Raw genomic sequence first — 45,428 nt, forward strand, 5'->3', positions numbered from 1 at the left:
ACGCGGGTGCGGCGGTTGGGGTCGTTGAGCGGGTCACCGGAGATGTCGCGGTAGTTGCGGTCGTGGTAGACCAGGATGTCGCTCTGGCCGTCCTCGGAGACGGTGAACGAGTTGTGGCCCGGGCCGTACTGCCCGGTGGCGCTGTTGGTGGCGAACACGGGGTTCGGGCTCTTGGTCCACGACGAGGCGCTGAGCAGGTTCGCCGTCGAGGACGCGGTCAGCATGCCGAGGCAGTAGTTGGCGTCGGTGGCGCTGGCCGAGTAGGTGAGGAACAGCCGCCCGTTGCGCTCGATCACGGCCGGTCCCTCGTTGACCTTGTAGCCGACCGTCTCCCAACCGAGGGTCGGCACGGAGATCCGCGCCACGGTGCCGGTGATCGTCCACGGGTCGGTGCCCATGCGGGCGATGTAGAGGTTGGAGTTGGTGGAGATGCCCGGTTCGGCCTGCGCCCAGGTCAGGTACCGCACCCCGTTGGCGACGAACGTCGAGGCGTCCAACGCGAACGTGTCCCACGGGGTGGTGATCTTGCCGCGCTCGGTCCAGGCGCCGGTCAACGGGTTGGCGCTGGAGCTCTCCAGCACGTACATCCGGATCTTCCAGATGTCGTCGGCGCGGCCGGCGGCGAAGTAGACGTACCACTTGCCGTTGATGAAGTGGATCTCCGGCGCCCAGATGTGCGCGCCCATCTCACCGGTGGTGTGCTTGCGCCAGATCACCGTTTCCGGCGCGCTGGCCAGGCCCTGGATCGTGGTGGCCCGGCGCAGGATGATCCGGTCGTACTCCGGCGCGGTCGCGGTGAAGTAGTAGAAGCCGTCGGTGTGCTTGAAGATGTGCGGATCGGCCCGCTGCTCGACCAACGGGTTGGTGTACTGCACCGCGGGCGACGCCTGCGCGGCGGGCGTGCTCACCACCAGACCCGCGAGAGCGGTCATGACCGCGACCGCGATCACGGCCAGTCTGCGAACGATCCACCGGGGAACGGCACTGTCCATCGGTTCCACTCCATCGTGGGTCAGGCCAAGGCATCGCGGATTTGACTGTTAACGCTAACAGCGCAGCTCAACGAACCTCAATACCTCGTTACGAGACAGTTGCGACTCGGAGACCTGCCGCCACAGCACCATCCCGCATCGACCCTTGTCGGTAGTCGAGCGCCGCTGTTAGCGTTAACAGGATCGGAAGGAGGGCAATGACGCCCACAGGTTCGCGACCCATGCTCCGACGAAGGTTCATGTCGGCCGCGCTCGCGGCGGTCACGACGCTCACCGTCGCCACCGTCCCCGCCGCGGCCCAGGCACAGGTCGCCCCGGCGGCGACGTACTCCGGTTACGTGATGGGCTACTTCACCGAGTCGCCCACGATGGCGGGTGCCGCCTACGGACTGCACCTGGCCGTCAGCTCCGACGGTCTCGACTGGACCCCGCTGAACCAGAACGCCCCCGTGGTGACCCCGACCCAGGGCACCACCGGCCTGCGCGACCCGTTCATCATGCGCAAGCAGGACGGCACGTTCGTCGTGCTCGCCACCGACCTCAAGGGCACCAACTGGGCCGAGCAGAACCAGTACCTGCACGTCTGGGACTCGGCCGACCTGCGCGGGTTCACCAACTACCGCCGGGTGAAGATGCACTCGCTGGCCACCCACAGCTGGGCGCCGGAAGCGTTCTGGGACCCCGCCCGCGGCCAGTACGGCATCATCTACTCCGCCGCCAGCGGCGGCCACGACGTCATCATGGTCAACTACACCAGCGACTTCACCACGGTCAGCGCGCCCCAGGTGTTCTTCGACCCCGGCTACAACACCATCGACGGCAACCTGGTCAGCGCCAACGGCGTCAACTACCTGTACTTCAAGAACAACAACAACAGCACCCTCCTCGGCGCGCGCTCCACGTCACTGGCGCCGGGCAGCTTCCAGATCTACACCGGCGCCATCTCGCCGGGCCGCGGCGTCGAGGCGCCGCAGATCGTCAAGTCCAACACCCAGAACGTCTGGTACATGTGGGGCGACACGTGGAGCCCCAACGGGCGGTTCTTCGCCTGGCAGACCACCGACCTGGCCTCCGGCACGTGGACCCAGCTCAACGACCGCGCCTACACGCAACCGTTGAACTCCAAGCACCTCGGCATCACCGCGATCACCGCCACCGAGATGTCCAACCTGATCGCCAAGTGGGGCTCGCCGCGCTGGAACCGGATCAAGTCCTACAACTTCCCCGACCGCTACGTCCGGCACGCCGACAACGCCGCCCGCATCGACACCTACCCGTTCGACCCGTACCAGGACCAGCAGTGGAAGATCGTGCCCGGCCTGGCGGACTCGGCCGCGGTGTCGTTCGAGTCGGTGAACTTCCCCGGCCGGTACCTGCGGCACGCGAACAACGTGATGGTGCTCGCCGCGAACGACAACACGGCGCTGTTCCGGGCGGACGCGACGTTCCGCCGGGTGGCGGGCTTCGCCGACCAGAACTGGTCGTCGTTCCAGTCGTACAACTTCCCCACCCGGTACATCCGGCACTACGGCTACGTGCTGCGGCTCGACCCGATCACGTCCTCTTCCCCGACCACGGACAAGCAGGACGCGACGTTCCGAGTGGGCTACTGATCCACTGACCCACTGATGTACTGATCTACTGGTTTTACTGACGCAACTCGCCGACGATCCGCCCGAGCTGAACGGCTCGGGCGGACGGCGTCTTCGCCTTCATGAGGCGGAGGAACAAGGCGTACTGCCGGGTCCGGTCCAGGAGCTCGAAGCGTTCCCGGGCGCGTTCGTCGTTCGCCAACGCCTCCGCCAGGTCGGGTGGGACGGTGGCGTCGCGCTGCGACTGGTACGCCGCGTCCCACCGGCCGTCGGCCTGGGCCGCCCGGACCGCGGCGAGGCCGGGCTCCCGCATCCGTCCTGCGGCGACGAGCGCCTCGACCTTCTCCACGTTGACCCGCGACCACGAACTGCCCGGTCGACGCGGCGAATACCGTTGCAGGTAGTGGTGGTCGTCGAAGCCCTTGCGCCGGCTGTCGATCCAGCCGTAGCAGAGGGCGACGTCGAGGGCTTCGGTGATCGTGACCGACGTCCGGCCCGAGCCCTTCTTGGCGATCTCCACCCAGACCCCGGCCGTCAGCTCGTGGTGCTCGGCCAGCCACGACTCCCACTCGGCGGCGTCGGCGAAGGCGATGACCTCCGCGCCATCCAGCGTTTCCATCTGCTCTCCCGGGTCCGGTGATGACCCATGGTGCCGGGTCAAAGTGCTCACCTAGTGAGCACTTTGCCTCAGCATGCCGGTCACTCGCCGGACTCGCGCCGTTCCACCATGGTGTCGGGCGCGGACTCGGGGATCTCGGTGCGCACGTCGGAGTCGCGCAACACCTCACGTGCCTGGGCCTCGGCGTCGGCGCTGCCGGTGTCCTGTTCCTCGGGGAGCAGGTTGGCCCTGGTCCGCGCCCGGCGGTCGACGTCGTTGCGCCGGTCGAACACCTCCGGCCGGTCGAGGTCGTGCTCACTCCTGATGCGTGCCTCCTCGGCCTCCGACAACTCGGTCGCGCCGAGGTCCAGCGGTTCCTGATGCGTCATAAGCCTTGCCATACCCCGTGGGCGGCGGGTTGACGCCTGCAGATCAGGGGTGGGCACGGACCCGGTCGTGCTCGTCCACGGTCAACCGCACCCGGCCGTGGTCCAGCAGGGAGTTGAGCGCGGCGTGGTCGGTCGGGTCCACGATCCCCGCGGCCACCGCGTCACGCGCCTCGCGCAGCGGCCACCGCGTCACGCGCCTCGCGCAGCGGCTGCCGGGGAACGGGTCGAGCGGAGTCCAGCTCCCGATCCGCCAGCCATGCCTCGGTCAGGTCGTCGTGGTCCAGCAGGTCGTAGGCGACACCGGCCGCCACCCAGCGCGTGTTCAGCAGGTCGATGCCCAGCTCACCCTCGACGCCTACCCGGCGTTCCAGCAGTACTTCCGGGACACGCAGGTGCCGCTGCTCGCGGTGTGGGGGCGTCACGACGAGATCTTCGGCCCGGACGGCGCGCGGGCGTACCGGCGCGACCTGCCGGACGCCGAGATCCACCTGCTCGACGCCGGCCACTTCGCCCTGGAGGACAACCTGGACACCATCACCGGCTAAATCCGAGGATTCCTCGGTCGCGTCCTGAACTAATGGCGCAACCGCCCGGTCACCGCGAACGGCGGTGGCCGGGCGGGAGTCGAATGGTCCGTCGAATAGGCCGTCGAATGCGCGACACGGCTTCGCGAAAGCCTCCGATCAGCGGTCTCCCGGCTGCCGAAGCGGGCATTGACGTTGGCGTAATGTGCTCGTAGCCTCCCGGAAAGCGCTTTCCCTCTGCACCGCGCGGCACGTCGTGAAGCGGTCGAGACCGGAGGATCCGAATGGGTGCACTGAAACGTTTCAAGGGTCTGGCGACGTCGGTGGTCGCACTGGTCGCCTTAACGTCGGCCGCTGCCTGCGGTAGTGGCGGCGGCGGTGACGAGACGCAGGCCGGTCCGGCCACCCTGCGCTTCTCGTGGTGGGGGAACGCCGAGCGCGCCGAGCTGATGCAGAAGGCGATCGACCTCTTCCAGAGCAAGAACCCGGAAATCAAGGTCACGCCGAGTTTCCAGGAGTTCGAGGCCTACTGGCAGAAGATGGCCACCGAGACGGCCGGTGGCAACGCACCCGACGTGATGCAAATGGATTTCGCCTACCTCCGGGAGTACTCCGACCGCAATGCCTTGTACGACCTGAAGAAGCAGGAAGGCAAGAACCTCGAACTGGGTGACCTGCTCGACGGGCTCAAGGGCGCGGGCGAGATCGACGGCGCGTTGTACGGGGTGCCGACCGGTGGCAACACGTGGGGCTACATGTACAACCCGGCGTTGTTCGCCCAGGCCGGTGTGGAGGAACCGAAACCGGGCTGGACCTGGGACGACTACGACAATGCCATGACCACGATCGCCGCGAAGACCGGTGTGCACGGCGGCGGCAACTACATCGGCAGCTACTACAACCTGGAACTCCAACTGCGCCAAGAGGGCGCCTTGCTCTACACGGAGGACGGCAAGCTCGGCTTCGACAAGGCCCGGCTGGCGGAGTTCTTCAAGCAGGGCGTGTCGTTGGCCGACGCCAAGGCCGTCCTGCCGATCGAGAAGGGCGTGCAGATCAAGCCCTCGCACCCGCTGGAACTGGACCTGGTGGCCGGTGACCTCGGCTGGGACAACTTCATGGCCCGCTACGACAAGGGTGCCAAGGCCGAGCTGAAGCTGGGGCCGGTGCCGACCGACCACCTCGGGACGTCCGGTCAGTACCTGAAGCCGTCCATGCTGCTGAGCGTGTCGCAGAAGAGCGAGAACCCGGCGGCGGCGGCCAAGCTGGTCTCGTTCATGGTCAACGACCCGGAGGTCGGCAAGATCTTCGGCGCGAACCGTGGCCTGCCGCCGACGAACGCCCAGCGTTCCGCCGCCCAGCTCGAAGGCCCACTCGCGGCCGTGGCGGCGTACGAGGAGGACTTGAAGGACAAGTTCGGCAAGACGCCACCCGCACCGCCGAAGGGCGCCGGCACGTTGGAGCAGGCGTTCATCCGGATCGCCGAGGAGCTGCAGTACAAGCGGATCTCGGCGGACGAGGCGGTCGACCAGTTCTTCACCGAGGCCGACGAAACCCTCGGGTCGTGAGCGGGGCGACGATCACGCCGGACCGGAGCGGCGAGGCCTCCCCGACGGGTTCGCGCGAGCGGGGCCGTCGGGCCAGTCGGGCCAGTCGCGCCCGCCAGGCCCGTCTGCCCGGCGACGGTCTGGCGGGCTACCTGTTCCTGTCGCCGTGGATCATCGGGATCGTCGTGCTGACCCTCGGCCCGATGCTGACCTCGCTGTACCTCTCGTTCACCGACTACGACCTGTTCAACAGCCCGCAGTGGGTCGGGCTGGAGAACTACCAGCGGATGTTCTCCGACGCGCGCTGGCTCAGGTCGGTGGAGGTCACCGCGCTGTACGTGGTGCTGGCCGTGCCGATCAAGCTGGCCGCAGCGCTCGGCGTCGCCTTGCTGCTCAACGGCAAGCGTCGCGGGCAGGGCTTCTACCGGGCGGCGTTCTACGGTCCGTCGCTCATCGGCGGCAGCGTCGCGGTGGCGATCGTGTGGAAGATGATGTTCAGCGACGACTCGGTGGTCGACCAGCTGCTGCTGACCGTCGGCATCGACACCGGCGGCTGGGCGGGCAACCCCGACTTCTCGCTGCTGATGCTGGTGCTGCTGGCCGCGTGGCAGCTCGGCGCGCCGATGGTGATCTTCCTGGCCGGGCTCAAGCAGGTGCCCCGGGAGCTCTACGAGGCGGCCGAGGTCGACGGCGCGGGCCGGTGGCGGCGGTTCCGGTCGATCACGTTGCCGATGATCTCGTCGGTGGTGTTCTTCAACCTGCTGCTGGAGACGATCAACGCCTTCCAGGTGTTCACGTCGGCGTACGTGATCGGCGGGCCGAACGGGCAGCCGGCCGGGAGCACGTTGTTCTACACGATCTACCTGTTCGATCGGGGCTTCGGCGACTACCGCATGGGTTACGCCTCGGCGATGGCGTGGATGCTGCTCCTCGGCGTCGGCCTGGTGACGGTGTTCCTGTTCCGGACCGCGCGCGGGTGGGTCTTCTACTCCGGTGACTCCGGAGACTCGGGGGACAAACGATGACACGACGGGCTTCCACACGGGCTTCCGCACCGGCTTCCACACCGGCTTCCGCCGTCGGCGGAGCCGGCAAGCTGACCCGAGTGGCCTGGCACGTCGGTGTCCTGGTGCTGCTCGCCATCGTGCTGTACCCGATCTTGTGGGTCGCGGCGGCGACGTTCAAGCCGTCGGGGGACATCATCGGCAGCCTGCAACTGTTGCCCAGCAAGGTGACCACGGCGAACTACGACCGCGTGTTCGAGGGCGTCGTCGGGATCAGCGTGTGGCAGTTCTTCCTGAACTCCGCCGTACTGGCCGCGCTGTCGGTGGTGGGTACCGTGGCGTCGTCGGCGCTGGCGGCGTACGCGTTCGCCCGGTTGCGGTTCCGGGGGCGGACGGCGATGTTCGTGATCATGATCAGCACGCTCCTGCTGCCGTTCCACGTGTTGATCATCCCGCAGTACATCGTGTTCCAGAAGCTAGACCTGATCGACACCTACGTGCCGCTGCTGGCAGGGAAGTTCCTCGCCTCGGAGGCGTTCTTCGTCTTCCTCATCGTGCAGTTCATCCGCAACCTGCCGCGCGAACTGGACGAGTCGGCCAAGATCGACGGGGCGAACCACTGGAGCGTGTTCTGGCACATCATCCTGCCGCTGTGCCGCCCGGCCCTCATCACGACCGCGATCTTCACGTTCATCTGGAGCTGGAACGACTTCTTCGGTCCGCTGATCTACCTCAGCACACCGGACAAGTACCCGCTGCCGTTGGCGTTGCAGCTGTTCATCGACGAGTCGACCGGCTCGGACTTCGGGGCGTTGATGGCGATGTCCATGCTGGCGCTGGTGCCGGTGATCCTGTTCTTCCTGTTCTTCCAACGCTTCTTGGTGGAAGGCGTGTCGACGTCGGGTCTGAAGGGGTGACGGGATGAGGCGGTTCGCATTGTTCGGCGAGTGCCTGACAGCCGGCCTGCTGGTCCTACTCGTAGCCCTGCCCGTGGTAACCCTGCTGCCGGCACTGGCTGCCGGGTGTGCGCACATCAAGGCACACGTCGACGGTGAGACCACCGCCGTCCGGGCGTTCTTCGAACGCGTGCGGGTCGCGCTGCCCGGCAGTTGGCCGGTGTCGATCGGGGTGATCGCCGCGTTCGCGGTGTTGGCCGTGGACGTGGTGCTCCTCCGATCACGCGTCGCCGGCGGCGGATTCGTGGCCGTGGTGTGCGGTGTCGCAGCGGTTGGCCTCGCCGTCGTGGTTCTTCGTGCTGCTGCGGCATGGTCGCCAGGAGTGCGATGGACGGCGTTGGCGCGCGAGGCCCCACGTCATGCCGTCGCAGATCTGCGCGGTTCGTGCCTCCTGGTCATGGCACTCGGCGTACTACTGATCGTGACGTGGCAACTGCCTCCCCTGCTGCTGCCAATGCTCGGTTGCGTCCTGATGGCAGCCGTAGCCGTCGACCGCCGCCCCGCCACAGCCACCAACCCGTCTTGACCACCGTCCCCACCTGCCCTCACCTCGCAGGATCACAGACCACCGGCAGCAACCCCGTTGGCCGGCAACGCGTAAATCTGAGACAATCTGCACCTGCCTGACCAGGCCTTTTACCCGACGAGGGGATACACGATCGAGTGATCATGACCCCCGAACCCACAAAAACAGCGTTATCCACCACCTGAAACGTCGGTTGAAACAACGAGGACCGCGACCAACCCCCTCGGCGTCAGCGCTCTCCCGATCATCACTCTCGCCGTCAAGCGCTCTCGGCAGTCAGCGCTCTCCCGATCATCACTCTCGCCGTCAAGCGCTCTCGGCAGTCAGCGCTCTCCCGATCATCACTCTCGCCGTCAAGCGCTCTCGGCAGTCAGCGCTCTCCCGGTCAGCGCTCTCGCCGTCAAGCGCCTTCGCGGTCACGGTCAAGCGCTCTCGCGGAGAACCAACGTGGAGGGGTGTCAAGCGCTCTCGCGGAGAACCAGCGTGGAGGGGTAGAACGTCAGCGAGCTGGAGCGGCGACGGTCCAAGACCGCTGTGGCTGCTCTGGCGGCGATGTCCTCGACCGGGTTGGTGGTCGTGGTCAGGCCGGGGCGGCTCAGGGCGGCGAACGCGATGTCGTCGAAGCCCGCGACCGCGACGTCGCCCGGCACATCCACGCCCGCGCTGCGGAGCGCGCCCAGTGCTCCCAGGGCGGACAGGTCGCCCAGGGCGAAGACCGCGTCGGTGTCCGGCCAGCGGGTCATGATCTCCGTCGCCGCCGCCTCGCCCCGTGCGGCGGTGAAGTCTCCCGGTACCAGGCGGGGTGGGGTGCCTGCCTGGTCCACCGCGCGGTGGTAGGCGGTGACGGCGCGGTGTGTGCACGGGAGCCAGGGTGGGCCGGTGATCATGGCGATCCGGCGTCGGCCGCCGGCCAGGAGGTGTTGGACTACACGTGTGGTGGCGGTGCCGTTGTCTACGTCGAAGGACGGGACGTCGCGTGAGCCGATGCCGATGGCGGCGATTCGGCCGCGTAGTGATTTCGGCACTGCGGCTAGCGCCGGTTTTGTCGGGTTGACCAGGATCACGCCGCCGATGCCTCGGTTCTCCGCCAGCCGCGCCAGTTCGTCGGGGGCGTGCAGTGGGAGCCAGTGCAGGGATACGCCTACTTCGCGGGCGGCGGCGGTTTTGGCGGTTGCGGCTAGTACTCGGCCGACGTAGGGGTCGTTCAGGGTGTGCGGGGTTTGGCCGCCGACGGCGACGGCGATGCGGGTGCCGCTGCGGGTGGCCAGGGCGCGTGCGGCGGCGTGTGGGACGTAGTGGAGTTCGGTGGCGGCTGCGGCGACTCGTTGGCGTGCGGCTTTCGACGCTGGGCCTCGGCCGCTCAGCACGCGGGACGCTGTCGCGGCGGACACGCCGGCTGCGCGTGCCACGTCGTCCAGAGTTGCGTCGCGTTGCTTTCCGGGCACTGGGTCAGTGTGCCGGCTCTGTGGCGCCGGGTCAGCGTGCTGGGCCTTGTGGTGGAAGCGCTTCCACGGGTGGGGTCGGTATATCCGAGGAGATGGAAGACCTGAGGAGGAGTTCGGATGTCCACGCCATTGGCTTCGGCGACGGGGGCTGGTCCGGCCGCCGTTCGGGTTACCACGATCGGTGTGGCGGTGACGTTCGGGCTCAACGGTGTGGCGGTGGCGTCGTGGTTCGCCCGTGTCCCTGCCGCTCGGGATGCGTTGGGGCTTGGGGCGGGCGGGCTTGGGTTGCTGTTGCTCGCCATGTCGGCTGGGGCGACGTTGGCGATGCTGACGGCGGGTGAGGTGGCGCATCGGCTCGGGGCGCGGCGGTCGGTGTGGGTCTCGACGGTGGGGGTTTCAGTTGGGTTGGTGGTCGCCGGGTTCGCGATTGGGGCTTGGCCTTCGGTGGTGGGGACGGCGGTGGGGTTGTTCGTGCTCGGCTACGGGTCGGGTGTGTGCAATGTGGCGATGAACGTTGAGGCGGCGGCGGTGGAGCGGGTCATCGGGCGGACGGTGATGCCGCGGTTCCACGCGGTCTGGAGTCTGGGCACGGTGGCCGCCGCTGGGTTGGCCGCGTTGGCGGCGTGGGCGGGTGTGCCGGTGACGGTGCATCTGGCGGGTGTCGCGGTGGTGGTGTTGGGCGGCACTGTGGTTGCGGCACGTACGTTCCGGTACGCCGGTGACGCGGTCGGTGCGAAGGGTGGGAGTGGTGTGCTGGCGGCTTGGCGTGAGCCGCGCACGTTGCTGATCGGGTTGTTGGTGTTGGTGTTGGCGTTCACCGAGGGGACCGCGAACGACTGGGTGGCAGTGGCGTTCGTGGACGGGTACTCGTTCGGGCCGGCGGCGGGCGCGGTGGTGTTCGGCGTGTTCGTGGCGACGATGACGTTCGGGCGGGTGGTCGGCACCGTCGCGCTCGACCGTTGGGGACGGGTGCCGGTGTTGGTCGGCACGATGCTGTTGGCCATCGGCGGGGTGGCGTTGGCGGTGCTGGGCGGGTCGCCGGTGGTGGCGGTGGCCGGGGTGGCGTTGTGGGGGTTGGGCACGTCGCTCGGGTTCCCGGTGGGGATGAGCGCGGCCGCCGACGAGAAGGTCCGTGCGGCCGCGCGGGTGAGCGTGGTCGCGGTGATCGGGTACACCGCGTTCCTGGCCGGGCCGCCGGTGGTCGGTCTGCTCGGTGACCAGGTGGGAATCCTGCGGGCACTGCTGATCGTGCCGCTGCTGTTGGTGCCCGCGCTCGCCCTGGTCCCCGTCCTCCGCCCGCCTGCACGCCTACCGGGAGGCACGGCTTCCCGGTAGGTCGACCGACTATTCGGTGCGCAGGCTATTCGGTGCGCAGGGCGGCGGCGGTGCGGATCTTGGCGGCCCAGGTCGCCGGCAGCAGGGCACCCAGGACGGCGATCAGCAGCCCGCCGACGCCCAGTAAGAGCAGTTCGGGCAGGTGGAGGACGGTGAAGGCGGAGGCGGGTAGGCCGATGCCGGCGTTTTCCTCCATCGCGGGCAGGACCGCTTCGTGCAGGGCGACGCCGGCCGGCACGCCGACGACACCGCCGATCACGCCGATGAGCACGACCGACGCGATGACCATGGCGATGGTCTGCCTCGGCGTCATGCCCAGTGCTTTGTGGACACCGAGGTCGCGGATGCGTTCGCGGGTGTCGAGCACGACGGTGTTGAGCACGCCCATGGCGGCGACGGCGACGAGCATCAGGGTGAGCATCGCGGTCAGACTGTTGATCAGGACGATCGTGTCGCTGGCTTGATTGGTCCGGCCGGGTTGAGCGGCGGCGCTGAAGGGCTTCAGGGCGGTGTTCAGGGTGTCGACGTACGCGGTGAGGTCGGTGCCCGGCTGCACCGTGATGAAGTGGCTCGCGCGCTGCGGCTCCGAATCGGAGATGGTGACCGTCCGGGCGTCGGTGAGGACGACCATGCCGTCGTTGCTCATCTCGAAGACCTCACCGACGATCCTGACGGTGACCGCCTTGTCACCGTCGTTCAGGGTGACGGTGTCCCCCACGCGCTTGCCGGTGGCGTTCAGGAACGGTCTCGGCGCGACGGCTTCACCCGGCTCGTCGAACCACGTCCCCGAGACCATCTGGTAGCCGTCCCAGGTGGCGTCACCGTCGAACGCGACCACCGTGGTGGTATCGGCCACCCCGGCGACGGTCATCCGCGTCCTGGCGGTGCTGTAGTACGCGCTTGTCCCGGGTTGGGCGTCGATCAAGGCGGAGACGGCGGCGGAGTCGACCGTCAGCGGAGGGCCCGGCCGACCGGGACCGGACATGCCCGGGCCCGCGGAGCCGACCGTCACGTCGGCCGAGTCGTGGTTCCGGGCGATCTGCACCTGGTTGAGCGACGACGCCAGACCCACGGCGAACGTGACCGCGGTGGCACCGAAGAGGACCGCCGCCGTCATCGCCACCGCACGGGCGGGACGCGCGAACGGACGGGCCAGACCTAGGCTGACCGGTCGCGGCAACGGGAGCCGCGCGGTCAGGCGGGCCGCCCACTGCCCGCGGCCGGGACGCGGCGTCCGCCCGACGGCGATCGCGTCCACCGTGCGCAACCGCCCGGCCCGCAACGCGGTCACCCACGCCGTCAACGCCACCATCCCCAGTGCACCGAGGATGACCACGACGTCGACCCACGGCGCCACGGTCAACGTCACCGCGCCGTACACCTCCTCGGTCTCCGCCAACACCGGGATGGCCAGCAGGTTGCCCGCGACGACACCGATCGCGATGCCGACCGTTGTCGGGATCAGCGCCTGCCCCATGTACGCCCACACGACCTGCGCGGGCGTGAACCCGAGAGCCTTGAGGATGCCGATCCGCCGCGTCCCCGCGCCGACCGCGCCCGCGACCACGTTGCCGACCACGAGCAGCGACATGAACAGGCCGAGCACACCGAACGCGATCAGGAACGGCACGAACACCGCGATGGCGCGATCGGCGGCTTTCTTGACCACGAGCCACGACTGCGACCCGCTCAACGCCCCCTCGGGAGCCGCCGCCGTCACCGCCGCACGGCCCGCGTCGACCTGTTCGGTGGTGTCCGCCGCCGCGAAGCGGTAGAGCACCTGGTACCCCTGGGGCGAGGTGATCCGGGACGGTGTCACCCAGCCGTCGGCGGTGCGGCTGACCGACCGGGCCAGGCCCACCACGGTCAACGTCGGGCCGCCCGGCAGGTCGGGGAACGACAACCGGCTGCCCAGCGCCGACCCGGTCGGGGTCTTCGCGAGCGGACCGTCGGCGGACAGCACGATCTCGGTCGGGCCGCTCGCCCACCTGCCCTCGGTCAACGTCACGGCGTCCACCGGACCACCCGGATCGGCCCGGCCCACGACTGTCATGGGCGGCGGGGTGCCGGGGCCGCCGTCCACGCGCGGTGTGATCGACACGGTCGGGAACGGCCCGGCCGCCGTGGTGACACCGGAAGCGGTCGTGGTCGCCGACAACTGGTCGGCCGTCGTCCTGCCCGCGTCGAACTGCGCGGACAGGTGCGCGCCGTTCTGCTCGGCGAACGCGTCGTCGAACGGCGCGGTGGACGCCACCAGCAGCGAACCGCCGAGCACGGACGCGGTCACCGCCATGGTGGTGGCGAGCCCGATCACCACCGTCTGCACCCGGCGACGTCCCACGCCCGAGCGCACCACCCGTCCCAGCGCGCTCATCGGCTCGGCTCCGCCACGACGTCACCCGCGATCCGGCCGTCGACCAGCTGGATCGTGCGTCTGGTGCAGGACTGGGCCAACGCGAGGTCGTGCGTGACCACGACGATGGTCTGGCCGTCGGCGTTCAGCTCGGTGAACAGCGCGCTGACCTCCTCACCGGAGGCGGTGTCCAGCGCGCCGGTCGGTTCGTCGGCCAGCAGCAGCGCGGGCCGGTTCATCAACGCCCTGGCCACCGCGACGCGCTGCCGCTCGCCGCCGGACAGCCGACCGGGGTAGGCGCGGGCGTGCCGGGCGACGCCGAGGGTGGAGAGCAGTTCCGCCGCACGTCTGCTCGCCTCGCCCCGCGCCATGCCCGCTAACTGGGCGGGCAGCACGACGTTGTCGGTCACGGTCAGGTCGTCCAGCAGGTTGAAGAACTGGAACACCATGCCGATCTTGGCCCGCCGGTAGCGCGCCGACGCGGCCTCGCCCAGCCCGTCCACGCGCACGCCGTCCACGGTGACGGTGCCCGTGTCCGGTCTGTCGAGGGCGGCGATCAGGTTGAGCATCGTGGACTTGCCGCTGCCTGACGGGCCGAGGATCGCGACGGCCTCCCCCGCCTCCACGGTCAGCGACACGTCGTTCAACGCCGGTGGCCCGTCGTCGTACCTGCGACTCACGTCGCGCAGTTCGATCACCGGCGTGGTCATGGTCGCTCCCTCGGTTCGGCACATCTGACGCCGTGAACGCTAGGAGCGCGGCCGATCCGGGCGCGTCGGTCGGGGGAGGCATTTCCGGTACCCCACTGGGATGAGGACGATCCGGGTCATCCTTGAGATGTAGGCGAGCGGTATACCCGGATGATCAGCCAGGTGGATGCCCCCTCGCGTGGCCGTCGGCGAGAATGGGCCGATGACGAACGCGGACCGACTGTGGGGCTGGGCCACCTTGGCGACGCTCCCGACCGGTCCGCTGCCCCGGCCCACGCGGCGCAACTACGTCTTCGACGCCGTGCTGGCGCTGGTCATCGGCATCGGCACGGTGGACTACGCGATCGAACGCGGGGGCGCCGTCCCGTACAAGGTGACCGTCTACGGGCTCCAAGCCATCGGCCCGGCCCCACAGGGTGGTGTGTTCGGCGCGGTCGTCGTGGCGGTCCTCGCCTCGGCGTCCTTGGTGCTGCGCCGCCGGTATCCGCTCGTCGTGCTGTGGGTCGTGCTGGACCTCAGTCTGGTGACGCCGCCCGAAACGCCGAGGCTCTCGTTCTACGCGTGCGTCATCGCCGCCTACTCCGCCGCCGCGTACAGCCCGTACCGGGCGCCGGCGTTGGCGACTCTGCTGCTGACGGTGCTGATGGTGGCGGTGTTCCGGGATTCGGAGCTGCCGGTCGTGCCGAACAAGTACGTCCCGTTCCTCGTCCTGGCCCCGCTCATCGTGGCGGCGAACGGTCTGCGCACGTGGAAGATCCGCACCGACGAAGGCCGGGCGCAGGTGTCCGCGTTGGAACAGGAGCAGGCCGAGGCGTTGCAGCGGGCGGTCGAACACGAACGCTCCAGGATCGCCCGGGAGCTGCACGACGTGGTGACGCACCACGTCAGCGTGATGACCATCCAGGCGGGCGCGGCCCGGAAGGTCATGGCGGTGGAGCCGGACCAGGCGCAGGAGGCGTTGCTCGCGGTCGAGGCGGGCGGACGGGCGGCGATGACCGAGTTGCGGCACGTCATGGGCCTGCTGACGATGGACGGCGCGGACCCGGCCGAGCTCGCCCCGCAGCCGGGCCTGGACGAGCTGGAGGCCCTGGTCGCACGGGTGCGGAACACCGGGGTGTCGGTCGGGTTGACCGTGACCGGGCGGCCGCGCCCGCTGCCGTCCGGGGTCGAACTGGCCGCCTACCGGGTGGCGCAGGAGGCGTTGACGAACACCGTCAAGCACGCGGCGGGCGCGTCCGCGACGGTGACCGTGGACTACGGCGCCGACCACCTCGGGGTGGAGGTGGTCGACACCGGCGGCACGGCCGGTCCGGGCGCGGCCACCGGCAACGGGCACGGGCTGATCGGCCTGCGTGAACGCCTCGCCGTCTACGGCGGCACGCTGAAAGCCCGGCCACGCCCCAGCGGCGGCTACCGCGTCACCGCGTCGATCCCCCTGGAAATTCCCCTGGAATCCCCCTGGAGGCACCGTGACCGGGTCGCTGCGCGTGGTGGTCGCCGACGACCAGGCGCTGGTCCGCACCGGCTTCCGGATGATCCTCACCGCCGACGGCATCGACGTGGTCGGCGAGGCGACCACCGGCGCGGAAGCCGTCGCCGCGGTCCGGCGCACCCGGCCCGACGTGGTGCTGATGGACATCCGGATGCCCGAGTTGGACGGCTTGGAGGCCACCCGGCGCATCCTGACCGGAGTGGACGGTGAGCCGCGCGTGATCATCCTGACCACGTTCGACCTCGACCACTACGTGTACGCGGCGCTGTCCGCCGGTGCCAGCGGTTTCCTCCTCAAGGACGTGACGCCGGAACACCTGGTGGCCTCCGTCCGCATGGTGCGCTCCGGTGACGCGTTGCTGGCGCCGACGATCACCCGTCGCCTGGTCGAACGATTCGCCAACCGCGGCGCGGACACCGCGACGCTGCACCGCGACCTGGCCGCGTTGACGCCGCGTGAGCTGGAAGTCCTGCGGCTGCTGGCCCAGGGGTTGAGCAACGCCGAACTCGCCCAACGGCTGCACCTGTCCGAGGCGACCGTCAAGACCCACGTGGCCCGCATCCTGGCCAAACTCCAGCTCCGCGACCGTGTCCAGGCCGTCGTCGTCGCCTACGAGACCGGTCTGGTCAGCCCCAGCGGACAGGAGTGACGGCCTGTGAAGCGCGACTCTGCCACCGACTCCGCGCCCGCCGACTCCGCGCCCACTGACTCCGCGCCCGCTGACGAGGATCGCCAGGGTGATCGTGGCGGTTCACGCGTCACCCGGCTTCACCGCGCACGCAGTGCAGGAACGGCCCGACGCGGCTCTCAACGGTGCCGACGAGAGCACCCTGGCGTTCGTCATGGGCCGACCGGTTTCGTCAGGACGGGAACCGCACGTCGGGATATCGGTCGGACGGCCCGTCGAGCAGTGGTTGCGGTCGGTGGCGCAAGTGCTGGTCGAAGAACGCGGTCAGGTACGCGCGCTGGGCGGCGGTGCTCCGTGCGGGATCCACCGTGCCGATGAGGGGCGCCAGGGCCGCGGGGTCGATGTCGAGACGGGGCAGCAGGACCTGGTAGTCGGTGAAGGTGAAGTGCTCGCCTTCGGGCAGGTGGAGTTGGCGCGCCCAGGCGCGGTGGTTGGTCAGGAACTCCCGCCACGACGGGTCGGACGCGGCGCTGTGGTTGCCCGCGCTCATCAGCAGGAACGGCCGGTCCAGGCCTTCGTTGACGACCCGGCCGAAGTCGCGTGCCGACTGGGAATACGCCATGCTGCCGTCGAGGTTCGCGCCCGCGTCGATCCGCCGGTCGGACACCATCGTCTCGCCGGCCGTGAAACCGCCCGCCGAGTGGCCGACCATGCCGATCCGGCCCAGGTCCAGGGACCGGCCAAGCCCGTGCGGCAGGCGTCGTCGTCCGGCGTCCGGATTTCCGCCCCGGGCCAGGACTTCCAGTTGGTCGAGGACGAAGCCGGTGTCCTGGACCCGGGTCGCGATCAACCGCTTGCCGACCTCGATGCTCGACGGCGGGAGGGCGCGCCGGGCCACGCGGCCGTCGGGGAACTCGACCGCCGGCGCTTCGTGGGTGTGGTCGATGGCGACGACCACGTAACCCTCGCTGACCAGCTGTTCCATGAGGCTGGCGCCCATGGACCGTGACCGGCTGCCGCCCGGGGAGTAGAGGACGACGGGGCGTCGACCGGGAACTGCGTGGGCGTTGAGATTGGAGTGGGTGGTGAAGCCGTAGTCGAGTTCGGCCGGGTCGATCTTCAGGGTCGCGGCGTCCTCGTCGGCCGTGACTTCGGCGACAGCCGGTGACATGAACGGCGTCGGCGAGGTGCCGTTGACCGTGGCCGGATATCGGATGGTGACCATCAGTTCCCGGACGGCGGTGGGCACCCAGGGGTCTTGGCGGGCTTGGTCGACCAAGTGGAGTTCGGTGATACCGACCGAGTAGGGGCCGGTCGGCGCCGGCAGCTCGAACCGGACGGGTAACGGCGAGGCCGCCGCTGTCGGGACCGAGGCCGCCAACGCCACGCCGGTCAGCAGGGCCAGCCCGCGCACGGCCAATCGTTTTTGATTCACACGTCGAACCTATGGAGGCCCGATCGCGCCCGGTATCGGGATGATCACCTAATCGGTCCCTGAGATTTCGCCGAGGTCTTCTAGTCCATTGTGGAGCTTGGCTGCGATCGACTGTGCCTGACGGTGGTGCTGTGCGGCATGGTCGTGCCGTCCGAGGGCGGCCGCGAGGTTGGCCAGGTGGACAGCGGTGGGGCCGAGGCTGAGCAGACCGCTGCCCGCACCGGCCAGTTCTTCGGCCGCCGGGAGCAGTCGGGTGTAGAGGCGTTCCATCGTCGGTCGGTCGCCGGTTTCGATGGCGATCATGGCGTGTAGGCAGGTTCGGGCTTCGAAGAGCAGGTCGTGCGGGGAGTCGGGGACGGCGGTGCGGGCTTCGTCGCGCTTGCCTTGTGCCAGCAGGACAAGCGGACGGGTCCAGGGCTCGTAGGGGCCCCAGTCGGCATCCTGGACGTCGCCCAGGGTCAGCAGGGCCAGTGGGAGGATTCCCTGTTCCAGACCGGACATTCCGGTGCCGGTGAGGCGGGTGGCGGCGGCCCGGTAGGTGGTTCTGGCTTCGTCGTGTTGGCCGGTCAGGGCGAGTCGGAGTGCGGCGTACCAGGTGGTGAAGACGCCGACGAGTGGTAGGTCGTGGCGTTCGGCCAGTGCGTCGGCCGCGGCTGCGTGTCGGTCGGCGGACGCGAGGTCGGCGAGCGCGGCATTGGCCTGGATGAGGATCAGATGTGCCAGCACCTCGAAGGTGACCAGGCCGTGACGGGCGGACAGGGTCAGCAGTTCTTCGCCGATCCGGGCCCGGTCGGGGGCAAGTCCGGCGCGGTGGAACGTCTGCATGAAGCGGCCGTTGAGCGCCAACGCCAGCAACGACGGGTCGTCCAGGTCGCGGGCGATCGCTTCGGCTTCCTGTGCTGCTTGCCTTCCGCGTTGTCCGGCGTCGGCACGTCGTTCCATCGCGATGGTGATCAGGAGACGTGCGCGTTCGGCGTCGTGGCCTTGAGGTAGGAGGGCCAGGGTGCGTTCGGCGGCCGTGACGAGACGGGCGGACAGGGCCTCGTCGTCGTTGGTCGTCCAGATCGCGGGCACGTCGAACGAGCCGATCGTGCGGGCGGCCAGCACCGGATCGCCGACGGCCTCGGCGACCGCCTCCGCCCGGTACCGCCTTGCCTGCTCCAGATCGCCGGTCACGGCCAGCGCCCGGACCATGCCCATCACGGCTTCCAGGCGTGCCCGTGTGTCCACCCCGGACCGGTCGAGGGCTGCGACCGTCTCCCGCCACAGCGATACCGCTTGGTGCGGCGCGAATCGGCGTTCCGCTCGTTCGGCGGCGGCGCGGGTGTAGTGCGCGGTACGTGTGGCGGTGGCACGGTTTCCGGCGCGCAGGAGGTGGTGGGCGATGGCTTCGACGTCATCGGGGCGTGCCTGCTCGATGACGTCGGCGGCTGCGGCGTGCCACCGGGCACGGCGGGCGCGGGTGATGTCGTCGTACAGGGTTTCGTGCACGAGCGCGTGGGTGAACCGCAGGCGGTCGGTGTTCTGCTCGACCAGGAAGCCGGCGAGGAGTGCCGATTCGACGGAGTCCAGGACCGCGTCCTCGTCGCCGGCGAGCGGGATGAGCACGTCGAGGTCTATGTCCTGGCCGAGGATTGAGGCTTGGCGCAGGTGGGTCCGCGCGGTCTCGGTGAGCTGGGTCAGGCGGTGGCGGATGACGTCGCGGACGCCGGTGGGGACGGTGCGCAGGGCGGCGTCGCCCTCGGTTTCCCAGAGGCGGGTGAGCTCGCGGACGAAGAACGGGTTGCCGGCGCTGCGGGCGTGGATCGTGCGCGCGTCGGCGGGGGTCATTTCGCGGTCGGTGATGGCGGCGACGAGTTCGCGGACCTGAGGTTCGGTCAGTCCGCCCAGGTAGATGCGGGTGGGTTCGGTACGGGCGGCACGGCCGAGTGCCTCGGCCAGGGCGGCGGAGATCTCGGTGGAGCGGTACGTGGCGACGATCAGCAACGGGCCGGCGTCGGGGTCGGCGGCCAACGCGGTCACCAGGGCGAGGGTTTCCTCGTCGGCCCAGTGCAGGTCGTCGAAGACCAGCAGGATCGGGCTGTTGGTGGCGATCGTGGCCAGGTAGGAGCCGATCGCGCGGTGGCGGTGGAACCGTGCCGCGACCGGATCGTCGGCGGTGGGGGCGGGTTCGTGTCCGGCTGCGGAGAGGGTTTCGCGGATCTGCGTCCACGGCCAGGCTGCGGGCGCGCCTTGGAGTTCGGGGCAGGTGCCCCAGGCGGCGGTCCAGCCGGCGGCGGTCAGACGTTCGGTCAAGGTCTTGGCCAACGCGGTCTTGCCCGCTCCGGCCGTTCCGGAGATCAGCGCGAGACGCGGCCGCCCCGCCGCCGCCGCCGCAACCACCGCCGCTCGCTCCAACTCGGCCACTTCGCCGGTACGTCCGACGAACGGGTGTTCGACCGGGGTGGACAGACCGATCGGCCACGGGCTCGACGGGCTCGGCAGCGGACCGGCCGGATTCGACGGCGGCCGGCCCAAAGGCGAACTCAGCGGCGGCCGCGGTGAAGCGGAGTGCGGCGGTGGTGGAGCGGCCGGCGGGGGTGGAGTGGGATGTTGCGGTGGGGTGAGGTGCGGGGCTTGGGTCAGGACGTCCGTCTCCAGTTGGCGAAGGCTGGGGCCGGGGTCGATGCCCAGTTCGGTGCGCAGCACCTCGCGTGCCTGCCGGAGCGTTGCCAGCGCCTCGCCCTGCCGGCCTGTTTGATACAGTGCGAGCGCGAGCAGCCGTCGGCCGTCTTCGCGCAGCGGGTGCGCCGCGACATGGGCTCGCAGATCCGGCACCGACTCGGCTGCCTTCCCCAGCGCCAACGCCACCTCGGCCCGCCGTTCCACGGCCAGCAGCCGCACTTCGTCCAATCGAGCGGCCTCACCACGCGCCCAGGCCTGGTCGGCGAACTCCGCGTACGCGGGTCCCCGCCAGAGCCCCAGCACCTCGTCCAGCAGCACGCGTGCGTCCTCGACGCGGTCGTCGGCCAGCAACCGGGCGGACGCGGAGACGGCGGCCTCGAAACGCCACGCGTCCACCGCCTCAGACTCGGCGCGCAACGCGTAACCGGGCGGCACGGTGACCAGCAGACGGGCGGGCGCACGAGGTGGGCGGTCCGGCTCCAAGGACTTCCGCAGAGCGCCGACGAACGTCTGCACCGCGCCGAGAGCACCCTCCGGAGCGCCGTCGTCCCAGAGGTCGTCGATCAGCCGCGTGACCGGCACGACCCGCCCCCTGGCGACCAGCAGCCGCGCCAGCACAGCCCGGTGCCGCAGCCCTTTGAGGTCGACCGGCCCGCGCTCGTCCACGGCCTCCAGCGGCCCCAACACCCCGAAACGCACCATCGCCGACAACGTATCCGACCGGTCCCGCACTGGCCGCCCCGGTCAGCGCTGATCAGCCGCTGATCGGGTGCTGATCGGGTGCTGATGGGGTGCTGATCGGCGCCGGGCAAATTCGTCACGTACCACCTACACCACAGGGAGCAACGACATGACACCGAAGATCACCTCGTTCACGCAACGGCGCGTCACCGTCGCCGACGGCGTGGCACTCAACGTCGCCGTAGGCGGCTCCGGCAGCCCCGTCGTCCTGCTCCACGGCTTCCCCCAGACCCACCTGATGTGGCGGCACGTCGCCGCCGACCTCGCCGCCGACCACACCGTCATCTGCCCCGACCTGCGCGGATACGGCGACAGCGACAAGCCGGCCGACACCGACGGGCAGACCTACTCCAAGCGCACCATGGCGGCCGACGTCGTCGCCCTCGCCCGCGCCCTCGGGCACGACCGTTTCGCGCTCGCCGGGCACGACCGGGGTGCCCTGGTCGCCATCCGCGCCGGCCTCGACCACCCCGACGCGGTCACCCACCTGGCCTCGTTGGACGTCCTGCCGACCCTCGACACGTGGGACGTCCTGCACGGCACCACCGCAGCCGTCGGCTTCCACCTCTACCTGATGGCCCAGCCGCCCGGCCTGCCGGAAACCATGATCAGCGCATCGGCGGACGCGTTCTTCGGCCACTTCCTCGACATGTGGGCCACCGATCCGAACACGATCCCGCCCGACGTCCGCGCCGCCTACCTGAAGGCGTCCCGCGAGGCGGTGCCCTCGATCGTCGCCGACTACCGGGCGTCGGCAACGATCGACGTGGCACACGACCGGGTCGACGAGGAAGCCGGCAACAGGCTCCGGATGCCGGTGACCGTGCTCCAGCAGGACTGGGGCGCCGCCCTCGGCTTCGACGCCGCCGCCCGGTGGCGGCGATGGGCTCCGGACTTGGAGCACAACACCGTCTCGTTCGGCCACTTCATGGCCGAGGAAGCGCCCGCCGAAGTCATCAAAGCCGTGCGCGACCTCCTCGCCCGGTAGCGCAACCCGAAAGTCCAGGACCGCGGAAACCCTCCACCCGCGACGGCGGACGTCAGGCGACGCGAACGCCATGACTCGGCCTCGGTGTTGCTCACGCACCTGAGTGTTCAACTCGGGTGTTCTGAACGTTGGACACGCGCGTTCTGAACGTTGGACACGCGCGGGTTTGGGGGGTCGGGTTGGGTGTGGGTGGGTGGCGTTGGCGGGGGGATTGGGTTGGGGGGTACTGGTTCGGGTTCGGGTGGTTGGGGTCGGCGCGGGATCGGGTCAGGGATGAACGGGTCGGGAGGGTCGGGCTGATGTGCCGCCGGCAACCAACTCATGGGATTCCTCCAACACGACGCCGTTCACATTTGGCGGCGACCTCGGTGGACTCGTTCTCGAACGCACCCGCACACCGCCTGGGCGGCCACAACGGCATCGCGCGTGTCGCTGTCCCGAAGAACATCACCTCCGCGGTGTACGGAGATCGGATGAGTACCCGGCATACGAACGGGTTAATCGCATTCGTTCCAGCGTCAGCCCGGGCGTAACGTCGGGCGCTGTCGGGACGACGCCACGGTCACAAAGCCCAGGTCACCGAGGGAGCGTCGCTCATGTCCGATCGGCATTGGCCGAGCGAGGACCTTGCCGTCGAGACGAGCGAGGTGCGCGGCCTTGCGGTCACTCGTGTCATCGGCGAGGTGGACCTGGCGGGTGTTGACCTGATCCGAGCCGAGCTCGACGCCCAGCTGGAGCGGCGGCCACCGGTGCTGGTCGTGGAGCTGTCCGAGGTGACGGTGCTGGGCTCGCTCGGCATCGCGGCCCTCATCGACGGCCACTACCGCGCGCAAGCGGCGGGCGTGGAGTTCGTGGTCGTGGCGAGCCACCGTTCGGTGATCCGGCCGCTGCAGCTCACCGAGGTCGACCGGCTGCTCACGGTGTTCCCGACGCTCGACGACGTGGTCGCGACCAGCCGCCCGAGCACCACCGGGCAGAACTAGAACCAGGCATCGACCATCACACGTACGGGTAGCCGCACGTGTGGTGTCGTTATCGGTCGACCACGAGTTCACCCCGTACGGCCCGTCGCACTGGGTCGTGCTCGGGTTGTTCGCGGTCGGAGCCGCGGCCGTGGTGGCGGTCGGGCGCACGCACCCGTCACGTCGCTTCTCGCGCGTGTTCGCGGCGGTCGTCCTGCTCCTCCAGGTCGGCATCCACACCTACCTGATGCTCCCGCCGCGCTGGAACATCCAGTACTCGCTCCCCCTGCAGCTGTCCGACCTGGCGGGCCCGGTCGCCGCCTACGCGTTGTGGTCCCAGCGCAGGTGGGCGTTCTCGCTCACCTACTACTGGGGCCTGACGTTGAGCGTTCAGGCCCTGGTCACTCCCGTGCTGGACGTGGACTTCCCCGATCTCGGGTTCCTGCTGTTCTGGGCCACGCACCTGTTCGTCGTCTGGGCGGCCGTCTACCTGACCTGGGGCCTCGGTCTGCGGCCGGACTGGCGCGGCTACCGGCTGGCCGTGCTGATCACCGTGGCGTGGGCGGCGGCGATGTTCGTGCTCAACCTGGCGCTCGGCTCCAACTACGGCTACCTCAACCGGAAACCGGCGACCGGGTCGGTGCTGGACCTGCTCGGCGACTGGCCGTGGTACCTGCTGCCCGAGAGTGCGGCCGTGCTCACGGTGTGGGCGTTGATGACGTGGCCGTGGACGCGGCGGGGGTAGCCCGGCCGACTGCTGGACCGGGGCAGGGCAGCGGAGCGCGGTCGAGAGAGAGAAGAGAGGGGTGGAAATGGGAACCCCCGCATTCCCCAAGGGCGGAACGCGGGGGTTCGCCATTGATCACTTACCGCTGCGGTACGCGATCCAGGCGTCCTGCATGCGGGTGTTCTGGCCGGGGGTGAACTGGTTGTAACAACTGTCGTAGGAATAGTCCATGTAGTTGTGGATGGGGTCGAGACCGGGCAGCGAGCACGAGTCGCGACCCTCTGGGCAGCCCGTGCTGTAGCTGGACTGCGCGGGGGTGTCGGACACCTCGTCGTTGGTGGCCGTGCAGCCGCCCTGGAAGGTGTGCCACAAACCCATCCAGTGGCCGACCTCGTGGGTCAGCGTCTTGCCGAGGTCGAAGTTCGTGGCGCTGCCGCCGGGGACGCTGGAGTAGTCGATGACGACGCCGTCCAGCAGCGGGTCGCGTGCGTACCAGCTGGGGAACGTCGCGAAGCCGAGGCCGTCGATGTCGACCGACCACACGTTCAGGGTGCTCGCGCCGCCGACCCGGGTGGACGACTTCATCTGCTTCTCGACGCGCGCCTTGTCGACGCCGGTGAACCAGGTGTTGTTCGACCAGCGCTTGGTCTCCTGGAGCACGAAGGTGAAGCCGGTGTTCGCGGCGACACCGGGCGCCTCGGCGCCCGCGTAACCCTCGTTGAGCACCCTCATCTGCTGCGCGACGGTCGCATCGGTCATGCCGCCGACACCGCCGGTGCCCGTGACGATGTGGAACACGACCGGGATCGTGCCGCCGGCCGCTGCCTCGACGCGGCCGTTCGCCTTCGCCGCGGCGACGCGCTCGCGCAGGTCGCGGTTCATCCGCTCGGCTTCGGCCTGGCTGATCTCGTTGCGTTCCGAGCCGGCTTCGCCGGGCTTGACGCGCGCGGCGGACAGAGCGTCGGTCACGCAGTCGAGCGAGCGCTGCACGACGGCCGTGCTGCCGCCCGCGGCCGGCTGAGCACGGTGAGCGCGCCGAGGGCGAGCGCACTGGCGAGGAGGGTGGCGCGTCTGCGCCGGCGGTTCTGCGGTTCGGGTTGTTCGACCATGCGGAGTCCTCCATGCAGGGCGGGGACGGGCTTTGCGGGCCCTGCGGAATGATGACTCACGGAGAACGGAACGGAATAGCATGTGATCCAGATCGCAGCAAATTAAGGGGCGTAGCCGGTTAACCATCCGACCCTTTTACGAAATGCCCGACCTTCGTCGGTTACACCTCCTGCAAACGGGTGCTAGCGCGGGTTTAGAGTTGTAGCGCGGAGCACGCGAAACGGTGGACGACTTACGACATGCGCAACGCGGCGACCGGCGCCCCGATCCTGCGCGACTACCAGTGACGGCCCCCGGTCCCCGGTCGACCCTCAGGAGGTGCGGTCGGGTTTGCCGTCAGCCTTCGCGGCGCAGTTCCGCCACGTTCGCCAGCATTTCCGAAAGATATTCGCGTTCTTCGGTGGTGAGCGGGATTCCGGCCAGTTCGTCCAGCACCGCCGCCGCCCGGTCGGGGTCCTCCAACGTGAACGCCAACTCGGCGCGATAAGCCAGGGCTTCAACCCGCTCCACCGCGCTCGCGTCCGCGATCCGACCGAGGGCGCCGTCGAGGATCTTGGCGGCCTACGCCGGATCGCCGTGGCTGTCGGACAGCACGACGGCGTTCTCCAACGCCTTGGCCAGCTTCCCGGTCGCGGCGGGCGGCGTGGGGGCGTCCGGCGCGGGGAAGATCCGGATCCAGTTGCCACCGGGGTCGATCACCGAGAAACCGGCCAGGCCGCCGGCGTTCTTGCGCGGCCGCGGGCGGGTCATCCGCGGGATGCCGGACAGCGGGACCTTGCCGTAGGAGGTGCGCAGCCCGTCGGCGAACGCGCGGTGCAGGACGCCGGTGTCGGGCACCTGCACGATGCAACTGCGGTAGGACTGCGCCGGATCGAAGTCGGGCATGCCGAAGAAGTGGATTTCGACGTCCTCCCGGCGCATCGCCGGGTACGGGTTGGGCTTGGTCTGCCGGTACGTGCGCTCGAAACCCAGCGCGGAGTAGAACGCCAGCATCTCGTCGATCGAGGCGCACGGCAGCAGCGGGATGACGGTCATCGGTCCTCCAACAGGTCGCCGAGATCGCGCAGCGTGCCGGTGACGGCGCGGAGTTCGGCGAGGGAGATGCGGGCGGCCAGCTCGTCGGCCCACTGCGCCTGACGGCGTTCGACCCGGCGCAGCGCCGACCGGCCGCGCGGGGGCAGGGCCAGGAGCTTGGCGCGGCGGTCGTGCGGGTTGTCCTGGAACACGATCATGCCGTCGCGGACGAGGCTGGTCGCGGTCTGCCGTACCGCCTGCCGGGTCAGGCCCATGGTCCTGGCCACCTGCGCGATCGTGCTCGGCCCGTGGTCGACCACACCGAGCACCTGCCACCGTGCGCTGGTCAGGCCCGCCGGGGCGGCCAGCTCGTCACCGGCCGCGAGGAGCAGGCCGTTCACCCGGAACACCTCGACCAGGAGCTGGGAGAACTCAAGTCCGCGATCGGACAACGGGGTCACGCCCGACAATCTGGCAGATTGACAAGTACCTGTCAAAATCGCCGGTCGGCGGAAACCCGGTGGACGGCGGAACGGGCCGCGAACGATCATGCGCACTGTGACAGCGGATGACGTGCGTTTCGTCGAGCTGGACGGCCGCGTCATGGCCGCCCTGCTCGACGGTGACCCGACCGCGGCCGAGGTCGCGTTGACCGGGTACTTCCTGACCGACCGGGCGCGGTGGCTGTGGCGGTACCGGCTCGACCAGATGGCGGCCGACCCCGGCAACGCCCGGTGGATGGCGCGGCTGGCCCTGGTGGACGACGGCGCGGTGGTCGGGCACGCCGGGTTCCACGGTCCGCCGGACGAATCCGGCATGGTCGAGATCGGCTACTCCGTCGATCCCGCGTTCCGCCGCCGCGGGTACGCCCGGGCCGCGTTGGTCGAGCTGCTGCGCCGCGCCGCCGGCGAACCCGGTGTGCGGACCGTGCGGGCGACCATCGGTCCGGACAACGCGGCATCCCTGGCCACGATCGCGGGCTTCGGGTTCGTCGAGGTCGGTGAGCAGTGGGACGAGGAGGACGGGCTGGAGCTGATCTTCGAACGGCCGGCGTCACAACGGGCCTGAGGGCGGGCTCGTGATCACCCGGTCCGCCGCGCCGGTCGATTCGTCGGACTCCCCCGGCAACCGATCGAGCCGATCTCACGGCGGAACTGACATGCGGTGACAGCCGAAGACGCCGCGGGGCCGCACGGTGTGACACCGTGCGGCCCCGCCTTGGTCGAGGTGTCAGCAGTCGATGTGGAACACGTACAGGCCGTGGTCACGATCGCTGGCGAGCACGTACTGCTCGCCGGTCTCGTCCTTCCAGACCTCGACGCCCCAGAAGTTGTTGCCTCCCTCGTCGATGAAGGCGCCGACCTCCTGGATGCCGTTCTTGCCGTACTTCACCACGCGGAGCCCGGCGGCGTAGTACGACAGGTACGCGGTGTTGTTGTTCTCCGGGTCCATCGCCACCTCGTGCACCGACAGGTCGCCGAACCCGCCGGCGTAGGCCGGGTCCTGCGATTCCGACACGGCGTAGGTGTCGATCTGCCGGATCGAACCGGCCTTGCCCGGCTTGGTCGGCACGTCGGTCGCGAACAGCCGCACGTAACCCCAACCGTCGAACACCGACTTGACGGTGGTCGACTCGCCCCCGGTCGCCGGGGTGGTCATGGTGCACGCGGTGGCCTCGGTGACGCCCGGCACGCCGAGCAGCCGCAGACCGGCGAACCGGTTGGCGAACACGAACGGGATCGGGCCCGCGGCGGCCATGGACACCTGGCTGAGGCAGTCGTCGCGGTGATTCTGGAACACGATGCCGGCCGTGTAGCCGGCGGCGATGATGGCGTCGAGCTTGGCCTGGAACGTGCACGTGCCGCGCTCCACGAGCGCGGTGCCGGTACCCGCCGGCAGCGGCGCGCAGGCGTCACCGACGAACGTGACCGCACCGCTGATGGTGGTCCCCTCGCCGATCTGCTTCGAGTCGGTGGCGGGGGTGGCGGTGTACTCGGTGCCGGCGTGCGGCCCGGAGTCGATCTTGGCGACGATCCGGAACGGGCTGAAGTCCTCGTCCGTGCCGATCAGGAACTTCCGGTTCGGCGACAGCTCGGACTGGTGCGCGTTGCCCTCGGGGCTGATCTCGTGCCCGCGGGCCGACCGCTCCTCGTCCAACGCGGCGTAGTCGCTCTCCGCGATCAGGCTCACCTTGCCCGGCCGGGGGTCGGTGACGTCGAGCATGACGTACCCGCCGTCCCAGTAGTTCATGTTCATCACGTACCGACGACCGACCTTGGTGATCATCATGTCGTGGCTGAACACCGAGGTCAGGTTGGTCGGCGCGGCCTGGTCGACGCCGAACACCGCGCCCAGGTCGAGACCGTCGTTGACCAGCACGGGGTTGCGCGGGTCGGTGATGTCGAGGATGTCGACGTCCGTGGCCTCTTCGTCGTCCACCAGCGCGACGTAGGTCTTCTTGTCGAAGACGTTGGTCCACATCCGCATGCTGTGCGTCTGGTTGGGCGCGGGGTCGAGGCCGCCCGCGGTGTTGGTGAAGTCGCCGACGTGCATCGCCAGGGGCTTGGGGCTGCGCGGGTCGGTGACGTCCCACAGCGAGATACCGCCCGAGTTCGCCCCTGGGGGCGTCTCGCCGGGGCAGGTCTCGTTCTGGTGGATCAGCAGGTCGCCGTGGAAGAACGGGCTGTCGTCGATGTGCTCGACCTGGATGCCCTCACCGGCGTACGACCCGTCGCTGGTCGGGATGAACGCGCTGGTCACCTCGGTCGGGTGCGCGGGATCGGAGATGTCCATGACGTGCACGCCGGTGTTCTCGCACGTCGGCTCGCGGAACGCGGTGAGGTAGGCGTAGTCGCCGAACGCGGTCACGTCCGCCACGCGTCCGGTGTTGCCCGCGCCGGACGGGTTGGTGACCGCGGCCTTGCCGACCAGGGTCACGTTCCGCGATACCGCGGGCAGGTGGCCCTCGTCGCCGTCGTGCTGCTTGTACGAGCCGTCGGCGACCCCTTCACCCGGGAAGTCCTCCCGGCCGCCGCCGTGGTCCGGGTGGGCGCCGGATGATCCGGCGGTGGCCAGGCCCAGCGTCAGGATCGCCACGCCGAGCAACGAGATTCTGCGGACACGTCGTGCACGCCTACCGCGCATTGAAAAACCTCCGGATAGCGGAGCCATTACCCCTAGACGGCTCGCACCCTACGTAGCCGATTAGTAGATGGGTAGAGACACTCGGCTGACTTTTCTCCGCACTTCGAGCAAGGCGTTCGTGACGGTCGCTCACGACAGCTCTCTACAGCAGCCGCGGGGCGTGGCGTCGATGACCGCGGCCAGGGCGGCGCGGTCAGTGGCGCACCGGAGGCCTCTACAACTGCGGCGGCTGCTGAGAGCAGCGCACGGGGGACCGGCCGCCCGCAAGCCGGTCCCCCGCGCACGCTCAGCCGAAGGCCTTCACCTCCAGCAGGCCGACCGAGTCCGCCCCGCTCTGGAGCACCACCCGCAACCGGGTCGTGCTCACCTCGGTGAACGTCACCTCGTGGTACCGGTCGGTCGCCACCGGATACCCGCTCGCCCCCGCCACGTCGGTGTAGGCCGAGCCGGTCCAGTACTGCACCTTCCACGACGCGGGCACGCGCACTCCCCCGTTGTCGTCGAAGAAGTACACCTGCGCCGATCGCACCGACTTCGCCGAGTCCCACGTCAGCTCGGCCCACTGCTCACCGGTGTTCGGCCAGGTACCCCACCGCGGGTTGACGGTGTCGTTGGACGACGGCGGGTCGACGCCGTCGTTCACCGCGGCCACCGACTCCCAGGGCGAGGTGTAGGACGCCGACGGGGTCGCGGACAGGGCCAGGTTCGCCGGCGGCGGATTCGGGTCGGTGCCCCCGCCGCGGTTGTAGACCTTCGCCTCGGTCAGCCCGGTCTTGAACCCGGACGCGTGCGTCACCTGGACCCGGAGACGCTGCGTGGACACCGGGGTGAACCGGACCCGGTTGTAGTTGGCCTTCGGTGTCGTCGGCGTCTTGGTCTGCGCCGCCGCGTTCACCCAGGAAGAGCCGTTCCAGTACTGGATCGCGTACGACGACGGCGCGCGGTAGCGGTTGCCCGCCCGGTCGTCGCGGAAGTACAGCCGCGCCTCGTCCACCGTGCGCTGCTGTCGGAAGTCGATCTCGTACCAGTCCGACGTGTTGGGTGATCCCGAACTGCCCCACAGGGGCTCGTTGATCGGGAACCCGTCGATCGCGGCCGACACCGAGGTGCCGGAGGCCGTGTACGACGCCGTGACGGCCGCGCCCTGCGCCAGGTTCGGCGCGGTGGACGTCAGGTCGACGCCGGCCTTGGCGAAGACGTCCACCATGCGCGCACCGGTGTGCGCCACGTTCTGCGGCGCCTGCAAGCCGTTGATCGCCACGCTGTAGTTCACCGTGCCGGCGCCCGACGGGAACGTGACCTGACCGGTCACCGGGTCGTAGAGCACCGGGGTGAGCCGGTCGACGGTGAACGCGCGCGTGCCGTTCAGGTAGACCGAATACCCCTGCGGCACACCGTTGTAGCGGGTGACGCCGTCGGCCGGGTCGTCCCACACCACGCTCAGGTCCACGTTGCGGTAGCGCAGGTTGTTGACCGCGAAGTGCGACCAGCCGATGTTGATCGGCGACAGCTCGATCCGGCTGTCCGTGCGCGGGCGCAACCCGGCCACGTCCTCGATCACGGTCCAGTTGCTGCTGCCGAGGATGTTGTGGTGGATCCACGACCGGTAGTCGATGTTGCGGGTGCCCGCGTTCCAGTCCGCCCAGAACTCGTTGGCGTCGGGCCACTGGGTGTTGCCGCCGATGTACTGCGCCCAGGTGTTCCAGTAGAGCAGCTTCTTGTAGTCCTCGGCGCCCATCCACTGGTTCGGGTAGTTGCGCAGCACCGACGAGTACAGCCGGAACTGGACCGTCGAGTTGATGGTGGAGAAGTTGTTGGAACCGGGGAAACCCGCCGCCGCGGCCTCGGCCTTGTCCTTCTGGTTGGCCGTGTAGAACGGGAAGACCGGGTACTCGGCCGGGTCCGAGAACAACCGCAGCGCCTGCTTGTACTGGTCGGTGTTGGGCATCAGGCCGACCGAGAACGGGTAGTAGTTGTTGATCTCCTTCCACGGCACGTGGGTGTTCGTGCCCACGTGCTTGTGCTCCAGCAGCTGCCGGGACGGGTTCCACAGCGTGTTCACCACACCGTTGCGGATGCGGTCGGCGAGCGCCTGCATCTCGGTCGCCTTCGCCGTGTCGCCGATCAGCGAGTACGCCTGCTGCGCGGCCATCGCGCCGCTCCACACGTACGCCGTCTCGGCCCGGTCGAGGTTCCCCGCCCGCCAGTCGAACGACACCGCGTCGGCGTCGTTGCCGGTCATCGCGCCCCAGTCGTACTCGATGACGCCGTTGTTGTTCGTGTCGAACGTGGCCAGCTGGCCCTTGGCGTCACCTTCGGCGTACTTGGCCAGGTTGCCCGCGACGGGCGGCGGGCCGCCGTGGATCTGGTAGCTGCGCCACGCCGCCTCGGAGATGTACTGGGTGTAGGAGTTGGACCAGTTCTCCGGGTCGCCGGGGTTGTCCATGAACCGGCCGCCCTTGGACGACTGGCCGACCGACAGCCACGGCCCGTACGAGTAGACCGGGTCGCGCAGGTACTTCAGGTCGTCGATGTGCATCGGCTGGGTCAACGCGATCGCGTTGTTGTAGCCGGTGACACCCTCGATCGAGACCGGGAACTGGAAGTCCTGGCCGGGGATGTCGACGTCGAGGTAGTTGAAGCGCATCAACCACCAGCGGTAGTAGACGTTCTTCTTGATGGCCGGGTCGGGCACGTCGATGTAGGGGATGTTGTCCGCCCACCACCGGTTGTAGTCGCGGACGTGGGTGGCGAACGCGACCGACGGCGAGTGGCCCCGGTAGGCGTTGTACTCGGTCAGCGACTCCGGGATCTCGTCGGTGACGAACCCCATGACCACCTTGGTGGTGACGGCCTGGCCGGCGGCCAGCGTCACCGAGCGGTCCAGCCCTCCGTTCGCGGCGGAGAACCCGTCACCGGACAGCCTCGGCCGGATCGTGGTCAGGTTGTTCTTCACCTGCCTGCTGCCGGTCAACTCCGAACCGCTGACGGTCGTGGCGTACGGCGAGGTGACGCGCAGCGCCAGGGTCGTGGACGCCGAGCCGGTGTTGGTGACGGTCAGGTTGGTGACGGCGACGTTGTTGTGGGTGATGAACTTCGCGACATCGACCCGCACGCCGGTGCGGGTGTAGACGCCCTTCCAGTGGCTCGGTGCCTGCCACCGGCTCGACACCTGCTCGGTCAGCGACCCGGAGCCCACGGTGATCGCGTAGGCGTTCTGGCTGCTGATGTTGTCCCAGTACGCGGCGTTGCCGCCGAACCCGACGACGGCCGGGTTGTGGGTGTTCATGTAGAGGCCGCGACCGCGGGTCATCAGCCAGGTGCCGGCCGGGTCGTTGCCGGGGCGGGCGAGCAGCCGGTCCATCCAGAAATCGGTGCCGCCGCTCTCGGCGTCGTAGATGGCGCGCATCGTGCTGCCGGTGCTGTAGCCGACCGGTGGTGCGGGCACCGAAGGTCCGTTGAACGTCGGGAAGCCGATGGTCTGCGCGGCGGAGGCGTGCGGCACGGGCACGAGGAGCGCGCCGAGCAGCACAACGGCCGCCAGCCGGCGGGTCACGCCTGGAAGGCTTGCCATTCCAACACTCCCGTCGAGAAACCGGACTTGGAGGTGATGTTCAGCCGCAGCCGGGTCGTGTTGACCGTGGTGAACGTGGTGGTGTTGAAGGTGTTGCCCGCGACACCGCAGGCCGACTGGCCGGGCACGTTGACGTAAGCGCTGCCGTTCCAGTACTGCACCTGGCACGACGCGGGCAGGTCGATGCCCTGGTCGTCGTCGAACCAGTACGTGGCCACCTTGTTGATCGACTTGGCGGACGGCCAGGTGTACTCGATCCACTGGGTGCCCTGCTCGGGCCAGTTGCCGTAGGCCAGGTTGGCGCGGTCACCGGAGTTGGCGGGCACACCGCCGTTGTTGATCGCGGCCAGGCTCTCCCACGATGAGACGTACGACGTCGAGGCGGCGGCCGAGGGGGCGAGGTTCGTCCCGGCGGGCGGCGGGCCGGAGGGGTTCGGCGGCGGCCCGGACGTGGTCTGGGTGACCTTGCGCATCGTGCCGTCGGCGTTGAACTGCAACAGGTCCACCGCGACGGAACGGCGGAAGTTGCCGCCGCCGGGCGCGTTGGCGTTGTGGTAGACGATGTACCACTGGCCGTTGAACTCCACGACGCCCGCGTGGTTGGTGGTCGAAGAGACCTGGTCGAGCACGACGCCGCGGTGGGTCCACGGGCCCATCGGGTTGGTGGCGGTGGCGTAGCGCTGGCAGGCGTAGTTGGAGTTGGTGACGCAGCCGCTGGTGTCGTTGGCGGCGTACATCATGTAGTACAGGCCGTTGCGCTTGAACATCCAGGGCGCTTCCCAGAAGTTGCTCAAGCCCGTCGGCGTGACCACCGGGCCGTCCAGTTCGATCATGTTCGGCTTGAGCTTCGCCGCGCGGGCGCCCCAGTAGCCGCCCCAGTAGAGGTAGGACTGGCCGTCGTCGTCGGTGAACACGGTCGGGTCGATGTTCAGGCCGGACGAGTTGGGCGTGCTGTCGCTGATCAGCGGCCCGCCCTTGGCGTCGCGGAACGGGCCGAGCGGGCTGTCGCCGACCGCCACGCCGATGTCCATCCACCCCGCACCGTTGCCGTTGATCGAGGTGTACCAGTAGTACTTGCCGTTGCGGGGCTCGACCTCGCTCGCCCACGCGTCCGCGCCCGCCCACGGGAAAGTGGCGATGTTCGCCCGCGCGCCGTGGTCGGTCCACGTGGCGGCGTCCGTCGAGGACAGCACCCGCCACTCTCGCATGACGAAGTTGTTGTTCCCCGTGGCCGCTTCGTCACGGCCCGCGTAGATGTACATGGTGTTGCCGACGACCAGGGGTGCGGGGTCGGCGGTGTAGTAGCTGGTGATGATGGGGTTGGCCGCGAACGCGGCCGGGCTGACGACGGCGGCGGCGACGAGCGCGAGTGCCGCGCCCAGCTTCACCGCCCGGTGTCGGATGCGCATGGGTGTCCTTCGGGTTCTGAGGGCTAACGGCCGGTCGTGTGCAGATCGGCCACTTCGGCGGCGGTGAGGGCGCGGCCGTAGACGCGGAAGCCGTCCACGGCGCCGTCCAGGTAGGGGTCGCCCGAGTACTGGGAGCGCCCGATTCAGTTCTGCGTGGTGCTGCCGAGCGCGGACGGCCGCACGGTGAGCGCCGTGTTGCGGGCCGCCTCGACGCCGTTGACGTAGAGCACGCCGAGGTCGCCGACCTGCGTCACCGCGACGTGCGACCACGTGCCGGCGGGCAGTGGTAACGGCGCGTCGATGCGTTGCTCGGCGCTCGCGCCCCCGGTGGTGATCGCGAACCGGAGACCGCCCGCCGAACTGCGCGGGGTGAGGAACAGGCACGTGCTCGGGCCGGTGCCGAAGTCGAACACGCGCGCCCACGTGGTCACCGCGGCCGGCCGCACCCAGGTGGCCACGCTGAACGCCGTTGCCCCGGTGAGCAGACCAGCGGGCAGGACCACGTGCTGACCGGAACCGCCCAGGTCGACCGCCGAACCGCTGCGGCCCGTGGTCCACCCCGCGCCGCCGGCGAGGGTCGCGGTCCGGCCGTTGCCGGTGACGTCCGCCGCCACCGAGCCCGCCGCCTCGTCGAACGGGTAGTGCGCGATGAACGGCTGCGGCGCGGGCGTGTCGGTGACGTTCCAGTAGACCGTGTAGCGCTGCCCGTGCATTTGGTAGAACGGCAGCAGCGTCACCTGGCCCGTGCTCGCCGTCGCCGTGTACCGCAACGGGGTGGTGGTGGCGCGCAGCGTGGCGGGCTGGAGCGTGGGCATCGACGTGAGGTTGTTGCTGCCGTACCCGCCGGCGAGCACGATCGGGCCGTGCTTGACCGCCTGCACGGCCGGGTTGTCCGGCGTGCTCTCCCTGGTCAACGTCATGGGCAGGCTGACGTCCACCACGTCACCGCTCGACCACGTCCGGTCCAGGCGCGCGTACGTGCCCGGCACCACCGGGATGTCCTGCACCGCGCCGTTGAGCTTGACCTGCGCGCCGGCGGTCCAGGACGGGATGCGCACCCGCAGGTCGATCGGGCCGGAACCGGTGACGGTGAGCCGGGTGGCGGGCGACTCGGGGAACCCGGTGTCCTGCCGCACCGCGATCTCCCGGCCCGGCCAGATGAGCACGGAGGCGATGAACAGGTTGACGTACAAGGTGTTGCCGGAGTGGAAGTAGGTGCTGTCGCCGTGCTTGGTGTTGGTCTCCATCCCGGTGCCGTGGCAGCAGGTGAAGTCCTGGTAGTCGTTGCTGTAGGTGCGCTGGCCACCGGGTCGCAGCGGCACGTAGTAGCTGTGGTGGCCGTGCGTGGACGCCGGGTTCTGCGCGCCGAGCAGGTGGTTGTAGAGGGCCTTCTCGTAGAAGTCGAAGTAGTGCGCCCGCGGGTCGGTGCGGAACAGCTGACGGGTCAGCTTGAGCATGTTGTAGGTGTTGCAGCACTCGCAGGTGTGGTCCGACAGCTCCGACGCGATCCGGCCCGGCGTCTTGAAGTACTCGCCGTTGGAGTTGCCGCCGATCGCGTAGCTGTGCGCGCCGACCACGATGTTCCAGAAGTTGGTGGCGATATCGCGGTACCGGGTCAGGCCGGTGGCGTGGTACTCGCGGATCGCGCCCAGCGCCTTGGGGATCTGGGTGTTGGCGTGGTAGCCGTTGAGCGCGTCGGTGTTGGCCGCCAACGGGTCGAAGACCTCGGCGTGGTCGAAGTACTGCGCGGCGGTCAGGTGCGCCGGGTCGCCGGTGAGCTGGTACAGGTTGGCCAGCACCTCGTTCATGCCGCCGAACTCGGTCTTCAGCATGTTCTGCCGCTGAGCCAGGGTCAGCCTGCCGTTGCGCCAACCGACCCAGGCGGCCATGCGGGTCAGCACCGTGAGCGCCTGGGCGTTGCCCGCCAGCAGGTGCATGTCCAGCAGTCCGGCCATGATCTTGTGCAGGGTGTAGTAGGGCGCCCAGACCTGTTGGCGTTCCTCGACTCTGGTGATGAAGCTCTCCGGGAACGCGGACAGGTAGCCGGTGTTGAACCCGGCGGTCTGCGCGCGGTCCTGGCAGGCGGCGAGCTGGGTGACCAGGTAGTCGCCCTTGGTGCGGAACGCGGTGTCGCCGGTGATCGCGTAGGCCTGGGCGAGCGCGGTCAGCACGTGACCGGTGGAGTGGCCGCGCAACTCGGTGGTCGGTGACTCCCACCCTCCACAAGGGACGGCCGAGGACGGCAGGCCGACGTTGAGGCGGAACGTGTGCAGCAGCCGTTCGGGGTCGAGGAACTTCAGGTAGGCGTGGGTGCGGGCGGTGTTGGACTGGAACGGTCCGGCGAGCGGGGTCACCGCGCCGAGCGGGAACGCGTCCGCCGACACGCCGGTGTCCGGTCTCGCGGCGACTCTGATCGGTTCGGCGGCGGTCGGCTCGGCGGCGGCGGAGGTGTTCAGGGCGGGCAGGGCGGTGGCCGATGCGACCACCGCGCCCGCGCGCAGGACGGCACGACGGGATGGGCTGTGCAGGGACATGCGCGTCACCTTCCGTGACGGAGGGGCCGGTGCCCCCGCCCGCGGGGTGCGGGGACACCGGCGTCACTCTCAGCGGCCGTAGCGGCTCTTCAGGTGCCGCCACCAGTCGCGGAACATCCAGCGGTCGAACTCGGTGATGGACGCCGAGCTACCCGCTCTCATGATGAAGTTGCTGACACCGGACGGCGTCCAGTCGTAGAAGTCGTCCAGCCCGAACGTGTGGCCGACCTCGTGCAGGAAGATCGTCACGTCGTTGCTGTTGAGGCTGTTGACGAAGTACTCGCTACCCATCCGCTGGCCCCAGTCGCCGCCCGCGCCGCCACCCATGCCGGCGGTCAGCCACAGCGACTGGTCGTAGTGCCGCGGCACGCCGCCGGGGCAGTTGGGGTAGCTGCCGTTGCGGTTGAAGAACCGCCCACACCCCTCGGCGCACTGCGGCGCGTTCTCGCGGATGTTGTTGACGTAGATGTCGACCGAGTTGTCCGTCCACTGCAACGTGCTGCGGTTGCGCACCGCCCAACCGACGACCTTGATGGGCACCTCGGCGTAAGGCCAGTTGTTGTGGCCCACCATGGCGTCCATCCACTTCTTGTACTGCTGGGCCAGCTTGGCGTGGATCTGGTCCCGCAGCGCGGCGCTCACCGGGGCCGACGAGTCCCACCGCACGCAGAAGTTCAGGTACCCGCCGTTGACGAAGATCTGGTCCCAGCCGTAGTTGCGGAACCCGTACAGGTCGCCGTAGGTGCTCTCCTGGTGCCGCCACACCTGGTCCAGCGGGGTGACCAGGTTCGACGGCGGGCTCCAGGTCGCGGGGTTGGCGGCGGCCGTGACGTCACGCGTCTGCTCGGCCTGCTCGGCTTGCGCGACACCCGCACCGCTCAGGGCCAATGCCAGTGCGAGCGCACTCAGTACTGTTCTCTTCCAGGATCGCGACACTGCGATCCTCCTTCCGGTTTGCCAGAAAGGATTGGCACGGAACAGCGTCCGCCCGGTGGGCTCAGCCTTTTACGGCGCCTGAGGTGAACCCGCGGACGTAGCTGCGTTGCATGGCGGCGAAGAGCAAGAGGCAGGGCACTGCCATGAACACCACTCCCGCTTCCAGCGCGGCGTAGTCGATGGACCCGTGGCTCGCGGTCCGCATGTTGACCACGGCGAGGGTGGTGGTGAACTTGTCGGTCGAGTTGAGCAGGATCAGCGGCGCGAAGAACTCGCTCCACGAGGTCAGGAACGCGAACAGCCCCACGGTGACCAGGCCCGGCCGCACGGCGGGCAGCATGATCCGGACGAGCGTGCCGACGCTGGTGCAGCCGTCCACGCGGGCCGACTCCTCCAACTCCACCGGCACGGCCTCGAACGAGTTGCGCATCATGAACACCGAGAACGGCAGCTGGAACGTGATGAGCACCAGGCTCAGCCCGATCAGCGAGTCCTCCAGCCCCAACCAGCCCAGCAGCACGTAGAGGGCGATCAGGATCGTCGCGTACGGCACCATCAGGATCGCCAGTGTGAGCAGGAAGAGCACGTCACGGCCGGGGAACCGGAACCGGCCGAACGCGTAGCCACCCAGGGTGGCGATGAACAGCGTGCCGCCCACCGTGAGCGCGCTGACCACCACGCTGTTGAGCACGTGCCGCAGCTCGATGCCGTTGGCGGAGCTGAACAGCCGGTCGTAGTTCTCCAGCCCGAACCCGGTGTCCGTGCGGACCGACGCGAAAGCGCTCCACACCAGCGGGAACAGGAACAGGATCGCCAGCGCCGTGCCGGTGACGTAATAGCCCCACCGGGCGCTGCCCTGCACGCGGACCCCGGTCACGCGGACGCCGGTCATGAGGACCGCCGGCGCAGCACGCGGAACTGGATGGCGTTGAACACGACGAGCACGGCCAGCAGGACCACCGAGATGCCCGCCGCCGAACCGAGGTCGAGCCGGATGAACGCCTCCCGGTAGATCACCATCACCAGCGAGGTGGTGCTGTTGTCCGGTCCGCCGCGGGTGAGAATCCAGAACTGGTCGAACGCCAGCAGCGAGCCGGTGGTCATCAGGGTGAGCACCAGCGCGATCGTCGGCCGCATCAGCGGCAGCGTGATCCGGTGGAACGTCTGCCACCGGTTCGCGCCGTCCACCCGCGCGGCCTCGTAGACGTCCGGCGGGATGGCGTGCAGCCCGGTCAGCAGGATCAGCATGGTGAACCCGGCGAACCGCCACAGCACCAGCAGCACCGCCGAAGCCAGCGCGGAATCGGGGCTGCCGCTGGTCCACGACACGTAACCGTCGACCAGGCCGATCTTCGCCAGCAGATCGGTCACCGGCCCGATCTCGTCGCTGAGCAGACCCAGGAACAGCAGTGACGCGCTGGCGAAGCCGACCGCCATCGGCAGGAAGAACGCGGTGCGGAAGAAACCGACGCCCGGACGGCGGTGCTGCACCAGCAGGGCCAGCCCGAACGCGACCACGAACAGCAGCACCGTGATGATCACGGTGTACTTGACCGTGAACCAGGCCGCCGAGCGCAGCAACTCGTCCTCGGCGATACCGCTGTAGTTGGCCGGCGCGTTGAACGACGGCTTGCCCAGCAACGGCCAGCGGTTGAAGGACATCCAGACCACGAGCCCCAGCGGCACCAGGAAGAACAGCGCCACCATGACGGCCGTCGGTGCGGCGTAGGCGGCGCCCACCAGCGCGCGCAGCCGACGCAGCCGACGGCCGTTCCGTGCGGGCGGTGGCGCGGTCTCCCGGCGTGGTGGGCCGGTTCGCGCACTCGGGGGTGACGTCGTCGTCGTGGACATCCGGGCCTCCGGTGGCTGATCAGCCCTGCTGGAGTGATTTCGTGATGGCGGTGTTCCCGTCGGCCAACGCCTTGCCCGCGTCACCGAACAGCGCGCCGCGGACGGTTTGCAGCCACGGGCTCTGCGGGTCGTTGAACGAGACGTTGAAGTTCCGCGCGTACGGGGTTCTGCCCTTGGCCACCAGGCCGTTGATGAGCACCGTGCGCGGGTCCGCCGAGGAGTACTTGTTCGCCGCCAGGTCGGTGCGGGTCGGCACGCCCTTGTTCTTGGCGACCACCTCGACCTGCGCCTCGTCGGACGTGGTCCAGGCCAGGAAGTCCCACGCCTGTTCGGTCTTCTCGGTGGTGGCGCCGATGCCGAGCGCGTCGCCGCCGACGAAGGTGGACTCACCGCCGGTCAGACCGCTGATCGGGGCCACGCCCAGCTTCAGGCCCTTCTGTTCGAGGGCGTCGAGCCAGACCGAGGGCGCGGGGGCGATACCCACGTTGCCGCTTTGCAGCGCGCCCAACCAGGTCGGCCCGGCCTCGTCCTTGGACGCGGGCGCGGCCACGCCCTCCTCGTACAGCGCGCGGTAGAGGGCGAACACGTCGGCCATCTCCGGCGAGTCGACCTTGGCCTGCTCGCCGTCGGCGTCGATCACGTCGCCGTCGGCCGCCCACACCGACGGCCACAGGGTGAACTCGACGCAGCCGCCGCAGTTACCGCCGAAGTAGGTGCCGTTGACGTCACCGCCGAGTCGGTCGATCTTACGGGCGTGGTCGGCGAACTCGCGCAGGGTGCTCGGCGGCTTCTCCGGGTCGAGGCCCGCTTTGGTGTACAGGTCTTTGTTGTAGAGCAGCACGGACAGGTCGATCGTGTGCGGTAACGCGTAGTTGCGGTCCTCCCACGTGCCGGCCTTCAAGTGTGACGGCGCGACCTTGTCCTTCACCGGCAGCGTGGCGAGCCGGTCGGTGACGTCGGCCCACAAGCCTTGTGAGGCGTACTGGGGTGCGAACACGACGTCGGCCGCGAAGAGGTCCGGCAGTGACTTCGCACCTGCCGCCGACGCCAGCTTGGCCGGGTACTCCTCGTTGGGGTACGCGGTCACTTCGACCTTGTTGCTGTGGGTGGCGTTGTAGGCGTCGGCGTAGGCCTTCGACACCGATTCGGTCGCGGCGCGGGTCCACAACGTCAGCACCGCGCCGTCGTCCGCGGCTTGCGTCCCTTCGTCGCCGCAGGCCGTCGTGGCCAGGACCAGCACGCCCGCCGTCAGGGCGGACACCACTCTGGTTTTCACCGGTCTCTCCTTTGAGCACGGTCGGAGTTCGAGCAGGTCTTGGACGGGGTCAGGTGGTGGGCAGCCAGACCCGCATGGTGGACGGGCCGCGCCGGGCCCAGCGGTGGTAGGGCACGAGGTCGAGCGGCTTGGTCTGTGCCACGGCGTGCGAGGTGTCCGGCTCCGGTGGGCCGTAGGGCCACGCCTCCCTGCCGGGCGCGTCGAACCTGGCCCGGATCGTGACGCTCGCCGGCGCGACACCGGCCTCGGTGTCGACCGGCGGCACGGTGTGGTCCACGCGCAGGGTGTCGAGGTCGGTGTCCCCGCCGAGGGCCTCGGCGCAGTACACGAGCGGGCCGCGTTCCACGGCGACGCAGCCGCGCGTGGCGTCGATCCGCGGGTCGGGCGCGGTGAAGCGGGGGCGCATCGGCAGTTCCAGCCGGATCTCCTCGCCCACCGCGAACGTCCGGTACACGACGATGTCACCGGCGGGCACGTGCCGGCGTCCGTAGGTGGTGACCAGTTCCGCGCCCGCCGCCCACTGCGGCACGCGCAGGGTGATCGACCAGGGCCGGTCGGCGGTCTTGGTCACGCGCACGGTCACCGTGCCGCTGTCGGGGTAGTCGGTGCGCACCTGCAGGCCCACCTCACGTCCGTCGATCAGGCAGGTGGAGATCTCCGCGTCGGCGTACTGGTGCAGGCGCAGGCCGGTGTCGTCGGCGGTGACGAGGTAGCAGGAGAGGCCGGCCAGCAGGCGTGCCGCGTTCGGCAGGCAGCAGGACACCTCGAACCACGGCGCGCGCGGCCCGCCGCCGAAGCCCAGCTGCTCCTCGTCCTCCGGCAGCGCGGTGGTGAGGGTGCGCTGGTGCAGGGTGTGGGCGTAGAAGAACGACCGGCCGTCGTCGCCGATCGCGGTGGCCACGACGTTGTAGAGGATGCGCTCGATCACCTCGTCGTAACGCCCGTCGCCGGTGGCCAGCAGCAGCCGCCAGGCCAGCATGATCGCGGCCACCCCGGCGCACGTCTCGGAGTACGCCCGGTCGGCGGGCAGCACGAAATCGTCACCGAACGCCTCGTCGGTGTGCCGCGACCCCATGCCGCCGGTCAGGTAGGTGCGCCGGGCCAGCGTCCGGTCGAACTGGGCGGCGACGGCCCGGAGCAGCTCGTCGTCACCGGTCTCGACCGCGACGTCCACCGCGCCGGCGGCCAGGTACAGCGCGCGCACCGCGTGGCCGTGCAGCACGGTGGACTCCCGCACCGGTTGGTCGTCGCTGAAGTAGGACCAGCCGAAGTGGTGGGGCGGGAGCGTGCGGTGGCCCCGGCGTTCGACGAACAGCGCGGCCTGGTCCAGGTAGCGCTGCTCACCGGTCAGCCGGGCCAGCTCCACCAGCCCCAGTTCGATCTCCGGGTGGCCGCAGATGCCGGGCGTGCCGCCGGGGCCGAACCGGTCGTCGGGGCCGAACGTGTCGCAGACGTGGTCGGCGGCTCGGCGGGCCACGGCCAGCAGCGGGTCCGCGTGACCGCCGCCGTTGCGGGCCCGCGCAACGGCCGCTTGGAGGAGGTGTCCGGTGCAGTACAGCTCGTGGCCCCACTGCATGTCGCTGTACCGGGCCGGCTGGCCGGGACGACCGAAAGCGGTGTGCAGGTACCCGTCCGGCGCCTGTGTCGCCGCGATCGCTTCCGTCAGCTCCTTGATCTGGTCCTCAAGTGCCACGGTCGTCTGATTGCCGGCTCCGCCGACGGGCACCCGGCCGACCTCCCAGGACATGGCCTCCAGCAGCTTGTAGACCTCGGAGTCGGTGAACTCCCGGCCGCGCCGACCGGCCGCCGTGGCGTCCGGTTCCGCCGCCGCGAAGTTGCCCGTCCAGCCGAGCCGGTCCATCCACGACCGGGCGTGCGGCAGGGAGGCGGTGGCGTTGAGGTCCTGGCGTGCGCGCCAGAAGCCGCCGGTGATCCGGACCTCGTCCTGGCCGAGCGGTCGCAGCGCTCCGCGCGAGGGGACGACGGGACGTCCCCCGACGGCCGTGGTGTCCGGCGACGTCACAGTCATGCCAACCTCCGCGCTCCAGTGCCTCGTCCAGCACTCTGGCAGCCGAAAACCTTTTCGGCAATCGCCCTTGTCGGTACCCGACTCGCTGGTCGACGATGACGCTGTGGCGCGACAACGTGCGTCTACGTGCGTTTACAATCGATTCGGCATTCGACAAACTTTTCGAAAGGCTTTCGATGGGCAGGCGGCGGTCCGATGCGGTGACGCTCAGCGACGTGGCGCGATTGGCCGGCGTCTCGATCTCCACCGCGTCGAAGGCGATCAACGCCCGCGACGAGGTGGCCCCCGCCACCCGTGAGCGCGTGCTGCGGGCCGCCGCCGATCTGTCGTTCCAGCCCAACGCGCTGGCGAGGGGCCTGATCTCCGGCCGGACCCGCACCATCGGCCTGCTGACCGACGAACTGGGTGGCCGCTTCGCCATCCCGATCCTGCTGGGCGTGGAGAACGCGCTGGCGAACGAGCAGATGTCGGTGCTCCTGTGCGACGCCCGCGGTGACGCCATCCGCCGCAGGCACTACATCAGCACCCTGTTGGCCAGGCAGGTGGACGGTTTCATCATCCTGGGCGACGACAACGACATCCGCCCGTCGCTCACCCGCGACATCCCGGTGCCGGTCGTCTACGTCTACGGGGAGTCGACCGACCCGGAGGACCTGTCGGTGATCGCGGACGACGAGGGCGGCGCCCGCCTGGCCGTGGAACACCTGGTCTCGTTGCAGCGCAGGCACATCGGCCACATCACCGGCCCCGAAACCTACCGCGCCGCCCGCGACCGCGTCACCGCGCTGCACCGAGTCCTGGCCGAGCACAACCTGACCCTCGCCGGCGGCGCCCCCCTGTACGGCGAGTGGTCGCAGCGCTGGGGCAGGCACGCAGCCCGGATGCTGCTCGCGGGCGATCCCGACGTGGACGCCGTGTTCTGCGGCAACGACCAGATCGCGACCGGCGTCGCCGACACCCTCACCGACCTCGGCAAGCGAATCCCCGAGGACGTGGCGATCGTCGGCTACGACAACTGGGTGGATTTCGCCGCCGACTGCCGCCCACCACTGACCACAGTGGACCTCGAACTGGAACGACTGGGCACCACCGCCGCGAGATACCTCTTCGACGCCCTGGACGGCCAACGCCCCAGCGGCGTAATCCGCCAACCCTGCCGCCTGGTAGTCCGCGAATCCACCTCCGCCCGCACCCCCACCTAACCCACCCCACCCGTGTCCAACCCCCAGAACACCCGTGTCCAACCTTCAGAACGCGCGTGTCCAACCTTCAGAACGCGCGTGTCCAACCTTCAGAACACCCGAGTTGAACGCTCAGAACGCGCCGAGGTGACGCCGGCCACCTGCACCGGGTGCCGATACGATGGCCACGCCGAAGGGGGCGTGATGCGCGGACTGGGCGAGTTGGAAGCGGCCGTGATGGACGTGCTGTGGCGCACGTCGGAGCCGGTGAAGGTCCGCGAGGTCATGGACCGGCTGGACACGGGCAAACAGCTCGCCTACACCACGGTCATGACGGTCCTCGACAACCTGCACCGCAAAGGGTGGGTGGTCCGGGAGCTGGAGGGCAAGGCGTACCGGTACGAACCGGCGATGAGCCGGGCCGAGGCTGCGTCGGCGGCGTTGCGCGCGGTGCTCGACTCGTCCGGCGATCCCGAAGCGGCGTTGCTGCACTTCGCGCGGTCGGCGTCGGACCGGGAGACCGAGTTGCTGCGCAAGGCGCTGCACAGAAGGCCCCGCCGGAAGTGACGGTCGCGGTCGCGCTGTTACTCGGTGCCGGACTCGTCGCCTGGCGCGCCCCCGTCCACCTGAAACAGCTGACCGCGGCCGGTCTGCACCCGCGGGTGGTGCTGGTGGCGTGGCTGTCGTCGATCGTCAGCGTGGTCACGACTTCCGGCCTCGCCGTCACCGTGCTGTTGGTTCCCGATCACGGCACGCACGCGTTCGCGCGCTTCCCCGAGTGCTTCGAAACGCTGCTCCACGGTTCGCCGCCGCAGGTCGAGGCGCTGAGCGGGGCGGCCGGAGTACTGCTGTTGGCGGGACTGCTCGTGCGGCTCGCCGTCATGGGCACGCGCACCCTGCGTCGGCGGGCGCGGGCACGGCGTGAGCACCTGGCCGTGCTGCGATTGGCCGCACGACAGGAGCCGGGCAGCCCGGCCACGCTCTGGCTGGACCACGAGGAACCGTTGGCGTTCAGCCTGGCGGGGTGCCCCGGGGTGGTCGTCGCGACCGAAGGCCTGACCCGGAAGTTGGCCGGTGACCAGGTAGACGCCGTGCTCGTGCACGAGCGGGCGCACCTGAGCGGACGGCACCACCTGGTCGTCACGGCCGCCGACACGTTGTCCGCGATGCTGCCGTTCCTGCCGCTGTTCCGGCAGACGCCGACGGTGGTGCGGGAGTTGGTGGAGCTGGCGGCGGACGCGGTGGCCGTGCGGAGGTGCGGGGCGGCGTCGGTTCGTGCGGCGCTCACGGCGGTGGCCAGCGGCGGCGCGCCGGGGTCGGCGTTGGCGATGAGCCGTGACGCGGTGCAGGCCCGACTCGCCCACCTCCGGCACGCCGATCAGCACAGAGGTCCGGCGCGCACCGCACTGTCTTGCGGTCTCGCCGGTCTGACCACGATGGTCCTGCCCCCGGTCGTGGCGGTCAGCGGCCTGCTGGCGTTGGTCGCCGTCTCCTGCGCCTGACCACCTGACCGCCCACGAACAAGCACTGTGGCCCGGAACCGATCGGCTCCGGGCCACAGGTCATCGGTCACGCAACCCCGGCCGGCACCTTGTCCTGAGTGGACTCTGCCGAACGGGCCGGCTGCGCCTCGGAGGTGGCCGTGCTGCGGAAACCGCGTAGCCGCAGGCTGTTGGACACGACGAAGACCGAGGAGAACGCCATCGCGGCACCGGCGATCATCGGGTTGAGCAGCCCGGCCGCCGCCAGCGGCAGTGCCGCCACG

The 45,428-nt window shown here is 69.5% G+C and carries 37 protein-coding genes and 3 pseudogenes; 16 read left to right on the top strand and 24 right to left on the bottom strand.

All coding sequences use genetic code 11. The features are described from left to right. Positions 1 to 992, bottom strand: a 992-nt coding sequence (locus ALI22I_RS02355; RefSeq protein ID WP_179118068.1) for a glycoside hydrolase family 43 protein, incomplete at its 3' end; no start/stop codon positions are given. Positions 993 to 1,213: 221 nt separating this feature from the next. Here ALI22I_RS02355 and ALI22I_RS02360 point away from each other — a divergent pair. Continuing rightward, the gene (locus ALI22I_RS02360; protein WP_238598026.1) at positions 1,214 to 2,605 is read left to right on the top strand and encodes a glycoside hydrolase family 43 protein; all 1,392 of its coding nucleotides are present in this window, start codon (positions 1,214 to 1,216) and stop codon (positions 2,603 to 2,605) included. Between the two features lie 34 nt (positions 2,606 to 2,639). Here ALI22I_RS02360 and ALI22I_RS02365 read toward each other — a convergent pair whose 3' ends face one another. The 4 genes from ALI22I_RS02365 to ALI22I_RS52835 all read right to left on the bottom strand — a co-directional run bounded on the left by ALI22I_RS02365 (position 2,640) and on the right by ALI22I_RS52835 (position 3,993). Further along, positions 2,640 to 3,203 carry a YdeI/OmpD-associated family protein gene (locus ALI22I_RS02365; protein WP_077003917.1) on the bottom strand — a complete coding sequence of 188 codons (564 nt, stop codon included), beginning with the start codon at positions 3,201 to 3,203 and terminating at the stop codon, positions 2,640 to 2,642. An 80-nt stretch (positions 3,204 to 3,283) separates the two neighbouring features. Continuing rightward, positions 3,284 to 3,571 carry a hypothetical protein gene (locus ALI22I_RS02370; RefSeq protein WP_077003918.1) on the bottom strand — a complete coding sequence of 96 codons (288 nt, stop codon included), beginning with the start codon at positions 3,569 to 3,571 and terminating at the stop codon, positions 3,284 to 3,286. Between the two features lie 43 nt (positions 3,572 to 3,614). Continuing rightward, a complete protein-coding gene (locus ALI22I_RS52830; RefSeq protein WP_179118069.1) occupies positions 3,615 to 3,764 on the bottom strand; it encodes a hypothetical protein in 150 nt (49 codons plus the stop codon). Next, positions 3,733 to 3,993 carry a hypothetical protein gene (locus tag ALI22I_RS52835; RefSeq protein ID WP_179118067.1) on the bottom strand — a complete coding sequence of 87 codons (261 nt, stop codon included), beginning with the start codon at positions 3,991 to 3,993 and terminating at the stop codon, positions 3,733 to 3,735. The genes ALI22I_RS52830 and ALI22I_RS52835 overlap by 32 nt, the downstream gene beginning before the upstream one ends. Here ALI22I_RS52835 and ALI22I_RS52840 point away from each other — a divergent pair. The 5 genes and pseudogenes from ALI22I_RS52840 to ALI22I_RS02395 all read left to right on the top strand — a co-directional run. After that, positions 3,928 to 4,116 (top strand): annotated as a pseudogene (locus ALI22I_RS52840) (alpha/beta fold hydrolase); the annotation flags it as partial. The gene ALI22I_RS52835 and the pseudogene ALI22I_RS52840 sit on opposite strands and share 66 nt — an antisense overlap. A 263-nt stretch (positions 4,117 to 4,379) precedes the next feature. Then, positions 4,380 to 5,660, top strand: a complete 1,281-nt coding sequence (locus tag ALI22I_RS02380) for an ABC transporter substrate-binding protein (protein ID WP_077003919.1) — start codon at positions 4,380 to 4,382, stop codon at positions 5,658 to 5,660. Continuing rightward, positions 5,657 to 6,664 carry a carbohydrate ABC transporter permease gene (locus ALI22I_RS02385; protein ID WP_238598027.1) on the top strand — a complete coding sequence of 336 codons (1,008 nt, stop codon included), beginning with the start codon at positions 5,657 to 5,659 and terminating at the stop codon, positions 6,662 to 6,664. The genes ALI22I_RS02380 and ALI22I_RS02385 overlap by 4 nt, the downstream gene beginning before the upstream one ends. An 80-nt stretch (positions 6,665 to 6,744) precedes the next feature. Continuing rightward, positions 6,745 to 7,560 (top strand): carbohydrate ABC transporter permease, encoded by an 816-nt coding sequence (locus ALI22I_RS02390; protein ID WP_238598028.1) that lies wholly within the window; start codon positions 6,745 to 6,747, stop codon positions 7,558 to 7,560. 4 nt (positions 7,561 to 7,564) lie between these two features. Next, positions 7,565 to 8,125: a hypothetical protein gene (locus ALI22I_RS02395; protein WP_077003921.1), complete on the top strand. Its 561-nt coding sequence runs from the start codon at positions 7,565 to 7,567 to the stop codon at positions 8,123 to 8,125. A 458-nt stretch (positions 8,126 to 8,583) separates the two neighbouring features. On the opposite strand, the gene ALI22I_RS02400 is transcribed toward ALI22I_RS02395, so the two are convergent. Further along, entirely contained in the window at positions 8,584 to 9,534 is a 951-nt protein-coding gene (locus ALI22I_RS02400; protein WP_202970587.1) for a LacI family DNA-binding transcriptional regulator, read from the bottom strand. Between the two features lie 153 nt (positions 9,535 to 9,687). Between ALI22I_RS02400 and ALI22I_RS02405 the strand changes: the two genes are divergently transcribed. Further along, positions 9,688 to 10,905 (top strand): MFS transporter, encoded by a 1,218-nt coding sequence (locus ALI22I_RS02405; protein ID WP_202970589.1) that lies wholly within the window; start codon positions 9,688 to 9,690, stop codon positions 10,903 to 10,905. Positions 10,906 to 10,930: 25 nt separating this feature from the next. Here ALI22I_RS02405 and ALI22I_RS02410 read toward each other — a convergent pair whose 3' ends face one another. Beyond that, entirely contained in the window at positions 10,931 to 13,279 is a 2,349-nt protein-coding gene (locus ALI22I_RS02410) for an ABC transporter permease (RefSeq protein WP_083751361.1), read from the bottom strand. After that, complete coding sequence (locus ALI22I_RS02415; RefSeq protein ID WP_077003923.1) at positions 13,276 to 13,968, bottom strand: ABC transporter ATP-binding protein; 693 nt, start codon at positions 13,966 to 13,968, stop codon at positions 13,276 to 13,278. Before ALI22I_RS02415 ends, ALI22I_RS02410 begins: the two co-directional genes overlap by 4 nt. Before the next feature lie 643 nt (positions 13,969 to 14,611). Between ALI22I_RS02415 and ALI22I_RS54985 the strand changes: the two are divergent. Both ALI22I_RS54985 and ALI22I_RS02425 read left to right on the top strand, forming a co-directional pair. Beyond that, positions 14,612 to 15,397: pseudogene (locus tag ALI22I_RS54985) on the top strand (sensor histidine kinase); the annotation flags it as partial. A gap of 103 nt (positions 15,398 to 15,500) precedes the next feature. Then, positions 15,501 to 16,109, top strand: a complete 609-nt coding sequence (locus ALI22I_RS02425; RefSeq protein ID WP_238598029.1) for a response regulator — start codon at positions 15,501 to 15,503, stop codon at positions 16,107 to 16,109. 211 nt (positions 16,110 to 16,320) lie between these two features. On the opposite strand, the gene ALI22I_RS02430 is transcribed toward ALI22I_RS02425, so the two are convergent. Together ALI22I_RS02430 and ALI22I_RS02435 are read right to left on the bottom strand one after the other, a co-directional pair. After that, the gene (locus ALI22I_RS02430) at positions 16,321 to 17,523 is read right to left on the bottom strand and encodes an alpha/beta hydrolase family protein (RefSeq protein ID WP_238598030.1); all 1,203 of its coding nucleotides are present in this window, start codon (positions 17,521 to 17,523) and stop codon (positions 16,321 to 16,323) included. Between the two features lie 48 nt (positions 17,524 to 17,571). Then, entirely contained in the window at positions 17,572 to 20,889 is a 3,318-nt protein-coding gene (locus tag ALI22I_RS02435; RefSeq protein ID WP_143531906.1) for a BTAD domain-containing putative transcriptional regulator, read from the bottom strand. Between the two features lie 148 nt (positions 20,890 to 21,037). Between ALI22I_RS02435 and ALI22I_RS02440 the strand changes: the two genes are divergently transcribed. The 3 genes from ALI22I_RS02440 (at position 21,038) to ALI22I_RS02450 (ending at position 23,623) form a co-directional block, all read left to right on the top strand. Then, entirely contained in the window at positions 21,038 to 21,916 is an 879-nt protein-coding gene (locus ALI22I_RS02440) for an alpha/beta fold hydrolase (RefSeq protein WP_077003926.1), read from the top strand. A 596-nt stretch (positions 21,917 to 22,512) separates the two neighbouring features. Next, entirely contained in the window at positions 22,513 to 22,899 is a 387-nt protein-coding gene (locus ALI22I_RS02445) for an STAS domain-containing protein (protein ID WP_083751363.1), read from the top strand. A 40-nt stretch (positions 22,900 to 22,939) separates the two neighbouring features. Next, positions 22,940 to 23,623 carry a YwaF family protein gene (locus ALI22I_RS02450; RefSeq protein WP_077003927.1) on the top strand — a complete coding sequence of 228 codons (684 nt, stop codon included), beginning with the start codon at positions 22,940 to 22,942 and terminating at the stop codon, positions 23,621 to 23,623. A gap of 117 nt (positions 23,624 to 23,740) precedes the next feature. Here ALI22I_RS02450 and ALI22I_RS02455 read toward each other — a convergent pair whose 3' ends face one another. From ALI22I_RS02455 to ALI22I_RS02465, 4 genes are all read right to left on the bottom strand, one after another. Beyond that, on the bottom strand, positions 23,741 to 24,574 hold the full coding sequence (locus tag ALI22I_RS02455; protein WP_179118070.1) for a zinc metalloprotease: 834 nt from the start codon (positions 24,572 to 24,574) through the stop codon (positions 23,741 to 23,743). A 477-nt stretch (positions 24,575 to 25,051) separates the two neighbouring features. Beyond that, positions 25,052 to 25,225 carry a hypothetical protein gene (locus tag ALI22I_RS51885; protein WP_202970591.1) on the bottom strand — a complete coding sequence of 58 codons (174 nt, stop codon included), beginning with the start codon at positions 25,223 to 25,225 and terminating at the stop codon, positions 25,052 to 25,054. Positions 25,226 to 25,276: 51 nt separating this feature from the next. Beyond that, positions 25,277 to 25,750, bottom strand: a complete 474-nt coding sequence (locus ALI22I_RS02460; protein WP_202970593.1) for a hypothetical protein — start codon at positions 25,748 to 25,750, stop codon at positions 25,277 to 25,279. Further along, the gene (locus ALI22I_RS02465) at positions 25,747 to 26,190 is read right to left on the bottom strand and encodes a MarR family winged helix-turn-helix transcriptional regulator (RefSeq protein ID WP_077003928.1); all 444 of its coding nucleotides are present in this window, start codon (positions 26,188 to 26,190) and stop codon (positions 25,747 to 25,749) included. The genes ALI22I_RS02460 and ALI22I_RS02465 overlap by 4 nt, the downstream gene beginning before the upstream one ends. Positions 26,191 to 26,278: 88 nt before the next feature. Between ALI22I_RS02465 and ALI22I_RS02470 the strand changes: the two genes are divergently transcribed. Continuing rightward, positions 26,279 to 26,797: a GNAT family N-acetyltransferase gene (locus tag ALI22I_RS02470; RefSeq protein ID WP_077003929.1), complete on the top strand. Its 519-nt coding sequence runs from the start codon at positions 26,279 to 26,281 to the stop codon at positions 26,795 to 26,797. Between the two features lie 162 nt (positions 26,798 to 26,959). Here the strand turns inward: ALI22I_RS02470 and ALI22I_RS02475 are convergent, their stop codons facing one another. The 9 genes and pseudogenes from ALI22I_RS02475 to ALI22I_RS02515 all read right to left on the bottom strand — a co-directional run bounded on the left by ALI22I_RS02475 (position 26,960) and on the right by ALI22I_RS02515 (position 42,482). Next, on the bottom strand, positions 26,960 to 28,825 hold the full coding sequence (locus ALI22I_RS02475; protein WP_179118071.1) for a PA domain-containing protein: 1,866 nt from the start codon (positions 28,823 to 28,825) through the stop codon (positions 26,960 to 26,962). Positions 28,826 to 29,159: 334 nt separating this feature from the next. Next, complete coding sequence (locus tag ALI22I_RS02480) at positions 29,160 to 32,447, bottom strand: discoidin domain-containing protein (RefSeq protein WP_077003931.1); 3,288 nt, start codon at positions 32,445 to 32,447, stop codon at positions 29,160 to 29,162. Then, positions 32,426 to 33,856: a glycoside hydrolase family 43 protein gene (locus ALI22I_RS02485; RefSeq protein WP_077003932.1), complete on the bottom strand. Its 1,431-nt coding sequence runs from the start codon at positions 33,854 to 33,856 to the stop codon at positions 32,426 to 32,428. Before ALI22I_RS02485 ends, ALI22I_RS02480 begins: the two co-directional genes overlap by 22 nt. Positions 33,857 to 33,879: 23 nt before the next feature. Further along, positions 33,880 to 36,390, bottom strand: a pseudogene (locus ALI22I_RS02490) (beta-L-arabinofuranosidase domain-containing protein). Positions 36,391 to 36,459: 69 nt separating this feature from the next. After that, positions 36,460 to 37,326: a hypothetical protein gene (locus tag ALI22I_RS02495; protein WP_077003933.1), complete on the bottom strand. Its 867-nt coding sequence runs from the start codon at positions 37,324 to 37,326 to the stop codon at positions 36,460 to 36,462. Positions 37,327 to 37,387: 61 nt separating this feature from the next. Next, the gene (locus ALI22I_RS02500; RefSeq protein WP_238598032.1) at positions 37,388 to 38,203 is read right to left on the bottom strand and encodes a carbohydrate ABC transporter permease; all 816 of its coding nucleotides are present in this window, start codon (positions 38,201 to 38,203) and stop codon (positions 37,388 to 37,390) included. A gap of 11 nt (positions 38,204 to 38,214) precedes the next feature. Continuing rightward, positions 38,215 to 39,177 (bottom strand): carbohydrate ABC transporter permease, encoded by a 963-nt coding sequence (locus ALI22I_RS02505; RefSeq protein ID WP_077003935.1) that lies wholly within the window; start codon positions 39,175 to 39,177, stop codon positions 38,215 to 38,217. A 19-nt stretch (positions 39,178 to 39,196) separates the two neighbouring features. Continuing rightward, positions 39,197 to 40,453: an ABC transporter substrate-binding protein gene (locus ALI22I_RS02510; RefSeq protein ID WP_143531908.1), complete on the bottom strand. Its 1,257-nt coding sequence runs from the start codon at positions 40,451 to 40,453 to the stop codon at positions 39,197 to 39,199. Positions 40,454 to 40,502: 49 nt separating this feature from the next. Next, the gene (locus ALI22I_RS02515; RefSeq protein ID WP_077003936.1) at positions 40,503 to 42,482 is read right to left on the bottom strand and encodes a glycoside hydrolase family 127 protein; all 1,980 of its coding nucleotides are present in this window, start codon (positions 42,480 to 42,482) and stop codon (positions 40,503 to 40,505) included. Positions 42,483 to 42,697: 215 nt separating this feature from the next. Here ALI22I_RS02515 and ALI22I_RS02520 point away from each other — a divergent pair, with 215 nt between their 5' ends. From ALI22I_RS02520 to ALI22I_RS02530, 3 genes are all read left to right on the top strand, one after another. Further along, positions 42,698 to 43,684 carry a LacI family DNA-binding transcriptional regulator gene (locus ALI22I_RS02520; protein WP_238598033.1) on the top strand — a complete coding sequence of 329 codons (987 nt, stop codon included), beginning with the start codon at positions 42,698 to 42,700 and terminating at the stop codon, positions 43,682 to 43,684. Between the two features lie 183 nt (positions 43,685 to 43,867). Further along, a complete protein-coding gene (locus tag ALI22I_RS02525) occupies positions 43,868 to 44,230 on the top strand; it encodes a BlaI/MecI/CopY family transcriptional regulator (RefSeq protein WP_077003946.1) in 363 nt (120 codons plus the stop codon). Next, positions 44,227 to 45,165, top strand: a complete 939-nt coding sequence (locus ALI22I_RS02530) for a M56 family metallopeptidase (protein ID WP_077003938.1) — start codon at positions 44,227 to 44,229, stop codon at positions 45,163 to 45,165. Before ALI22I_RS02525 ends, ALI22I_RS02530 begins: the two co-directional genes overlap by 4 nt. A gap of 67 nt (positions 45,166 to 45,232) precedes the next feature. Here the strand turns inward: ALI22I_RS02530 and ALI22I_RS02535 are convergent. Beyond that, the coding region (locus ALI22I_RS02535) for a hypothetical protein (RefSeq protein ID WP_143531909.1) at positions 45,233 to 45,428 on the bottom strand (196 nt) is incomplete at its 5' end.

It is taken from the genome of Saccharothrix sp. ALI-22-I (assembly GCF_001984175.1).
GTDB lineage: Bacteria > Actinomycetota > Actinomycetes > Mycobacteriales > Pseudonocardiaceae > Actinosynnema.

Excerpts from the sequence above, each read along its gene's own strand:
- ALI22I_RS02360 (WP_238598026.1), top strand. The coding sequence starts at position 1,214 with ATGCTCCGACGAAGGTTCATGTCGGCCGCGCTCGCGGCGGTCACGACG.
- ALI22I_RS02365 (WP_077003917.1), bottom strand. The coding sequence starts at position 3,203 with ATGGAAACGCTGGATGGCGCGGAGGTCATCGCCTTCGCCGACGCCGCC.
- ALI22I_RS02370 (WP_077003918.1), bottom strand. The coding sequence starts at position 3,571 with ATGACGCATCAGGAACCGCTGGACCTCGGCGCGACCGAGTTGTCGGAG.
- ALI22I_RS02380 (WP_077003919.1), top strand. The coding sequence starts at position 4,380 with ATGGGTGCACTGAAACGTTTCAAGGGTCTGGCGACGTCGGTGGTCGCA.
- ALI22I_RS02395 (WP_077003921.1), top strand. The coding sequence starts at position 7,565 with ATGAGGCGGTTCGCATTGTTCGGCGAGTGCCTGACAGCCGGCCTGCTG.
- ALI22I_RS02405 (WP_202970589.1), top strand. The coding sequence starts at position 9,688 with ATGTCCACGCCATTGGCTTCGGCGACGGGGGCTGGTCCGGCCGCCGTT.
- ALI22I_RS02410 (WP_083751361.1), bottom strand. The coding sequence starts at position 13,279 with ATGAGCGCGCTGGGACGGGTGGTGCGCTCGGGCGTGGGACGTCGCCGG.
- ALI22I_RS02415 (WP_077003923.1), bottom strand. The coding sequence starts at position 13,968 with ATGACCACGCCGGTGATCGAACTGCGCGACGTGAGTCGCAGGTACGAC.
- ALI22I_RS02425 (WP_238598029.1), top strand. The coding sequence starts at position 15,501 with ATGATCCTCACCGCCGACGGCATCGACGTGGTCGGCGAGGCGACCACC.
- ALI22I_RS02435 (WP_143531906.1), bottom strand. The coding sequence starts at position 20,889 with ATGGTGCGTTTCGGGGTGTTGGGGCCGCTGGAGGCCGTGGACGAGCGC.
- ALI22I_RS02440 (WP_077003926.1), top strand. The coding sequence starts at position 21,038 with ATGACACCGAAGATCACCTCGTTCACGCAACGGCGCGTCACCGTCGCC.
- ALI22I_RS02445 (WP_083751363.1), top strand. The coding sequence starts at position 22,513 with ATGTCCGATCGGCATTGGCCGAGCGAGGACCTTGCCGTCGAGACGAGC.
- ALI22I_RS02460 (WP_202970593.1), bottom strand. The coding sequence starts at position 25,750 with ATGACCGTCATCCCGCTGCTGCCGTGCGCCTCGATCGACGAGATGCTG.
- ALI22I_RS02470 (WP_077003929.1), top strand. The coding sequence starts at position 26,279 with ATGCGCACTGTGACAGCGGATGACGTGCGTTTCGTCGAGCTGGACGGC.
- ALI22I_RS02480 (WP_077003931.1), bottom strand. The coding sequence starts at position 32,447 with ATGGCAAGCCTTCCAGGCGTGACCCGCCGGCTGGCGGCCGTTGTGCTG.
- ALI22I_RS02485 (WP_077003932.1), bottom strand. The coding sequence starts at position 33,856 with ATGCGCATCCGACACCGGGCGGTGAAGCTGGGCGCGGCACTCGCGCTC.
- ALI22I_RS02505 (WP_077003935.1), bottom strand. The coding sequence starts at position 39,177 with ATGTCCACGACGACGACGTCACCCCCGAGTGCGCGAACCGGCCCACCA.
- ALI22I_RS02515 (WP_077003936.1), bottom strand. The coding sequence starts at position 42,482 with ATGACTGTGACGTCGCCGGACACCACGGCCGTCGGGGGACGTCCCGTC.
- ALI22I_RS02525 (WP_077003946.1), top strand. The coding sequence starts at position 43,868 with ATGCGCGGACTGGGCGAGTTGGAAGCGGCCGTGATGGACGTGCTGTGG.